Origin of the sequence: Pseudomonas sp. Leaf59 (assembly GCF_920984685.1) — a bacterium.
Lineage (GTDB): Bacteria > Pseudomonadota > Gammaproteobacteria > Pseudomonadales > Pseudomonadaceae > Aquipseudomonas.
Map to the genome: position 1 here is coordinate 169,284 of NZ_CAKLBR010000008.1, position 50,431 is coordinate 219,714.

General features: G+C 59.6%; 42 protein-coding genes, 2 tRNA genes and 1 pseudogene (1 of these 45 running past the window's edge). 29 read left to right on the plus strand and 16 right to left on the minus strand.

Going from position 1 to position 50,431, the window contains the following annotated elements; genetic code table 11:
- From ftsH to LUB09_RS11625, 15 genes are all read left to right on the plus strand, one after another.
- On the plus strand, positions 1 to 1,778 hold the 3' portion of the coding sequence (ftsH, locus tag LUB09_RS11555) for an ATP-dependent zinc metalloprotease FtsH (RefSeq protein ID WP_209984913.1). Its footprint begins 133 nt before the window's first position; the window shows 1,778 of its 1,911 coding nt (coding positions 134-1,911); its start codon lies off the left edge, out of view; it ends in the stop codon at positions 1,776 to 1,778.
- Between the two features lie 8 nt (positions 1,779 to 1,786).
- Positions 1,787 to 2,638 carry a dihydropteroate synthase gene (gene folP, locus LUB09_RS11560; protein ID WP_231422621.1) on the plus strand — a complete coding sequence of 284 codons (852 nt, stop codon included), beginning with the start codon at positions 1,787 to 1,789 and terminating at the stop codon, positions 2,636 to 2,638.
- Positions 2,639 to 2,654: 16 nt separating this feature from the next.
- Entirely contained in the window at positions 2,655 to 3,992 is a 1,338-nt protein-coding gene (gene glmM, locus LUB09_RS11565) for a phosphoglucosamine mutase (protein ID WP_003235035.1), read from the plus strand.
- A gap of 66 nt (positions 3,993 to 4,058) precedes the next feature.
- Positions 4,059 to 4,814: a triose-phosphate isomerase gene (tpiA, locus tag LUB09_RS11570; protein WP_231422622.1), complete on the plus strand. Its 756-nt coding sequence runs from the start codon at positions 4,059 to 4,061 to the stop codon at positions 4,812 to 4,814.
- 4 nt (positions 4,815 to 4,818) lie between these two features.
- Positions 4,819 to 5,202 (plus strand): preprotein translocase subunit SecG, encoded by a 384-nt coding sequence (gene secG / locus LUB09_RS11575; protein ID WP_003235031.1) that lies wholly within the window; start codon positions 4,819 to 4,821, stop codon positions 5,200 to 5,202.
- A 22-nt stretch (positions 5,203 to 5,224) separates the two neighbouring features.
- A tRNA-Leu gene (locus tag LUB09_RS11580) sits at positions 5,225 to 5,310 on the plus strand.
- Positions 5,311 to 5,406: 96 nt separating this feature from the next.
- A tRNA-Met gene (locus tag LUB09_RS11585) sits at positions 5,407 to 5,483 on the plus strand.
- Between the two features lie 140 nt (positions 5,484 to 5,623).
- Positions 5,624 to 6,082, plus strand: a complete 459-nt coding sequence (gene rimP / locus LUB09_RS11590; RefSeq protein WP_003235029.1) for a ribosome maturation factor RimP — start codon at positions 5,624 to 5,626, stop codon at positions 6,080 to 6,082.
- 47 nt (positions 6,083 to 6,129) lie between these two features.
- Positions 6,130 to 7,611 (plus strand): transcription termination factor NusA, encoded by a 1,482-nt coding sequence (gene nusA, locus LUB09_RS11595; RefSeq protein WP_003235027.1) that lies wholly within the window; start codon positions 6,130 to 6,132, stop codon positions 7,609 to 7,611.
- A 27-nt stretch (positions 7,612 to 7,638) separates the two neighbouring features.
- Complete coding sequence (gene infB, locus LUB09_RS11600) at positions 7,639 to 10,155, plus strand: translation initiation factor IF-2 (RefSeq protein ID WP_209984906.1); 2,517 nt, start codon at positions 7,639 to 7,641, stop codon at positions 10,153 to 10,155.
- A 159-nt stretch (positions 10,156 to 10,314) separates the two neighbouring features.
- Positions 10,315 to 10,710, plus strand: coding sequence for a 30S ribosome-binding factor RbfA (gene rbfA, locus LUB09_RS11605; RefSeq protein WP_057725021.1), 396 nt, complete (start codon positions 10,315 to 10,317; stop codon positions 10,708 to 10,710).
- Between the two features lie 3 nt (positions 10,711 to 10,713).
- On the plus strand, positions 10,714 to 11,631 hold the full coding sequence (gene truB, locus LUB09_RS11610) for a tRNA pseudouridine(55) synthase TruB (protein WP_209984904.1): 918 nt from the start codon (positions 10,714 to 10,716) through the stop codon (positions 11,629 to 11,631).
- A 115-nt stretch (positions 11,632 to 11,746) separates the two neighbouring features.
- Positions 11,747 to 12,016, plus strand: coding sequence for a 30S ribosomal protein S15 (gene rpsO / locus LUB09_RS11615; RefSeq protein ID WP_003176135.1), 270 nt, complete (start codon positions 11,747 to 11,749; stop codon positions 12,014 to 12,016).
- A gap of 194 nt (positions 12,017 to 12,210) precedes the next feature.
- Entirely contained in the window at positions 12,211 to 14,316 is a 2,106-nt protein-coding gene (gene pnp / locus LUB09_RS11620; RefSeq protein WP_057008738.1) for a polyribonucleotide nucleotidyltransferase, read from the plus strand.
- A gap of 296 nt (positions 14,317 to 14,612) precedes the next feature.
- Positions 14,613 to 15,233 carry a BON domain-containing protein gene (locus LUB09_RS11625; RefSeq protein ID WP_231422623.1) on the plus strand — a complete coding sequence of 207 codons (621 nt, stop codon included), beginning with the start codon at positions 14,613 to 14,615 and terminating at the stop codon, positions 15,231 to 15,233.
- A 278-nt stretch (positions 15,234 to 15,511) separates the two neighbouring features.
- Here LUB09_RS11625 and LUB09_RS11630 read toward each other — a convergent pair whose 3' ends face one another.
- From LUB09_RS11630 to dksA, 12 genes are all read right to left on the minus strand, one after another.
- Positions 15,512 to 18,445 carry a DUF748 domain-containing protein gene (locus LUB09_RS11630; protein WP_231422624.1) on the minus strand — a complete coding sequence of 978 codons (2,934 nt, stop codon included), beginning with the start codon at positions 18,443 to 18,445 and terminating at the stop codon, positions 15,512 to 15,514.
- A gap of 87 nt (positions 18,446 to 18,532) precedes the next feature.
- On the minus strand, positions 18,533 to 19,549 hold the full coding sequence (locus LUB09_RS11635; protein WP_231422625.1) for a class I SAM-dependent rRNA methyltransferase: 1,017 nt from the start codon (positions 19,547 to 19,549) through the stop codon (positions 18,533 to 18,535).
- 93 nt (positions 19,550 to 19,642) lie between these two features.
- Positions 19,643 to 21,307, minus strand: a complete 1,665-nt coding sequence (gene pgi / locus LUB09_RS11640) for a glucose-6-phosphate isomerase (RefSeq protein ID WP_209984893.1) — start codon at positions 21,305 to 21,307, stop codon at positions 19,643 to 19,645.
- 224 nt (positions 21,308 to 21,531) lie between these two features.
- Entirely contained in the window at positions 21,532 to 22,383 is an 852-nt protein-coding gene (gene panC / locus LUB09_RS11645; protein ID WP_231422626.1) for a pantoate--beta-alanine ligase, read from the minus strand.
- Positions 22,380 to 23,180 (minus strand): 3-methyl-2-oxobutanoate hydroxymethyltransferase, encoded by an 801-nt coding sequence (gene panB / locus LUB09_RS11650; RefSeq protein ID WP_231422627.1) that lies wholly within the window; start codon positions 23,178 to 23,180, stop codon positions 22,380 to 22,382. Before panB ends, panC begins: the two co-directional genes overlap by 4 nt.
- 351 nt (positions 23,181 to 23,531) lie before the next feature.
- Positions 23,532 to 24,017, minus strand: coding sequence for a 2-amino-4-hydroxy-6-hydroxymethyldihydropteridine diphosphokinase (folK, locus tag LUB09_RS11655; protein WP_209984884.1), 486 nt, complete (start codon positions 24,015 to 24,017; stop codon positions 23,532 to 23,534).
- 2 nt (positions 24,018 to 24,019) lie between these two features.
- The gene (locus LUB09_RS11660; protein WP_231422628.1) at positions 24,020 to 25,426 is read right to left on the minus strand and encodes a polynucleotide adenylyltransferase PcnB; all 1,407 of its coding nucleotides are present in this window, start codon (positions 25,424 to 25,426) and stop codon (positions 24,020 to 24,022) included.
- Between the two features lie 709 nt (positions 25,427 to 26,135).
- Positions 26,136 to 27,563 (minus strand): sigma-54-dependent transcriptional regulator, encoded by a 1,428-nt coding sequence (locus tag LUB09_RS11665; protein WP_209984879.1) that lies wholly within the window; start codon positions 27,561 to 27,563, stop codon positions 26,136 to 26,138.
- Between the two features lie 22 nt (positions 27,564 to 27,585).
- Positions 27,586 to 30,540, minus strand: a complete 2,955-nt coding sequence (locus LUB09_RS11670; RefSeq protein ID WP_231422629.1) for a sensor histidine kinase — start codon at positions 30,538 to 30,540, stop codon at positions 27,586 to 27,588.
- Positions 30,524 to 30,700 (minus strand): hypothetical protein, encoded by a 177-nt coding sequence (locus tag LUB09_RS11675; RefSeq protein ID WP_003176118.1) that lies wholly within the window; start codon positions 30,698 to 30,700, stop codon positions 30,524 to 30,526. Before LUB09_RS11675 ends, LUB09_RS11670 begins: the two co-directional genes overlap by 17 nt.
- A 62-nt stretch (positions 30,701 to 30,762) precedes the next feature.
- Complete coding sequence (gene gluQRS, locus LUB09_RS11680) at positions 30,763 to 31,650, minus strand: tRNA glutamyl-Q(34) synthetase GluQRS (RefSeq protein WP_231422630.1); 888 nt, start codon at positions 31,648 to 31,650, stop codon at positions 30,763 to 30,765.
- A gap of 81 nt (positions 31,651 to 31,731) precedes the next feature.
- The gene (dksA, locus tag LUB09_RS11685; RefSeq protein WP_003235002.1) at positions 31,732 to 32,175 is read right to left on the minus strand and encodes an RNA polymerase-binding protein DksA; all 444 of its coding nucleotides are present in this window, start codon (positions 32,173 to 32,175) and stop codon (positions 31,732 to 31,734) included.
- A 318-nt stretch (positions 32,176 to 32,493) separates the two neighbouring features.
- Here dksA and LUB09_RS11690 point away from each other — a divergent pair, with 318 nt between their 5' ends.
- Positions 32,494 to 33,666: a pyridoxal phosphate-dependent aminotransferase gene (locus LUB09_RS11690; RefSeq protein WP_231422631.1), complete on the plus strand. Its 1,173-nt coding sequence runs from the start codon at positions 32,494 to 32,496 to the stop codon at positions 33,664 to 33,666.
- Complete coding sequence (sfsA, locus tag LUB09_RS11695) at positions 33,666 to 34,379, plus strand: DNA/RNA nuclease SfsA (RefSeq protein WP_209984870.1); 714 nt, start codon at positions 33,666 to 33,668, stop codon at positions 34,377 to 34,379. The genes LUB09_RS11690 and sfsA overlap by 1 nt, the downstream gene beginning before the upstream one ends.
- Here sfsA and LUB09_RS11700 read toward each other — a convergent pair.
- Positions 34,376 to 34,693, minus strand: coding sequence for a Rieske (2Fe-2S) protein (locus LUB09_RS11700; RefSeq protein WP_057008752.1), 318 nt, complete (start codon positions 34,691 to 34,693; stop codon positions 34,376 to 34,378). The genes sfsA and LUB09_RS11700 overlap by 4 nt on opposite strands.
- A gap of 157 nt (positions 34,694 to 34,850) precedes the next feature.
- Here LUB09_RS11700 and LUB09_RS11705 point away from each other — a divergent pair, with 157 nt between their 5' ends.
- The 3 genes and pseudogenes from LUB09_RS11705 to LUB09_RS11715 all read left to right on the plus strand — a co-directional run.
- Positions 34,851 to 35,729: a heme/hemin ABC transporter substrate-binding protein gene (locus tag LUB09_RS11705; RefSeq protein ID WP_231422632.1), complete on the plus strand. Its 879-nt coding sequence runs from the start codon at positions 34,851 to 34,853 to the stop codon at positions 35,727 to 35,729.
- Positions 35,726 to 36,763, plus strand: a complete 1,038-nt coding sequence (locus LUB09_RS11710) for a FecCD family ABC transporter permease (RefSeq protein WP_231422633.1) — start codon at positions 35,726 to 35,728, stop codon at positions 36,761 to 36,763. The genes LUB09_RS11705 and LUB09_RS11710 overlap by 4 nt, the downstream gene beginning before the upstream one ends.
- Before the next feature lie 47 nt (positions 36,764 to 36,810).
- A pseudogene (locus LUB09_RS11715) lies at positions 36,811 to 37,530 on the plus strand (heme ABC transporter ATP-binding protein); the annotation flags it as partial.
- Between the two features lie 225 nt (positions 37,531 to 37,755).
- Here the strand turns inward: LUB09_RS11715 and LUB09_RS11720 are convergent.
- The 3 genes from LUB09_RS11720 to LUB09_RS11730 all read right to left on the minus strand — a co-directional run bounded on the left by LUB09_RS11720 (position 37,756) and on the right by LUB09_RS11730 (position 40,214).
- A complete protein-coding gene (locus tag LUB09_RS11720) occupies positions 37,756 to 38,028 on the minus strand; it encodes a TfoX/Sxy family protein (RefSeq protein ID WP_209984856.1) in 273 nt (90 codons plus the stop codon).
- A gap of 193 nt (positions 38,029 to 38,221) precedes the next feature.
- Complete coding sequence (locus LUB09_RS11725) at positions 38,222 to 38,566, minus strand: pentapeptide repeat-containing protein (RefSeq protein WP_209984853.1); 345 nt, start codon at positions 38,564 to 38,566, stop codon at positions 38,222 to 38,224.
- 91 nt (positions 38,567 to 38,657) lie between these two features.
- Complete coding sequence (locus LUB09_RS11730; protein ID WP_231422635.1) at positions 38,658 to 40,214, minus strand: bifunctional aminoglycoside phosphotransferase/ATP-binding protein; 1,557 nt, start codon at positions 40,212 to 40,214, stop codon at positions 38,658 to 38,660.
- 119 nt (positions 40,215 to 40,333) lie between these two features.
- Between LUB09_RS11730 and mrcB the strand changes: the two genes are divergently transcribed.
- The 9 genes from mrcB to msrQ all read left to right on the plus strand — a co-directional run bounded on the left by mrcB (position 40,334) and on the right by msrQ (position 50,151).
- Complete coding sequence (gene mrcB / locus LUB09_RS11735; protein WP_209984847.1) at positions 40,334 to 42,658, plus strand: penicillin-binding protein 1B; 2,325 nt, start codon at positions 40,334 to 40,336, stop codon at positions 42,656 to 42,658.
- Positions 42,659 to 42,675: 17 nt separating this feature from the next.
- Positions 42,676 to 43,407 carry a tetratricopeptide repeat protein gene (locus LUB09_RS11740; RefSeq protein WP_231422636.1) on the plus strand — a complete coding sequence of 244 codons (732 nt, stop codon included), beginning with the start codon at positions 42,676 to 42,678 and terminating at the stop codon, positions 43,405 to 43,407.
- Entirely contained in the window at positions 43,407 to 43,736 is a 330-nt protein-coding gene (locus LUB09_RS11745; protein ID WP_209984841.1) for a YqcC family protein, read from the plus strand. The genes LUB09_RS11740 and LUB09_RS11745 overlap by 1 nt, the downstream gene beginning before the upstream one ends.
- 432 nt (positions 43,737 to 44,168) lie before the next feature.
- A complete protein-coding gene (locus LUB09_RS11750) occupies positions 44,169 to 45,893 on the plus strand; it encodes an acetolactate synthase 3 large subunit (RefSeq protein WP_231422637.1) in 1,725 nt (574 codons plus the stop codon).
- Between the two features lie 2 nt (positions 45,894 to 45,895).
- Positions 45,896 to 46,387, plus strand: a complete 492-nt coding sequence (gene ilvN / locus LUB09_RS11755) for an acetolactate synthase small subunit (protein ID WP_003176102.1) — start codon at positions 45,896 to 45,898, stop codon at positions 46,385 to 46,387.
- Between the two features lie 47 nt (positions 46,388 to 46,434).
- Complete coding sequence (ilvC, locus tag LUB09_RS11760; protein ID WP_003234988.1) at positions 46,435 to 47,451, plus strand: ketol-acid reductoisomerase; 1,017 nt, start codon at positions 46,435 to 46,437, stop codon at positions 47,449 to 47,451.
- Between the two features lie 145 nt (positions 47,452 to 47,596).
- Positions 47,597 to 48,454, plus strand: a complete 858-nt coding sequence (pssA, locus tag LUB09_RS11765) for a CDP-diacylglycerol--serine O-phosphatidyltransferase (RefSeq protein WP_003234985.1) — start codon at positions 47,597 to 47,599, stop codon at positions 48,452 to 48,454.
- Between the two features lie 63 nt (positions 48,455 to 48,517).
- Entirely contained in the window at positions 48,518 to 49,531 is a 1,014-nt protein-coding gene (gene msrP / locus LUB09_RS11770) for a protein-methionine-sulfoxide reductase catalytic subunit MsrP (RefSeq protein WP_209984822.1), read from the plus strand.
- On the plus strand, positions 49,531 to 50,151 hold the full coding sequence (msrQ, locus tag LUB09_RS11775) for a protein-methionine-sulfoxide reductase heme-binding subunit MsrQ (RefSeq protein WP_209984819.1): 621 nt from the start codon (positions 49,531 to 49,533) through the stop codon (positions 50,149 to 50,151). Before msrP ends, msrQ begins: the two co-directional genes overlap by 1 nt.
- The last annotated feature ends 280 nt before the right edge of the window (positions 50,152 to 50,431 follow it).

Consider the following 50,431-nt stretch of genomic DNA (forward strand, 5'->3'; position numbering starts at 1 on the left):
TCGAGCGCGTAGCGGTTGATGGCTACGTGATTACCGGTAAGCGCAGCGATGGCGACAGCTTCAAGACCATCCGTCCGGCAATCCAGGACAACGGTCTGATCGGCGATCTGGTGGATAACCACGTGGTCGTTGAGGGCAAGCAGCCTGAGCAGCAGAGCATCTGGACCCAACTTCTGGTCGCGAGCTTCCCGATCCTGGTGATCATTGCCGTGTTCATGTTCTTCATGCGCCAGATGCAAGGTGGCGCCGGGGGCAAGGGCGGGCCGATGAGCTTCGGCAAGAGCAAGGCGCGTCTGCTTTCTGAAGATCAGGTGAAGACCACATTGGCGGACGTCGCGGGTTGCGACGAGGCAAAGGAAGAAGTAGGCGAGCTGGTTGAGTTCCTGCGCGATCCTGGCAAGTTCCAGCGCCTTGGCGGCCGTATTCCTCGCGGCGTGCTGATGGTCGGTCCTCCGGGTACTGGTAAAACCTTGCTGGCCAAGGCGATTGCCGGTGAAGCCAAGGTGCCTTTCTTCACGATTTCCGGTTCCGACTTTGTCGAGATGTTTGTCGGCGTCGGCGCCAGCCGTGTTCGTGACATGTTCGAACAGGCCAAGAAACACGCGCCATGCATCATCTTCATCGATGAAATCGACGCCGTGGGTCGCCATCGTGGTGCCGGCATGGGCGGCGGTCATGATGAGCGCGAGCAGACCCTCAACCAGTTGCTGGTCGAGATGGACGGTTTTGAGATGAATGACGGCATCATCGTGATTGCCGCGACCAACCGTCCGGACGTGCTGGACCCCGCGTTGCTGCGTCCAGGCCGTTTCGACCGTCAGGTTGTGGTTGGTTTGCCGGATATCCGTGGTCGTGAACAGATCCTGAAAGTACACATGCGCAAAGTACCAATGGGCGACGATGTGGCCCCGGGCGTGATTGCCCGTGGTACCCCAGGCTTCTCCGGTGCCGACCTGGCCAACCTGGTCAACGAGGCTTCGCTGTTTGCGGCCCGCACCGGCAAGCGCATTGTGGAAATGAAAGAGTTCGAGCTGGCCAAGGACAAGATCATGATGGGCGCCGAGCGCAAATCCATGGTCATGTCCGAGAAAGAGAAGCAGAACACTGCTTACCACGAGGCGGGTCACGCCATCGTTGGTCGTGTTGTGCCTGAGCATGACCCGGTCTACAAGGTTTCGATCATTCCTCGCGGCCGTGCCCTGGGTGTGACCATGTTCCTGCCGGAAGAGGATCGTTACAGCCTTTCCAAGCGTGCGTTGATCAGCCAGATCTGCTCGCTGTATGGCGGTCGAATCGCTGAGGAGATGACCCTGGGCTTCGATGGGGTCACCACCGGTGCCTCCAACGACATCATGCGCGCCAGCCAGATTGCGCGGAACATGGTGACCAAGTGGGGCTTGTCGGAAAAACTGGGCCCATTGATGTATGCCGAGGAAGAAGGCGAAGTGTTCCTGGGTCGTGGCGGTGGTGGTCAAAGCGCAAGCTTCTCCGGTGAAACAGCCAAGCTGATCGACTCCGAAGTGCGCAGTATCATTGACCAGTGCTACGGCACGGCCAAGCAGATCCTGACTGACAATCGCGACAAGCTGGACGCCATGGCTGACGCGCTGATGAAGTACGAGACCATCGATGCCGATCAGATAGACGACATCATGGCCGGTCGTGCGCCGCGTGAGCCGCGCGACTGGGAAGGTGGTTCGGGTACTTCGGGCACTCCGCCTGTGGTTCAGAACGAACGCCCTGAAGCCCCGATTGGCGGTCCTGCAGCTGACCACTAAGGTTTGAAATGACTTCTGCGTTGTCCTCCACCCGGTTGCCTTGCGGCAATCGGGTTCTTGATTTGGCCCATACACATGTCATGGGCATTCTCAATGTAACCCCCGATTCTTTCTCCGATGGTGGCCGCTTTAGCCAACGGGATGCCGCTTTGCGTCATGCCGAGGCCATGGTGTCTGCTGGCGCGACCTTGATTGATGTGGGGGGCGAGTCGACCCGGCCTGGCGCGCGCGTGGTCTCTCCGCTGGAGGAGCTGGAGCGCGTAGCGCCAATTGTCGAGTGCATCGCCCGCGAGCTGGACGTGATCATTTCGATCGATACTTCGACGCCCGCTGTAATGCGCGAAACCGCGCGGCTGGGTGCCGGCCTGATCAATGATGTGCGTGCGCTGAGGCGTGATGGCGCGCTGGATGCCGCTGCGGCGACCGGTCTGCCGGTCTGTCTGATGCATATGCTGGGCGAGCCCGGCAATATGCAGGACAATCCCCATTACGATGACCTGGTGGGCGAGGTGAGTGGTTTTCTCGCTGGGCGCATGGCGCAGTGTGCCGCAGCAGGCATTGCGCCGGAGAGGGTCATTCTTGATCCGGGTTTTGGCTTCGCCAAGACTCTGCAACACAATTTAAGCCTGTTCAAACACATGGAAGCCCTGCATGCCCTTGGTCGACCGTTGCTGGTCGGCGTTTCCCGCAAAAGCATGATAGGGCTGGCCTTGAATCGCCCGGTAGGTGAGCGTTTGTATGGCGGCCTTGCGTTGGCCGCGCTTGCCGTAGGCAAGGGTGCGCGCATTCTGCGTGTGCACGATGTTGCCGAGACTGTTGATGTGGTGCGCATGATTGCCGCTGTAGAATCAGCTGAATAAGAATGATGGAGCACTTATGACTAAAAAATACTTTGGCACCGACGGTATCCGTGGTCGGGTCGGCGAATTTCCAATTACCCCTGATTTCATGCTCAAGCTGGGTTGGGCGGCAGGCATGGCGTTCCGCAGCATGGGCGCGTGCCGCATCCTGGTAGGCAAGGACACACGCATTTCAGGCTACATGTTCGAATCCGCCCTTGAGGCCGGCTTGTCGGCCGCCGGTGCCGACGTTATGTTGCTGGGCCCAATGCCCACGCCTGCGATTGCTTACCTGACGCGTACCTTTCACGCTGAAGCCGGTATCGTGATCAGTGCGTCGCATAACCCGCATGATGACAATGGCATCAAATTTTTCTCGGGGCAGGGCACCAAGTTGCCGGACGAGATCGAATTGATGATCGAAGAGTTGCTGGACGCGCCGATGACGGTGGTTGAATCCAGCAAGTTGGGCAAGGTGTCGCGGATCAACGACGCGTCCGGTCGCTATATCGAATTCTGCAAAAGCAGTGTGCCCACCAGTACCAGTTTTGCCGGGTTGAAGATTGTGGTTGATTGCGCCCATGGTGCCACCTACAAGGTCGCGCCAAGCGTATTCAAGGAGTTGGGTGCCGACGTGACCGTGCTGTCGGCCCAGCCCAACGGCTTGAACATCAACGACAACTGCGGTTCCACCCATATGGAGCAATTGCAGGCGGCTGTGCTCGCCGAGCATGCCGATCTGGGTATTGCCTTCGACGGTGACGGTGACCGCGTGCTGATGGTGGATCACACAGGCGCCGTGGTAGATGGCGATGACCTGCTGTTCATCATCGCGCGCGACCTGCATGAGCGTAACAAGCTGCAAGGTGGCGTCGTCGGTACATTGATGAGCAACCTGGGGCTTGAGTTGGCGCTGGCAGATCTGGGTATTCCGTTCATCCGCGCCAACGTTGGCGACCGTTACGTCATTGCCGAGCTGCTCGAGCGTAACTGGTTGGTAGGCGGAGAGAACTCAGGGCACGTCGTGTGTTTCCAGCACACCACCACGGGCGATGCAATTATTGCCGCATTGCAGGTGCTGCTGGCTCTGCGTCGTCGCAAGGAAAGCCTTGCCCAGGCGCGTCAGGCCCTGCGCAAGTGTCCACAAGTGTTGCTCAATGTGCGTTTTGCCGGTGGTGAAAATCCAATCGAGCATCCGGCTGTCAAAGAGGCCTGCGAGCGCGTGACGCTGGCGATGGAAGGGCGTGGGCGCGTGTTGCTGCGCAAGTCTGGCACAGAGCCTCTGGTGCGCGTCATGGTCGAAGGTGAAGACGAAACACAGGTTCGCGGCCATGCCGAAGACCTGGCAAAACTGGTAACTGAAGTTTGCGCCTGAATTCGGCTTGCCAGTGATGGTGTGGTTGGGTAACATCTGCGCCCACTTTGACCGACGGGGTACAGCATGCGTCGCACGATGGTAGCTGGTAACTGGAAGATGCACGGTACCCGCGCCAGTGTCGCTGAGCTGATCGACGGCCTTCGTGAGTTGGCCCTGCCTGGCGGTGTCGATGTCGCAGTTTTCCCGCCTTTGTTGCATGTCAGCCAAGTGGTTGATGGCTTGAAAGGTACGTCGATTCAGGTCGGCGCGCAGAACTCTGCGGTGGAGCCCGGCCAAGGCGCGTTGACGGGTGAGGTTGCGCCTAGTCAGCTGGTCGATGCGGGTTGCACCTATGTACTGGTTGGGCACTCGGAACGTCGCCAGTTGATGGGCGAAAGTGATCAGATGCTCAATCGCAAGTTCGCAGCGGCGCAGGCCAGTGGCTTGATTCCAGTGTTGTGCGTAGGGGAGACCCTTGAGCAGCGTGAATCGGGCAAGACGATCGAGGTTGTCTCGCGTCAGCTGGACAGCATCATCGATGAGCTGGGTGTTGATGCGTTTGCAAGCGCGGTCATTGCTTACGAGCCGGTCTGGGCCATTGGCACCGGACTGACTGCTACACCGCAACAGGCGCAGGATGTGCACGCAGCCATTCGTGCGCAGTTGGCGGAAAAGAATTCTGAAGTCGCACAAGGTGTGCGTCTTCTATACGGCGGCAGCGTGAAGGCGGCCAATGCGGTCGAACTGTTCGGCATGCCGGATATCGATGGGGGGCTCATTGGTGGAGCTTCCCTGAATGCAGATGAGTTCGGTGCGATCTGTCGCGCCGCGGGAAACTGAAAAAATGCTGGAAACAGTCGTAGTCGTTTTTCATCTGTTGGCTGCCTTGGGCGTAGTTGCCCTGGTTTTGCTGCAACAGGGCAAAGGTGCGGATGCTGGTGCGTCTTTCGGTGCAGGTGCTTCAAATACTGTGTTCGGAAGCCAAGGTTCCTCTACCTTTCTTAGTAAGTTTACTGCTATACTCGCCGCCGGTTTCTTCATAACCAGCTTGGGGTTAGGTTACTTTGCTAAAGAGAAAGCTCATGTGCTGACTCAAGCAGGTTTGCCAAACCCGGCAGTGTTGGAAGTACCAAAGGCGAAACCGGCTTCTGATGATGTCCCGGTGCTTCAAGAGCAAAAGTCGGCTACTCCAGCGACTGACGTACCTCCAGCTCAAGAGCAAAAGTAAGAAGGGTTGTAAACGCTGTATTGCCGAGGTGGTGGAATTGGTAGACACGCAACCTTGAGGTGGTTGTGCCCATAGGGTGTAGGGGTTCGAGTCCCCTTCTCGGTACCAATTATCAGGAGAGCCCGCTGTTGCGGGCTTTCTTGTAGGTGGAAGGTTACATTGACCCTGTAAGGGATCGGTCGTATACTTCCGCCCCAGCTTTGTCGCGGGGTGGAGCAGTCTGGTAGCTCGTCGGGCTCATAACCCGAAGGTCGTCGGTTCAAATCCGGCCCCCGCAACCAGTTTTAGCGGAGCCCCTTTTAAGGGGCTTTTTGTTAGCTGGACACTTTCAACGCCGCTGTTCGACGGCGTTTCAAGGATGGGCGTTTCGCCCATTTTTTTATTTTGCACAGCATGCACATACATGCACGAGGGGGTTCAGGTGTCGAGCAAGCTAGAAGAGTTGCAGGCCTTGCTGGCCCCGGTGGTCGTGGCCCTGGGCTATGAATGCTGGGGTATTGAGTTCTCGGCTCAAGGTCGCCACTCAATGTTGCGCGTTTATATCGATAAAGAGGGCGGCGTGCTGGTGGACGATTGTGCCATTGTCAGCCGTCAGATCAGCGGTGTGCTGGATGTTGAAGATCCGATTTCCGTTGAATACACCCTCGAAGTTTCCTCGCCAGGCATGGAACGCCCACTGTTCACTATTGATCAGTTTGCAAAATTTGCCGGTGAACAAGTGAAGATCAAGCTGCGCTCCCCGTTCGAAGGGCGACGCAACTTTCAGGGCCTTCTGCGCGGTGTAGAAGAACAGGATGTCGTGGTGCAGGTAGAAGACCATGAGTTCCTGTTGCCGATCGATATGATCGACAAGGCCAACATTATTCCCAGTTTTGACTGAGACGCGGATCCCGCGGATCCAATGGCTTGCGAAAGGCGAGGCGTACGATGAGCAAAGAAGTACTGCTGGTTGTTGAGTCGGTATCCAATGAAAAGGGTGTACCGGCAAACGTGATTTTTGAAGCGCTGGAGCTGGCCCTGGCCACCGCTACCAAAAAGCGTTTTGAGGACGAAGTTGATCTGCGTGTGGAAATCAACCGCCACACCGGTGCCTATGAGACGTTCCGTCGCTGGACAGTCGTCGAAGAAGCCGATCTTGATGATCCGGCCATCGAAACCTGGCCGAGCAAGGTTGCCGAAACGCATCCCGGTTCCAATGTAGGCGATGTCGTCGAAGAAAAGATCGAATCGATCGAGTTCGGCCGTATCGCAGCACAGACCGCTAAACAGGTCATCGTGCAGAAGGTTCGCGAAGCCGAGCGCGCTCAAGTCGTTGACGCCTATCGCGAGCGCCTGGGTGAAATCATCTCCGGCACCGTCAAAAAAGTTACCCGCGACAACGTGATCGTTGACCTGGGCAACAACGCTGAAGCGTTGCTGGCCCGTGAAGACATCATTTCTCGTGAAACCTTCCGTGTGGGTGTGCGCTTGCGTGCACTGCTCAAGGAAATCCGCACCGAGAACCGCGGCCCTCAGTTGATCCTGTCGCGTACCGCGCCGGAAATGCTGATCGAGCTGTTCCGTATTGAAGTGCCGGAAATCGCCGAAGGCCTGATCGAAGTCATGGCAGCATCCCGCGACCCGGGTTCGCGCGCCAAGATCGCGGTCCGCTCCAAGGACAAACGCATCGACCCGCAGGGCGCTTGCATCGGTATGCGCGGTTCGCGTGTCCAGGCAGTGTCGGGTGAGTTGGGCGGTGAGCGTGTTGATATCGTGCTGTGGGACGATAACCCGGCTCAGTTCGTGATCAACGCCATGTCGCCGGCTGAAGTGGCGGCAATTATCGTCGACGAGGATGCCCATGCAATGGACATCGCCGTTGGCGCAGACAATCTGGCTCAGGCCATTGGTCGTGGTGGGCAGAACGTGCGTCTGGCCAGCCAACTGACTGGTTGGACCCTGAACGTGATGACCGAATCGGACATCCAGGCTAAGCAGCAAGCTGAAACCGGTGACATCCTGCGAAACTTTATCGAAGAGCTGGAAGTCGATGAAGATCTGGCGCAGGTGCTGGTAGATGAAGGCTTCACCAGCCTGGAAGAGATTGCCTACGTACCGTTGGAAGAAATGCTCAACATCGACGGCTTTGACGAAGACACCGTCAACGAGCTTCGCGCTCGGGCCAAGGATCGTTTGTTGACTAAAGCCATCGCTACTGAGGAAAAGCTGGCAGACGCCCATCCGGCCGAAGACCTGCTCTCGCTTGAGGGTATGGACAAGGATTTGGCGATGGAACTGGCGGTGCGCGGCGTAATTACCCGCGAAGACCTGGCCGAGCAGTCTATTGACGATCTGCTCGACATCGACGGCATTGACGAAGATCGTGCCGGCAAGTTGATCATGGCCGCCCGAGCCCATTGGTTCGAGTAATTAGGCGCGGCCTGAGGAGAGAAGTGCATGACGCAAGTCACGGTGAAACAACTGGCCGATGAGGTCAAAACACCGGTAGAGCGCCTGTTGCAGCAGATGCGTGAGGCAGGTCTGCCGCACACCGCCGCCGACGAAGGTGTGAGCGATAGTGAGAAGCAGTCTTTGCTGACTCACTTGAAGAGCAGCCACAAGGCGAAAGTGGAAGAACCGCGCAAGATTACATTGCAGCGCAAAACCACCAGCACCCTGCGTGTTGCGGGTAGCAAGAGCATCAGCGTTGAAGTACGCAAGAAGAAAGTCTTCGTACAGCGCAGCCCGGAAGAAATCGAAGCCGAGCGCAAACGCGATCTGGAAGAACGTCGCGCAGTAGAAAATGCTGCACGTCAGAAGGCTGAAGAAGAAGCCAAGCGTCGCGCCGAAGAAGAAGCGCGTCGCCAGCCTGCGGCTGCGCAACCTGCTGCCACTGACGCGGTTGCTGCGCCTGTTGAAGCTGTGCGTGAGGCCGCTCCGGTTGCCGCTGCACCTGCTCCAGCAGCCGACGCCCGTAAGCGCGACGAACCTCGTCGCCCGGACAAGCCACGCGCCGACGACAACAATCGTCGCAGCGGCGGTGGCGATGGCGAGCGCAAAAACGCTCCGCATCGTGCTTCGGTCAAGGAGAAAGCGCCTGCGCCACGCGTTGCCCCACGTACTACCGACGAAGAAAGCGATGGCTTCCGTCGTGGTGGTCGCGGCAAGGCCAAGCTGAAGAAGCGCAATGCCCACGGTTTCCAGAGCCCAACCGGCCCTGTCGTGCGTGATGTGCAGATCGGCGAGACCATCACTGTTGGCGACCTCGCCAATCAGATGTCGGTCAAGGCGGCTGAAATCATCAAGTTCATGTTCAAACTGGGCACCCCGGCCACCATCAACCAGGTGCTTGATCAGGAAACTGCTCAGCTCGTGGCTGAGGAGTTGGGCCACAAAGTGACCCTGGTCAGCGACACGGCCCTGGAAGATTCCCTGGCTGAGTCCCTGAAGTTTGAAGGTGAGACGTTCTCCCGTGCACCCGTTGTGACCGTAATGGGTCACGTGGACCACGGTAAGACTTCCCTGCTCGACTATATCCGTCGTGCCAAGGTAGCTGCTGGCGAAGCCGGCGGTATTACCCAGCACATCGGTGCGTACCACGTTGAAACCGAACGCGGCATGGTCACCTTCCTCGACACCCCGGGTCACGCCGCGTTTACCGCAATGCGTGCCCGTGGTGCCAAGGCGACCGACATCGTGATTCTGGTCGTTGCAGCGGACGACGGCGTGATGCCGCAGACCATTGAAGCGGTCCAGCACGCCAAGGCTGCCGGTGTTCCACTGGTTGTTGCAGTGAACAAGATCGACAAGCCGGGCGCCGATCTCGATCGCATCCGTAGCGAACTGTCGGTTCACGGTGTGACTTCTGAAGAGTGGGGCGGTGATACGCCGTTCGTTTCGGTTTCGGCGAAAGTCGGTACTGGTGTGGACGAACTGCTCGAAGCGGTCCTGCTGCAAGCTGAAGTACTCGAACTGAAAGCAACTCCATCGGCCCCAGGTCGTGGTGTTGTGGTTGAATCGCGTCTCGACAAGGGGCGTGGCCCGGTTGCGACCGTTCTGGTTCAAGACGGTACCCTGCGCCAAGGCGACATGGTACTGGTCGGTTCGAACTATGGCCGTGTACGTGCCATGCTCGACGAGAACGGTAAGCCCATCAAGGAAGCCGGTCCTTCCATCCCTGTCGAGATCCTCGGCCTGGACGGTACCCCGGACGCTGGCGACGAAATGAGCGTGCTGTCGGACGAGAAGAAAGCCCGTGAAGTGGCTCTGTTCCGTCAAGGCAAGTTCCGCGAAGTCAAACTGGCCCGTGCCCACGCTGGCAAGCTGGAAAACATCTTCGAAAACATGGGCCAGGCAGAGAAGAAGACGCTTAACATCGTTCTCAAATCTGACGTTCGTGGTTCCCTCGAAGCGTTGAACGGCGCCTTGAATGGCCTGGGTAACGACGAAGTGCAAGTGCGCGTTGTCGGTGGCGGTGTCGGTGGTATCACCGAGTCCGACGCCAACCTGGCACTGGCTTCCAACGCTGTACTGTTCGGCTTCAACGTGCGTGCCGATGCCGGCGCTCGCAAGATCGTCGAGCAGGAAGGCCTGGACATGCGTTACTACAACGTCATCTACGACATCATCGAAGACGTCAAGAAAGCCCTTACCGGCATGCTTGGCAGCGATGTTCGGGAGAACATCCTGGGTATCGCCGAGGTGCGTGACGTGTTCCGCTCGCCGAAATTCGGCGCGATCGCCGGTTGCATGGTTATCGAAGGTGTTGTGCACCGTAACCGTCCAATCCGTGTACTGCGTGAAGACATCGTTATCTTTGAAGGCGAGCTGGAATCCCTGCGCCGCTTCAAGGATGACGCTTCCGAAGTGCGTGCTGGCATGGAATGCGGTATCGGCGTCAAGAGCTACAACGACGTCAAGCCTGGCGACAAGATCGAAGTCTACGAGAAGGTTCAGGTTGCTCGCAGCCTCTAACTCGCGTACTTCAAGGGCCGCGCGGCGCTCCGGCATGCAAATGCCGGGCGCCGTGTCCGGACTCTAAACGCAACGCCCGGTCTGGCTTTTGTCAGGCCGGGCGTTTGCCGCTTTCAGACCCCACGGGTTTCACCGTGTGGCAGTAACAGGTAACAAGACATGGCAAAAGAATACAGCCGTACCCAGCGTATCGGCGATCAGATGCAGCGCGAGCTGGCTCAATTGATCCGTCGCGAAGTCAAAGACCCGCGTGTCGGCCTGGTCACCATTACCGCCGTTGAAGTGAGCCGTGACGTGGGTCACGCCAAGATCTTCATCACCGTGATGGGTCAGGACAGCAGCGAAGAAATCGCGCAAAGCATCAAGGTACTCAACGCGGCGGCAGGTTTCCTGCGCATGCAGTTGGCCCGTGAAATGAAGCTGCGCAGTGTTCCCCAGTTGCACTTCCACTACGACGAAAGCGTCGTGCGTGGCGCGCACCTGTCGGCATTGATCGAGCGCGCGGTGGCAGAAGACAGTCAGCACCCGTCCACACCTGAAGACGCCAAGGAGTAAGCGGTGGCTCAGGTCAAACGTATCCGTCGCAACGTCAGCGGCATCATTCTGCTCGACAAGCCCATTGGCTTTACTTCCAATGCCGCGTTGCAGAAGGTTCGCTGGCTGCTCAATGCCGAAAAGGCCGGGCACACCGGCAGCCTCGACCCCCTGGCCACCGGCGTGTTGCCGTTGTGCTTCGGCGAGGCCACCAAGTTCTCGCAATACCTGCTCGACTCCGACAAGGGGTACGAAACCCTGATGCAATTGGGCAAGACCACCACCACGGCCGACGCCGAAGGTGATGTTCTGCAGGTGCGTGATGTGACCGTTGGTCGTGCTGATATCGAGGCGGTTTTACCCGGTTTTCGTGGGCAAATCAGCCAGATACCGCCGATGTACTCGGCCCTCAAGCGTGATGGTCAGCCTCTTTACAAGCTGGCACGTGCGGGCGAAGTAGTGGAGCGCGAACCGCGTTCTGTTACTATTGCGCGCTTGGAATTGCTCGCCTGTGAAGGTGACACCGCGCGCCTGGCCGTGGACTGCAGCAAAGGCACCTATATCCGTACCCTCGTGGAAGATATTGGTGAACAGCTTGGTTGCGGTGCGTACGTGGCAGAACTGCGACGCACCCAGGCGGGCCCCTTCAGCCTGGCTCAGACGGTCACGCTGGAAGAGTTGGAAGCGGTTCACGCCGAAGGCGGCAACGAAGCGGTTGATCGCTTCCTGATGCCATCGGACAGCGGTTTGCTCGATTGGCCATTGCTGCACTTCTCGGAGCACAGCGCGTTCTACTGGCTCAACGGCCAGCCGGTACGTGCCCCGGATGCCCCGAAGTTCGGCATGGTACGGGTACAGGATCATAACGGTCGTTTCATCGGAATCGGTGAAGTGAGCGAAGACGGGCGCATAGCGCCGCGTCGACTGATTCGGTCAGAATGACCGAACGAGGGTGGCTGTTAATAGGCACGGTCACTTCTCATTTTTAGATACAGGGATTTGTCCCTGGCCTATTGAGATCACCCTTTGGGTGGTTTCCTGAAAAAAGGATTGCCTCATGGCTCTCGACGTTCAAGAAAAAGCACAAATCGTAGCTGACTATCAGCAAGCTGTTGGTGACACTGGTTCGCCAGAAGTGCAAGTTGCACTGCTGACCCACAACATCAACAAGCTGCAAGGTCACTTCAAGGCCAACGGTAAAGACCACCACTCCCGTCGTGGTCTGATCCGCATGGTAAACCAGCGCCGTAAGCTGCTGGACTACCTGAAAGGCAAGGATCTGGGTCGTTATCAGGCTCTGATCGGTCGCCTGGGTCTGCGTCGCTAACAAGCGATTGCGCTAGAGGTTGGTTGTCTGCCGTGTGTCAGTGGGATTCCCGCTGGCCCATGGCAGGCTCCCAGCCTCAAGTTTTATCTGGATACACGTTTTACCCTGGACAGGCGTTGGGCCGATTCCCGACATTGCCCAAGAATTTCGCAAGAAGACAAGTTCCCCAAGAGCCACAAAGAAGGTAGGACACCGTGAACCCGGTTATCAAAAAATTCCAGTTCGGTCAGTCGACCGTTACCCTCGAGACAGGCCGTATCGCCCGTCAAGCCTCCGGCGCAGTGCTGGTTACCGTTGATGACGACGTTACCGTACTGGTGACCGTTGTTGGCGCCAAGACCGCTGACCCAAGCAAAGGCTTTTTCCCTCTTTCCGTTCACTACCAGGAAAAGACTTACGCTGCCGGTAAGATCCCTGGTGGTTTCTTCAAGCGTGAAGGCCGTCCTTCCGAAAAAGAAACCCTGACTTCCCGACTGATCGACCGTCCGATCCGTCCGCTGTTCCCCGAAGGTTTCATGAACGAAGTGCAGGTTGTCTGCACCGTCGTTTCCACCAGCAAGAAGACCGATCCGGACATCGCTGCGATGATCGGTACCTCGGCTGCCCTGGCTATCTCGGGCATTCCGTTCGACGGCCCGATCGGCGCCGCCCGCGTTGCTTTCCACGAAAGCACCGGCTACCTGCTCAACCCGACTTACGAGCAGCAGAAAGCGTCGAGCCTGGACATGGTCGTTGCCGGTACGTCCGAAGCCGTATTGATGGTTGAATCGGAAGCCAAAGAGCTGACCGAAGACCAGATGCTGGGAGCGGTACTGTTTGCTCACGACGAATTCCAGGCTGTCATCAAGGCTGTCACCGAACTGGCCGCCGAAGCTGCCAAACCGACCTGGACCTGGGCTGCTGCTCCGGAAGCCACCGAATTGCTGGGCGCTATCCGCTCGGAGTTCGGCGACGCGATCTCCCAGGCCTACGCCATCACCGTCAAGGCCGACCGTTACGCTCGCCTGGGCGAGCTGAAGGACCAGGTTGTTGCCAAGCTCTCCGGTGAGGAAGGCCAGCCTTCGTCCAGCGAAGTTAAAGCCGCCTTCGGCGAAATCGAATACCGCACCGTTCGCGAAAACATCGTTAACGGCAAGCCACGTATCGACGGCCGTGACACCCGCACCGTACGCCCGCTGAACATCGAAGTCGGCGTGCTGCCGAAGACTCACGGTTCGGCCCTGTTCACCCGTGGTGAAACTCAGGCGCTGGTAGTCGCGACGCTGGGTACTGCCCGTGACGCACAGCTGCTGGACACCCTGGAAGGCGAGAAAAAAGACCCGTTCATGCTGCACTACAACTTCCCGCCGTTCTCGGTCGGTGAGTGCGGTCGCATGGGTGGCGCTGGTCGTCGCGAAATCGGCCACGGCCGTCTGGCCCGTCGTTCGATCGCTGCGATGCTGCCGGCCGCCGACGTGTTCCCGTACACCATCCGAGTTGTATCGGAAATCACCGAGTCCAATGGTTCCAGCTCCATGGCATCCGTCTGCGGTGCTTCCCTGGCGCTGATGGACGCCGGTGTGCCGATGAAGGCACCGGTTGCTGGTATCGCCATGGGTCTGGTTAAAGAAGGCGAGAAGTTCGCCATCCTGACCGACATCCTGGGTGACGAAGACCACTTGGGCGACATGGACTTCAAGGTAGCCGGTACCGCCAAAGGTGTGACCGCGCTGCAGATGGACATCAAGATCAAGGGCATCACCGAAGAGATCATGGAAATCGCCCTGGGCCAAGCCCTGGAAGCGCGCCTGAACATCCTCGGCCAGATGAACCAGATCATTGGTCAGTCGCGCACCGAGCTGTCGGAAAATGCTCCGACCATGATCGCGATGAAAATCGACACCGACAAAATCCGTGACGTCATCGGTAAAGGCGGCGCGACCATTCGTGCGATCTGTGAAGAAACCAAGGCTTCGATTGATATCGAAGATGACGGTTCGATCAAGATCTTCGGCGAATCCAAGGAAGCGGCTGAGGCTGCGCGTCAGCGCGTTCTGGGCATCACTGCCGAAGCCGAGATCGGCAAGATCTATGTCGGCAAGGTTGAGCGCATCGTCGACTTCGGCGCATTCGTCAACATCCTGCCGGGCAAAGACGGTCTGGTTCACATCTCCATGCTCAGCGATGCTCGCGTAGAGAAAGTGACCGATATTCTGAAAGAAGGCCAGGAAGTGGAAGTGCTGGTATTGGACGTGGACAACCGCGGCCGTATCAAGCTGTCCATCAAGGACGTTGCAGCAGCCAAGGCCTCGGGCGTTTAATCACCTCCAGGCTTCATGCTGAAAAGGGACTCTTCGGAGTCCTTTTTTTATGGGCGCACGAAAGGTAGGCGTGATCAGCCGTTTAGCACCACGGACAAAAGCCGCAACTTGCATGCAGATCCGGCCGTCTTCATGCAAGTTGCACGATTCCGGAAACAGGGCAGTTTTATAACTCCTTGTTTTTAAAGGATTTAATCTCGTACTGCAACTTGGCACACTGCCTGCAATATCCCTGTTAGCGCTTCAGTACCAAGATTTACGTACTGCAGTCTTTTAATAAAACAGGAGTTACTCGTATGAAGAAGTTCGCTCTCGCTACTGCTACCGCTCTGACTCTGGCCATGGGTGCTAACGTAGCCTTTGCTCAGACTTCCCAAGCCCCTATGACTTTGGCGGCCGGCGAAGCCACCCAGGCTAAGGAAAGCGTTTCGGACACCTGGATCACCACCAAAGTCAAAGCTGACCTGCTGACTGAAAAAGGCATCCCAGGTTCGGACATCATGGTTGAAACCAACAAAGGTGTGGTTTCCCTGTCCTCCAAAGTAGCCGTTTCGGACTCGCAGAAAGCGACTGCCGTAGCGATCACCAAGAAAATCAAAGGCGTGACCGCTGTTTCCGCTGACGGCCTGCTGGCTGGCGGCGCTACCAAGGCTGACGGCATCGACAAAACCAAAGGTGCTGCTCATGACGCTGGCGAGGCGACTAGCGATACCTGGATCACCACTAAAGTAAAAGCTGACCTGGTTACCGAAAAAGGTATCCCTGGCACCGACATCAAAGTTGAAACCAACAAAGGTGTTGTGTCCCTGTCGTCCACAGCGGCTGTGACTGCTGCGCAGAAACAAACTGCTGTAACGATCGCCAAGAAAATCAAAGGCGTTAAAGCTGTATCGGCTGATGGCCTGAAAGCTCAGTAACGCTACCGATCGCGTCTGAACTGAATGGCGGCGGCGGGTGAGTCAGATATCCACCCAACGCACCCCGGAGTTCATGCGACCGACCACACGGATGTGGTCATTACAGGCCCCGGCACTTGTGCCGGGGCCTGTTTTATTGTGGGTCTGATGTACCCAAATCAAAAAAAGTGGGAGGGGGGATGCTCCCGATAGCGGCGGGTCAGTGATGAATAAATCAACTGACAGCCCGTTATCGAGAGCAACCCCCCTCCCACATTTGGATCTATAGAGGCCTCAGGTCACTCGGCATCCAGGTGCATCGGTGTGACTACGCGGCCGTCTTTCTCTGCCTGCCCCAGTTGAGTGTCGATGAAGTACACCCGGTCATCTTCAAGCTGCCCCTTGTCCACCAGGTAGTCCTTGATGGTACTGGCTCGGTCCTGACCCAGCTGACGCAGTAACACATCACTGGCGCTCCAGAACTTGAGCACACCGTCGCGCAGTTTTGCCGCGCGTTCGGCGTCACTCAAGCCTTTCCATTCAGCGGGCGGTTGCTGCTTGAGACGGGTGCGATAGATACCTTCAAGCAATGGCGCCTTTTCCTTCTCCGGTACTTCCAGCAGTGATGCCTGGGCGGGAACCTTGTCGCCACGGCGCTGCAGAATCTTGTAGTAGTTGTACTGGTATTCACGCTCCAGACGCTCGTGTGCCAGGAACGGCCCGTCGCTGCTGGCTGCCGCCGTACCTTCAATTTCCAGGCGCAGCGCAGGGCGTTCCTTCAAGGCCTTGGCGAGCGTGTTCAGCGCGCCTTCGGCATTCTTGTCCAAGTCACTGGAGCCTGCCGCAAACGACACACTGCCCAGATCCTCCGAACCGCCGCCCGTCACCAGCCCGCCAATGAACTTGAACGGCGCGGTGGCCGCACGGGCAACCAGGTTGCGCAGGGTCTGCCACACAATCGGCATCACGCTGAACTGTGGATTATTCAAGTCGCCGCTCACCGGCAACTCGAGGGAGATTCTGCCGTTGGTGTCCTTGAGCAGTGCAATCGCCAGACGAATCGGCAGGTCCACGGCATCGGCGCTGTCGACTTTTTCACCCAGTTGCAATTGCTCGACCACCACCTTGTTCTCGGCCTTCAACTGGCCCTTGGTGATCACGTAGTGCAAGTCGAGGTTCAAGCGGCCCTTGCGAATGCGGAAACCGGCGAATTTCCCGGAGTAGGGCGTCAACGTGGTCAGCTCGACACGTTTGAAGCTGGTGGCAATGTCCAGCGCTGCCATCGGATCGAACGGATTTACGCTGCCCTTGATGGTGACGGGTGCGTAGCGGTCCACCTTGCCCTTGATGTCGACACTGGCCGGTTTGCCCTGGCGACTGTCAATCGTGCCGATTTGTCCGTTGAGCTGCTGCACGGCAGTGGCGAAGTTGGGCGTGAGGCTGAAGTCGGCAAAGTTGGCCGAACCGTCATTGATCGCCACCTGGCCGATTCGGATGCCCAGCGGCTTGTCTTTGCTCGCTGCCGGCTTGGCCGACGACTTGGCACCATTGTCGGCCGGCTGCGGAATCAGCAGGTCATCGATGTTGGTGGTGCGGTCATCGTTGATCATGAAGCGCGCATAGGGTTGCAGCAGGTTGACCTTGTCGATCGACAGGCTGTCGCCGTGCTGATAATTCACACCTTCCAGCACCAGGCGCTGCCATTTGAGAAAGTCGCGGGTCTTGAGGGTGTCGAGCGTGTGCAACTGGTCGACCTGCGCCCGGCCGGTGACCTGCAGCTTCAGCGGATCGGTGCTGGTGAGGTTTACATCCAGGTTGCTGCCGAGCATGCCGCTGCGCAGTTCCAGGCGGATGAACGGGCTGATGTAGGACTGCGCCACCCGCAGGTCGATATCCTGGGTGTTTACCTTCAACTTCGCGCTGACCGGGTTGAGATTCACCTCACCGCTGGCCTGGAGTTTGCCCTGCTTGCCCAGGCCGCTGTCGAGCTTGAGGGTGAAGGGTTTCTGGTTGAGGCTGTCGAAGTTCTGCACATCGACGTTCAGCGGGCCCAGCTCCAGCGCGACGGCGGGTTGAGCCTGACGGTCAGCCAGATGCACCTGGTAGTTGCGCAGTTGCACGTCCTTGAGCAGCACTTGCCACGGTTTGCTCGGTGCTGCAGGGGCAGGCTTGGGCGAGTCGGCCGTCGCCGGAGCGCTGGCGGGTCCCGGCGCCCTGGCCGGTTTGTTCGGCTGGCTGGCGAACAGTTTCTGCCAGTCCAGTTGCCCGTCGGCTTCGCGGGCGGCCCAGGTTTCCAGCTTGTTGCTGCGGATTTTGCCAACCACCACTTGCTGCCTGGCCAGGTCGACCGTGGTGTCACTCACGTCCAGACGCTCCAGGCGCACCAGCGGCCGGCCATCCGGGGCGTTGATGGCAAATGGCGCGATGCTGGCCGTGGTGTTGGTCAGTTTGAGTTCAGTTTCCTTGGCCAGGCTGAAGGTGTAATGCGTGTTGAAATTCAGCACCCCGTCTTCCAGCACCAGCGGCAAGGCATCACGCACATAGGGCCACCATGCTTTCATCTTGCCATCGGTGACTTTCAAAGTGCCTTCAGAGGTGATGGGCACCAGGCTGAAATTGCCCTTCCAGTCGATTTGCCCGCCCGCAGGGCCGGCCGCCACCAGGGTCATGTCGGCATTGTCTTCAGGCAATGTGCTGAGGTTTTTCAGCTCGAAGTCGAGCTTGTCGTAGAGGAATTCGATGGGTTCGCTGGGGCGCAGGTCCTGAAAGTGCACGTAGCCACCGGCCAGCTTGACGCTGTCGATACGCAGCGGGAAGGGCTTGGCGTCCGGGTCTGTCGGGGTGGGCTCGCTGGGCGGCAGTTTGAACAGCTGCGCCAGGTTCAATGTGCCGGACTTGTCGAACAGCAGCTCGGTCTTGGGCTGGTCCAACTGCACATCCGCCAGGTGCAGCGCGCGGGTCCACAGGCTGTCGAGTTGCAGGTTGGCATAGAGGCGTTCAAAACCGACCTGCTCCTTACCCGGTTCGCCGACTTTCAAGCCCCAGGCCGTCACTTCCAGGCTGAACGGGTTGAGTTCGATACGCTCCAGTCTTGCCGGCACCGTGGCGTAATGGGCCAGTTGCTGGTTGGCAATACGAAGCGCGATGCCCGGCAGAATCAGAAAACCCAGCAAGCTGTACAGAGCCAGTGCGGTCAGCAGTGCGCCAATGGCGCGGATCAATCCTTTGGACATGGGCGACGCCATCTATATCGAACAGGAGTGCCTTGGAGTATGGCACGGGTTATCGGTTCCGAAGCACCGAGCCTATTGGGAAAAGGACTACAACTGCAGAATCAGGGTCTTCAGGGGTGGCTGTTGATCCTGCGACGGAAAGTCGGCTCCCGGCGTCATGATTTGCCAGTCGCGTACCGGTCGCCCGGCTTTTTCGGCACAGCGCAGCACCTGCTCACGCCAATCGTCCATGCCCACTTTTGCCAGGTTGTTGCAGCAGATCAGCACGCCATTGTCGGCGGTTGCCAGCAACGCCGGCTTGAGCAGGCTCTGGTAGTCGCGCAGCAGATCGACCGTGCCGAACGCACTCTTGGCCCAGGCAGGCGGATCGAGCAGCACCAGGTCGTACTGGCGTTGCTCCAGGCGCGGGTAAGCTGGCAGTGTGTGGCCGCGCCGCTGGGTGATGGGCAGGCCGGCCAGTTGGCGAATCGCCGGAAAGTAATCGGACTGCACAAACGCCATGGTCGGCAATTGCGGGTTCAGCAGACCGTTCTCGCGACCGACCGCCAGGTTGCCCTCGGCAAAGTCCAGGTTGCACACCTCGCGGGCACCGCCGGCCGCCGCGCTCAAGCCAACACCGCAGGTGTAGGCGAACAGGTTCAGCACGCTTTTGCCGGCGCTGTGCGCCTTGACCCAGCCACGGGTGTTGCGCAGGTCCAGGAACAACAGCGGGTCCTGCCCGGCGTGGCGCCCGCGTACGCGATAATTGAGGCCCCATTCGTGGCCGACCAGGTCTTCCAGCGCCGCCGGCTCGGCGCGATACACCGTATCGTCACGGTCGATGCGCGAGTTGCCACGGGAGCGGTCGTTATACACCAGCAGCAATTCCAGGCCCATGAACTGATTGATCTGTTGATGCAGGTCCAGCAGGTCTGCGGTGTCCAGCGACTGGTGAAAGCTTTGCACCAGCAATTGCGGGCCATAGCGGTCGATAGTCAGGCCGCCGGCGCCTTCCTGGCTGCCGTGAAACAGCCGATAGCAGTCGGTGCCCTGGGCGTGCAGTTCGTTGATCAGGTCTTGGCGATGATCGAGGGCGGCGCGCAGCGCCTGGTTCAGGGGGGACATGGAGCGCGCCTTGCTGTAAATGAGGAAAACAGGGGCGGGGAGTTTAACAGCTAACCCCGGCCTGAGCAGGCCGGGGTCGCGTTGAGGCAGGTATCAGCCGCGATGACGACCGCGGAAGTAGTTGATCAGGCCTTGGGTGGACGCGTCCTCGGCCGAGGTTTCTTCGGCGCCGGTGAGGCGGTTGTAAACACCCTTGCCCAGCTCCTTGCCCAGCTCCACGCCCCATTGGTCGAAGGCGTTGATGCCCCATATCACGCTCTGCACGAACACCTTGTGCTCATACATGGCCACCAACGCGCCGAGACGACGCGGGCTGATGCGTTCGACCACAATGGTGTTGCTCGGACGGTTGCCCGGGATCACCTTGTGCGGGGCCAGCTTCTGCACTTCGTCCTCTGCGATGCCTTTGTCGCGCAACTCGGCTTCGGCTTCACTGCGGGTCTTGCCGAGCATCAGTGCCTGGCTCTGCGACAGGCAGTTGGCATAGAGCCATTGATGGTGGTCGGACACCGGGTTGAAGCTGACAATCGGCACAATGAAGTCGGCCGGAATCAGTTGGGTGCCCTGGTGCAGCAACTGGTGGTACGCATGCTGGCCGTTGCAGCCCACGCCGCCCCAGATGACCGGGCCGGTGTCGGTGGCCACGGGTGTGCCGTCCTGGCGCACGCTCTTGCCGTTGGATTCCATGTCCAGCTGTTGCAGGTGTTTGGTGATGTTGCGCAGGTAGTGGTCGTACGGCAGGATCGCATGGCTTTGCGCTCCCCAGAAGTTGCCGTACCACACGCCCAGCAGGCCCAGCAGCACCGGCATGTTCTGCTCGAACGGTGCGGTCAGGAAATGCTGGTCCATGGTGTAGGCACCCGACAGCAGTTCCTTGAAGTTGGACATGCCGATGGCGAGGGCGATGGGCAGACCAATGGCCGACCACAGCGAATAACGGCCGCCGACCCAGTCCCACATCGGGAAGATGTTTTCTTCGCGGATACCAAAGGCCACCGCCGCCGCGTTGTTACTCGACACAGCGATGAAGTGGCGGTACAGCTCGGCTTCCGAGCCACCCTGGGCCAGGTACCAGGCGCGGGCGGCCTGGGCGTTTTTCAGGGTTTCCAGGGTGTTGAACGATTTTGACGAGACGATAAACAGCGTGGTCTCGGCGCGCAGCTTCATGGTCAGCTCGTGGAACTCGCTGCCGTCGATATTCGCCAGGTAGTGGCAACGCACGCCCTTATGGGCGTAAGACAACAGCGCCTCGGAGACCAGCTCCGGGCCGAGGAACGAACCACCGATGCCGATGTTCACCACGTCGGTGATCGGCTTTTCGGTGTAGCCACGCCACAGACCGTCGTGAATGCGGCCGACCAGGTCAGTGATCTGGTTCAACACCTTGTGCACGTCCGGCATGATGTTCACGCCGTTCACCGACAGCTTGTCGCCTACCGGGCGGCGCAGGGCGGTGTGCAGGGCAGGGCGGCCTTCGGAGGAGTTGACCGGTTCGCCGGCATACAGCGCGTTGATCGCGTCCTTGAGGCCCACTTCATCGGCCAGGCCCACCAGCAGGTCACGGGTTTGGCTGGTGATCAGGTTCTTCGAGTAATCGAGGAAAAGCCCACAGCTGCTCAGGGTGAACTGGGAAAAGCGCTGCGGATCGGCATTGAAGGCTTCGCGCATGCTGAAATCCTGCATGGCTTGGCGATGTTGATTGAGCGCTTGCCAGGCGGGCAGCGCGGTAACGTCATGAGGAGTGCGGTAGTACGCCATCGCTGCGGGTTTCCTTTTATTACGGGGACTGCCTTTAGGACACTTCAAAGCCCGGAACGTCCAGTCTTGTCGCAACAATTGGGTTGCGGACAGCGCTAACCTTAGCGCCGGGCGATTACATTAAACCTAGCGTGTCGATATGTCTTGGCTTTGTCTGCGCCGTGGCCGGTACTTTTTTATACCGGCACGGCGATCAGGGCAACAGGCGTGCAGCCTGGGCGGGGTCAGTTGAGGTTCAAATGCAGGTTATCGATCAACCGGGTGCTGCCCAGGAACGCCGCGACCAGAATCACAATGTCCTTGTCCTGCGTCGTGGCGGGGCGCAAATGCTCACCCTGGCGCACTTCGAGGTAATCCAGGCGCACCCCGGCGGCTTCGATCTGCCTCATTTGTTCGGCACGCAGGCTGGCGAAGTCATGGTCGCCGGCCTTGATGGCCGCAGCGATGCGGCTGAGGCTGCGATACAGCACCGGGGCGATGGCGCGTTCCTGCTCGGAGAGAAAACCGTTGCGCGATGACAGCGCCAGGCCGTCTTCGGCGCGCACGGTGGGCTCGCCGATGATCTGGATCGGCATGTTCAGGTCATGCACCATGGCGCGGATGACCGCCAACTGCTGGTAGTCCTTCTGGCCAAACACGGCGATATCCGGCTGCACCATGTTGAACAACTTGCTGACCACCGTGGCGACGCCTTCGAAGTGCCCGGGACGGCTGGCGCCACAGAGGCCTTCGCAGAGGTGCGGGACGCTGACGCGGGTCTGGCCGGTCATGCCGCCCGGGTACATCTCCTCGACGGTCGGTGCAAACAGCAGATTGCAGCCGGCCTGCAGGAGTTTTTCCTGGTCGGCGGCGAGGGTGCGGGGATACTTGTCCAGGTCTTCATTGGCGCCGAATTGCAGCGGATTGACGAAGATACTCGCGACCACGAAGTCGGCTTGCTGCACGGCCTTGGTCACCAGGGTGGCATGGCCTTCGTGCAGGTTGCCCATGGTCGGCACGAAGCCGATGCGCTTGCCGGCGCTGCGGGCGTGAGTTACGGCAGCGCGCAGTTCACGCAGGGTTTTTACGGTGTTCATGCAGAAAATCCGTGTTCGGCGGCGGGGAAGGTCACGCCTTTGACTTCGGCGACGTACGCGCTCAAGGCTGCGTGAATGCTGTCCTGGCCGGCCATGAAGTTCTTCACGAACTTGGGCACGCGACCGGAGATCGACAAGCCGAGCATGTCGTGCAACACCAGCACCTGGCCGTCGGTGGCGCAGCCCGCGCCAATGCCGATGACCGGCACGCTGACAGCCTGGGTGATTTCTGCGGCCAGTTCGCTGGGCACGCATTCGAGCAGGATCATGGCAACGCCGGCTTGCTCCAGGGCGATGGCATCGGCCCGCATCTGGCGCGCCTGGGCCTCGTTGCGACCCTGCACCTTGTAACCGCCGAGGAGGTTCACCGACTGCGGCGTGAGGCCCATGTGAGCGCACACCGGTACGCCGCGCTCGGCCAGCAGGCGGATCGACTCGGCGAGCCACAGCGCGCCTTCGACCTTGACCATGTGCGCACCGGCGCGCATCAACTTGCCGGCGTTGAGGAACGTCTGTTCGACGGTGGCGTAGTCCATGAACGGCAGGTCAGCGATGATGAACGCGCCTTTGTTTCCGCGCTTGACGCTGGCGGTGTGGTAGGCGAGTTCATCGGTGGTGACGGGGAGCGTGCTGTCATTCCCTTGAAGAACCATGCCCAGGGAGTCACCTACCAGCAACACTTCGACGCCTGCCTGGCAGCAGGCGTTGGCGAATGTGGCGTCATAGCAGGTCAGCATGGTGATTTTTTCACCTTTGAGCTTGAGGCTCTGCAAGGTGGTCAGGGTAATGTCTGGCATCGAAAGGGTCCTCGTTCAGGCGCTTGGAAACAGCGAGTAACGCGCGTGAGTCTTCGTTTATACAGGCGCACTGTCTTGAGAGCAGTGCTTATAAGGCCTGGATTGCGCCCTTCATTGCCGGGTTGGCGGCAGCGGGACGCCTATAGTCGTGAGGAGGACACGGGAAGTCAATTGGATGTGTTACCGCATTGTTACGAGGGCGGTGTTACCCCTGTTACTGACGCGATTCAGCAGGTTGAAGGCCGTGAAGATCACGTGTGGGAGCTGGCTTGCCTGCGATGCAGGCACCTCGGTGTTCCGTTGGGCCGGGTCGATGCCTTCGCAGGCAAGCCAGTTCCCACTTTGACCGCGTCAGTTCTGGGGAATGCGTTCCAGGCCTTCGAACGGGCAAGTTGCCAGCAACTGGCTTAAAGGCTGGCCGTCCGGTAAATGGAAATTTGCCGGGGCCAATTCGGCCAGCGGATACAGCACAAACGCCCGCAGGTGCATTTGGTAATGCGGCACCTTGAGGCGAGGCTCATCGATCAGGTGATCGCCGAACAGCAGGATGTCCAGGTCGAGTGTGCGTGGCCCCCAGCGCTCAAGGCGCTCGCGGCCCTGATCGTTCTCGATGGCTTGCAACGCATCCAGCAGTTCCAGGGGCGCAAGGCTGCTGTTCAGGGCTGCTACCGCGTTGGTGTAGCGCGGCTGGCCGGGGAGCAGGGAGTCACTTTGGTAGAAGGCGGAGACACCGGCGACGGTGGTGTCTGGCAACTGCGCCAGCGCCTCGATAGCGCTGCGCAATTGCTGATCCGGGGCAGCGAGGTTGCTGCCCATGCCAATGTAGATACGTTCCACGTTTATTCGCCTGCGGCGCCCGAGGCATCGGCGCCGCTGCGTTTGCGCTTGCTGCTGCTACTGCGCCGACGTTTTTTGGGCGCAACGCCTTCGCCATCGCCTTTGCTGCCCAGGTCACGAATCATGTCGCGGCGCCCGCTGTCGTTGGCGTCCTGGTAATCGGTCCACCATTCGCCCAGGCCGTCGGTCTGCTCGCCGGCGCTTTCGCGCAGCAGCAGGAAGTCGTAGCCGGCACGGAAGCGCGGGTTGTCCAGCAGCATGTCGGCGCGTTTGCCACTGCGGCGTGGCAGGCGCTCCTGCATGTCCCAGATCTCGCGGATGGGAATGGTGAAGCGTTTCGGAATCGCGATGCGCTGGCATTGCTCGGTGATCAGCTCGTGAGCGGCTTCCTGCATCGCCGGAATGGGCGGCATGCCACGGTCCTGCAGGCGCAGTACGCGTTTGGGCAAGGCTGGCCACAACAGCGCGGCAAACAGGAACGCCGGGGTGACCGGTTTGTTCTGCTTGATGCGCAGGTCAGTGTTGGTCAACGCTTCGCTTATCAGGGTGTGGGTGTACGTCGGGTTGTATTCCAGGGCTTCGGCGCTGGCCGGAAACAAAGGATCGAACAGCTGCAGGTCGACGAGCATCTCAAAAGTGTCGGCCGCATAACCCGAGAGAAACAGCTTGAGCACTTCTTCGAACAGTCGCGCAGAAGGGATTTCGCGCAGCATCGGGGCCAGTTCGCGAATCGGTGCGGCGGTGTGTTTCTCGATGCCGAAATTCAGCTTGGCGGCAAAGCGCACGGCCCGCAGCATGCGCACCGGGTCTTCCTGGTAGCGTTGCGTCGGTTCACCGATCAGGCGGATCAGGCTGTTGCGAATATCGGGCACGCCATTGGCGTAATCGAGGATGCGCTCGCTGACCGGGTCGTAATACAGGGCATTGATGGTGAAGTCGCGGCGCTGCGCGTCTTCTTCCAGCGTGCCATAGACGTTATCGCGCAGGATGCGCCCGCTTTCGTTGCGGGAGGACTGGTTGGTGTCTTCCTCTTCATCGTTTTGCGGATGACCGGCACGGAAGGTCGCGACCTCGATGATTTCGCGGCCGAAGTGAATGTGCACGAGCTTGAAACGGCGACCGATGATGCGCGCATTGCGAAACTCGGCACGCACCTGCTCCGGCGTGGCGCTGGTGGCGACGTCGAAATCCTTGGGCGTGATATTAAGCAGCATGTCACGTACGCAGCCGCCCACCAGATAGGCCTGGTAGCCGGCGTTCTGCAAACGTTCGACGATGTTCACCGCGTAGCGGCTGAACTGAGCGCGCTGCAATGAATGCTGATTGCTGTTAAGCACTTCAGGCGTGCTGCGAATGTGTTGCGTACGACGCACGGGAGAACGGAATGACTGGAACAACTTCTTCAGCATGGGATGCACTGTTTGAAGGAATGTTCGGCCATAACGAAGAATGACCGCATGATGGGCCGGGATTCTAGCATTTAGTCAGGGGATGGTGTAGGAACAAGCTGCAAGCGTTGCTTTGAAAGCTTCAAACGAATGCCTCAGGGGGTAAAACGCAGAAACTACAAGGGGAGCCGAAGCTCCCCCAGAAGTAGTTGCGTACTCTATTTTTATTATGGGTGTCGGGCTTTTTGTTTTTATTGATCGCCCTCGTCAGGAAGCTTCACCTTCATGACACTCCCAATCGGGAGCCAAGAGCAAACGGATTGCTTTGGTCGCTGTGTTGCTGATCTACGATCCAACCAGTTCAGGCTCTGCCTTAGGGCAGTTTTTGTTGTTCTCGGCCTGGTTGCGGGGCAAGCCCCAAATGCAACGCCTCTCCAAAAGAATCAGTTAGCTGCGCCTCCGCCGTGTTGTTTTTGTTATGCGTGAGTCGATTCGTCTTATTTTTATTGTCTTGTTCAGAGCTTGTTATTGTTTTTGTACTAAGCATATAGCAGGGTGCGTGCCAACTTTTGCGCCGCCCAGTAAAATCAGGGGGTTGAGGCGATTTCAGGGTTTTGGCGGACGAAAAAAAGCCGGGGCTTCGTTACCGTAAGCCCCGGCTTTTGTTACGCGAAATATCTGCGGTAACAGTTTTTTCACATCTGAGGGTGTTACCTGTGAGGGCGCCCCCTCAACTCTCGCTGGCAACGCCGGTCTTGCGCCGCGGAATACCCAGGCGCTGACGCCGTTCCCACAGGCATTTGCGGCTCACACCCAGCTTGCGCGCCAGTTCAGTCTCGGTCATGTGATCCTGATGCTCGAGCACGAAATGCTGAAAGTAATCTTCCAGTGACAGATCTTCAGTCGGTTCATGACTGGTGTTGCTCGCGCCCGATTGCGGCGCCAGACCGATGAAGTCGTCATCCTCCAGATCACTGAGTTCGATATCGATACCCAGCAGCTCGGCGGAAATTACCGGGCTCTCCGACAGGATGACCGCACGCTCCACTGCGTTCTCCAGTTCGCGCACGTTACCTGGCCACGAGTAGTGCCGAATCGCCTGCTCGGCGTCCGGGGCAAACGTCAGGTCGGTACGGTTGATGCGCGCACTCTGGCGCAGCAGGAACGCATTGGCGATCTCGTTGACGTCGGCGCCACGCTCACGCAGGGCCGGCAGCTTGAGGGCGATCACGTGCAGGCGGTAATACAGGTCTTCGCGGAACTGGCCGATCTTGGCCAGGCTCTTGAGATCGCGGTGGGTCGCGGCGATCAGGCGCACATCGACCTTCTGCGACTGCACCGAGCCGACGCGTCGAATCTCGCCTTCCTGCAATACCCGCAGCAACCGCGCCTGTGCTTCCAGTGGCAGCTCGCCAATCTCGTCAAGGAACAAGGTGCCGCCATCCGCCGCTTCCACCAGGCCCGCACGCCCGGCGCTGGCGCCGGTGAAGGCGCCTTTTTCGTGGCCGAACAGTTCGGACTCGATCAGGGATTCGGGGATCGCCGCGCAGTTCACCGAGATCATCGGCGCCTTGGCGCGCCTGGACAGGTTGTGCAGTGCACGGGCCACCAGTTCTTTACCGGTACCGGACTCGCCCTGGATCAACACGTTGGAGTCGGTGGGCGCCACTTTACGGATCTTGCTGTACAGATCCTGCATGGGCGGGCAGGAGCCGATGATGCCGATCTCGCCGTTGCTGTTGTCGACGCCCGGTTTTTCGGCGGTTTTGCCGGCAGGGCGCGGTTCGGCCGGTGTGCTGCCGGCCGACTGGCGGTCACGCAGGATACGCGCCACGGCCTGCAACATCTCGTCGTGGTCGAACGGCTTGGCGATGTAGTCCACCGCGCCCATCTTCATGGAGTCTACGGCCGAACGCAGGCTGGCGTAGCTGGTCATGATCAGCACCGGAGTGCCCTGGCCCAGCTTGATCAGCTCGGTGCCCGGTGCGCCTGGCAGGCGCAGGTCGCTGACAATCAGGTCGAACGTGGGAATGCTGAATCGCTCCTGCGCTTCCTGTACCGAGCCGGCTTCGCTGACCTGATACTGATTGCGCTCGAGCAGGCGACGCAAGGCAGAGCGGATGATGGTTTCGTCTTCGACGATCAAAATGTGCGGCATTGATTCAATTCTCTCGACGGTCTCAGTTCACAGCGGACGTCGCTTCGACATGACGCGGCAAGGTCACCCGTATACGGGTGCCGCGTTGGCTTTCAAGGTCAGCCGGGCTGTCGATGGTGATTTGTCCATAATGCTCTTCAACGATGGAATAGACCAGCGCAAGGCCCAGACCGGTGCCTTCACCGGGGTCCTTGGTGGTGAAGAAAGGTTCGAACAATCGGTCCATGATGTTCTGTGGAATGCCGCTGCCTTCGTCCTCCACGATCAGGTCGACCGTATGCTCGAAAGCTTCGGTCTTGACCCGCACCGCGCCGCCGGCGGGCGTTGCATCGCGGGAGTTGGACAGCAGGTTGATCAATACCTGGGCCAAACGTTGTGAATCGCCGTCGACCCAGTGTTCCGGGTCGCACAGGTTAAAGAACTGTACCTCGAAATTGCGCCGGTTCAAGGCCAGCAGCCCAATGGCATCCTGGGCTACTTTGGCCAGGCACACCGCCTCGTCCTGATTCTGATGGGCGCCGGCATGGGCAAAGCTCATCAGCGACTGCACGATGCGCGACACGCGCTTGGTCTGCTCAAGGATCTGTCCGCTGATCTCGGTGATTTCGCCGTCTTCCTCACGCTCTTCGCGCAGGTTTTGCGCCAGGCACGCGATACCGGTAATCGGGTTGCCGATCTCGTGGGCCACGCCGGCGGCCAGACGCCCAATGCTGGCCAGGCGCTCGGAGTGCACCAGCTTGTCTTCCAGCATCTGGGTGTCGGTCAGGTCTTCCACCAGCAGCACCAGGCCGCTGTTGCCGGGGGCCAAGGGTTCGTCGATGGCAGCTTTGTGCAGGTTGAGCCAGCGGGTCTGGCCATCGAGCGCCAGGTGCTGCTTGTGCAAGTGCTCGTCGGGCAGGTTGATAAAACCCTGCAATAACGCTTTCCACGGATCGCCGAGCGTATTGAGGCGCGAGCCCACCACCCGTTGCGCGGCAATGCCGGTGAGTTCTTCCATGGCCTTGTTCCACATCAGGATTTCCTGATCCTTGGCCAGTGAGCACACGCCCATTGGCAATTCCTGCAAGGTCTGGCGGTGGTAACGGCGCAGTGCGTCGAGTTCGGCGGCAAGGCCGGTTAAACGCGAGTGGTAGTCCTCCAGCCTGCTCTCGATGAAGTGGATGTCTTCGGTCACGTAGTTTTCGCCGCCGGCCTTGTAGGGCAGGAAGGTTTCCACCATGTCCTGGGACACGCTGGGGCCCATCAGGCCGGACAGGTTGGCCTCGATACGGTCGCGCAGGCGGCGCAAGGCATAGGGGCGGCGTTCGTCGAAGGGCAGATAGAGGTCGCGCAACGCCTGTTCGACTTCCTTCTGCGCCGCCTTGGCACCCAGCGGCTTGGCCAATTGGGTGGCGAACTCCTGGGGCGAGGCCGCGTGCAATTCGCGGCGTTGCGGGCGGCGTACGTTGTCCACCGCGCAGGCTTCGGCGGCGCTGGTTTCTTCGGGGCTGGCATTGGTGAACAGCGAGATCAGCGTGAACATCAGCACGTTGGCCGCCAGCGAGGCAATCGCCGCCATGTGCCAGCTGGTGTCGTCGAGCACGTAGATCATGTTCAGCAGCGGGATGTAGAAACCCTGCAGGTTGCCGACCAGCGGCAGCAGCATGGTCACCACCCACACGAGGATGCCCGCCAGCAGCCCGGCGATAAAACCGCGACGATTGGCGGTCGGCCAGTACAGCACCGACAACACGCCCGGCAGGAACTGCAAGGTGGCGACGAAGGCAACGATGCCCAGGTTGGCCAGGTCCTGGCCGGCACCCAGCATCAGGTAGAAGCCATAACCGGCCATGATGATCGCGACGATCAGCGCGCGGCGCGTCCACTTGAGCCAGCGGTAGATATTGCCCTCGGCCGGTGGCTGGTACAGCGGCAGCACCAGGTGGTTGAGCGCCATGCCCGACAGCGCCAGGGTGGTGACAATGATCAGCCCGCTGGCCGCCGAGAGGCCGCCGACATACGCCAATAACGCCAGTGCCGGGCTGTTGGCGGCGATGCCGATGCCGAGGGTGAAGTATTCCGGGTTGGTGGTGGCCCCAAGCTTGAGGCCGGCCCACAGGATCAGCGGCACCGCCAGGCTCATCAGCAGCAAGAACAGCGGCAGGCCCCAGCTGGCGCTGACCAGCGAGCGCGGGTTGAGGTTTTCGGTGAAGGTCATGTGGTACATGTGCGGCATCACAATCGCCGAGGCGAAGAACACCAGCAGCAGCGTGCGCCACGGGCCTTCCTGCAGCGGCGTGTGCAGGGCGGCGAGGGCGGTCTGGTTTTGCAGCAGCCACAGTTCCAGCTGTTGCGGGCCGTCGAATACGCCGTAGAGCGCGTACAGGCCGACACCGCCGATGGCGATCAGCTTGATCACCGACTCGAAGGCAATCGCAAACACCAGGCCTTCATGTTTCTCGCGGGTGGCGATATGCCGTGAGCCGAAGAAAATCGTGAACAGCGTGATCAGCGCACAGAAGGCGAGGGCCACGCGGTGCTGCACCGGCTCGCGGGTGAGAATGCTGATGGAGTCGGCTACCGCCTGGATCTGCAGGGCCAGCAAAGGCAGCACGCCGATCAGCATGAAGATGGTGGTGAGCGCGCCGGCCCAGGTGCTGCGAAAGCGGAAGGCGAACAGGTCGGCCAGGGACGACAGCTGGTAGGTGCGGGTGATTTTCAGGATCGGGTACAGCAGCACCGGCGCCAGCAAAAAAGCCCCGGACACCCCCAGGTAGCTGGAGAGAAACCCGTAGCCGTACTGGTAGGCCAGGCCGACGGTGCCGTAGAACGCCCAGGCGCTGGCATACACGCCCAGGGACAAGGTGTAGGTCAACGGATGGCGAATAATCGCCCGCGGAATCATTCCGCGCTCACTGATCCAGGCGACGGCGAACAGCGCGGCCAGGTAGGCGGCGCTGATCAGCAGCATCTGGGTGAGGCTAAAGCTCATCGGCATCTTTTTGGCTCTGCAGGATGAAAGTCACGACGATCAGGATCAGCCACAGCAGATAAGGGCGATACCAGGCGCCCGTGGCGTCGATCCACCAATCCATGATGGCGGGGGAAAACAGGTAAATCCCGACGACCAGCAGCAGGACCAATCGATAGATGTACATGTTGGCCTCTGATTAAAAAACTGTCGCGATGGTAACGGATGCCGGGCCGGCTGCAAGCGCCTTCAACTCAATTGCGCTTCGGCCAGGGTGAGCGTGCGCGGGATCAGCAGCGGATCCCAGTGCCGGATGCCCCAATCCAGCAGTTCCCGTGGGCTGGCGTGAAGCAGTTCGTCACCGGGTTGCTGGCCGAGGGCGCGCAAGGCGCGCAGCAGCAGCGGCGTTGCCTGGTCTTGCGTCAGCGGCGGTGAACGGTAGGATTTACCCAGCTTGTTGCCGTCCGGCTGCACGATCAGCGGCACATGCAGGTAGCGCGGTTGGCGCAGGCCCAGCAGTTCCTGCAGGTACAGCTGGCGCGGCGTGGAATCGAGCAGGTCGGCGCCGCGCACGATGTCGGTCACCCCCTGCCAGGCATCGTCGAGCACCACCGCCAGTTGATAGGCGTACAGACCGTCGCGGCGGCGGATGACGAAATCGCCAGCCTCGCGGCCCAGGTGCTGTCGGAATTCGCCTTGAACGCGGTCGGTAAAATGGTAGGCAAGCTCGGGCACGCGCAGGCGGATCGCGGCGTCCTGCTGGTCGTGCCCGGCATTGCGGCACAGGCCGGGGTAAATCCCGTTGTAGGGTTCCAGCTGTTTGCGTGAGCAGGTGCACGCGTACGCCAGGCCATGGTTGAACAGGTCGTTCAGCACCTTGGCGTAGGCTTCGTGCCGCTCGCTTTGTCGGACCAACTCGCCATCCCATTCGAAGCCATAGCTTTCCAGCGCGTGCAGGATCGCGGCCTGGGCGCCAGGTTCTTCGCGGGGAGGGTCGAGGTCTTCCATGCGCATCAGCCAGCGACCATGGTTGGCGCGGGCGTCGAGGTAGGAGGCGAGGGCGGCGACCAGGGAGCCGAAATGCAAGTGGCCGCTGGGCGTGGGGGCGAAACGCCCTATATAGGTAGAGGCTGTCATGGGCCGGATACTACTGGAAACAGGAACGCCAGATACACAAATGGGGCGTTTGCACGCCCCATTCGTTCAGTTCGGCAGCAATTACTTGCCGACCTGTTTTTCCTTGATTTCAGCCAAGGTCTTGCAGTCTACGCACAGGTCCGCGGTTGGGCGGGCTTCCAGACGGCGAATACCGATCTCGACGCCGCAGGATTCGCACCAGCCGTATTCCTCGTCCTTGATCAGTTGCAACGTTTTGTCGATCTTTTTGATCAGCTTGCGCTCGCGATCACGGGCGCGCAGCTCCAGAGCGAACTCTTCTTCCTGGCTGGCACGGTCGGCCGGGTCAGGGAAGTTGGCTGCTTCGTCCTTCATGTGGTCAACGGTACGGTCAACCTCCTGCATCAAGTCCTGTTTCCATTTGTTCAGGATCTTGGTGAAGTGCTCGCGCATGGGCTCGCCCATGTACTCCTCGCCCTTTTTTTCCACATAAGGGTCGAAGCCGCCGAGGCCTTGAGTCTGCTGTTGCTTTGCTTGGGTGGACATGAATAGACCGCCTCTCACTCTTCTAATCCATTGCGCAGGATTGCAACGTCACCGACACCTGCCGGCCCTGCGGCTGCAAGCGGGCGAACTTACCAGATAGATTCGGGGTGCGCCACTCCCGGTTGTCGAGGCATCTCGACAGGGCTGCCAACCGCTGCAGCCCGCCATGGTAAGGCGTGGAGCGCCTCGAAGGTTGATTTTAGTCGTTTTGCTGGCACGTGCTGGCCCATCTTGGGTGGCCGAACAGGCAATAGAGCATGTATTAACGCAAGGGTTCGGTAGAATCCTGACTTTGTTCTCACGCTTGAAGGAAGGCTAATGGCCCAGCCCTACAGTGCGCGCAGCCGCGCCATCGAACCGTTTCATGTCATGGCGTTGCTGGCGCGAGCCAATGAGCTGCAGGCGGCGGGCCTGGATGTGATTCACCTGGAGATCGGCGAGCCGGATTTCACCACTGCCGAGCCCATCATCCAGGCCGGCCAGGCCGCGCTGGCCAATGGCAAGACACGCTATACCGCCGCCCGTGGGTTGCCCGAGTTGCGTGAGGCCATCAGCGGGTTTTATCAGCAGCGCTACGGATTGAACGTAGACCCTGAGCGCATTCTGATTACGCCCGGTGGCTCCGGCGCCTTGTTATTGGCCAGCAGCTTGCTGGTCGATCCTGGCAAGCACTGGCTGTTGGCGGACCCCGGCTACCCCTGCAATCGACACTTTCTGCGCCTGGTGGAGGGTGCCGCTCAACTGGTGCCGGTTGGGCCGGACGTGCGTTATCAACTGAACGCCGAGCTGGTGGCCAAACACTGGGACCAGGACAGCGTAGGTGCCCTCGTCGCATCGCCGGCCAACCCGACCGGCACCCTGCTCACGCGGGATGAGCTGGCCGGGCTGTCCAGTGCGATCAAGGCGCGCAATGGGCACCTGGTGGTGGATGAGATCTATCACGGCCTGACCTACGGCACCGATGCCGCCAGCGTGCTGGAAGTTGATGATGAAGCATTTGTCCTGAATAGTTTTTCCAAGTATTTCGGGATGACCGGCTGGCGCCTCGGTTGGCTGGTGGCGCCGCCCGATGCGGTGGCGGATTTGGAGAAGCTGGCACAAAACCTCTACATCAGCGCGCCGAGCATGGCCCAGCACGCTGCGCTTGCGTGCTTTACCCCACAGACCCTGAGCATTCTGGAAGCGCGTCGCGCCGAGTTCGGCCGCCGCCGTGATTTCCTGCTGCCGGCCCTGCGCGAACTTGGCTTTGGTATCGCGGTGGAGCCGGAAGGGGCGTTCTATTTGTACGCCGATATCAGCGCATTCGGCGGCGATGCCTTTGCGTTCTGTCGGCATTTCCTCGAGACCGAACACGTGGCATTTACGCCCGGACTGGATTTCGGCCGCTACCAGGCCGGTCATCATGTGCGTTTTGCCTACACGCAAAACCTCGATCGCCTGCAGGAGGCGGTGGAGCGCATCGCCCGTGGCTTGCGGAGCTGGCAAGGCTGATGCGCTTTTATCCTCCCCTTGAAGAAGCGCGGCTGATTCGCCGCTACAAGCGTTTTCTCACCGATATCGAGACCGTTACCGGCGAGTTACTCACTATTCACTGCCCGAACACCGGTTCGATGCTCAACTGCATGGTCGAGGGTGGGCAGGTCTGGTTCAGCCGCTCCGATGACCCCAAGCGCAAGTTGCCCGGCACCTGGGAAATCGCCGAAACACCTCAGGGCCGGCTGGCGTGCGTGAATACGGCGCGTGCCAATCAATTGGTCGAGGAAGCGCTGCACGCCGGGGTGATCAGCGAGCTCAACGGGTTTACCGCGCTGAAGCGAGAGGTGCCGTACGGTCAGGAGAAAAGCCGGATCGACTTTCGCCTGGAGTATCCGGAGGGGGCGGCGTATGTCGAAGTCAAAAGCGTCACCTTGGGCTTTGACGGTTCGGCGGTAGCGGCGTTTCCCGACGCGGTGACCCAGCGTGGCGCGAAGCACTTGCGCGAACTGGCACACCTGGCGCGCAGCGGGGTGCGTGCGGTGCAACTGTATTGCGTGAATCTTTCCGGGATCGAAGCGGTGCGGCCTGCCGTGGAAATCGACGCCGGCTATGCTGGCGCCCTGCGTGAGGCCAAGGCGGCGGGCGTCGAGGTGCTGGCCTACGGGGTGCGGGTGACGCACGAAGAAATCGTGGTGGACCGCAGACTCCAGGTGCTGCTCGGCGATTAGAGTTGCACCCACAGGCCGTGTTCGTCTTCGCGGCCGGGCAGCGCTGTGAGGCTTTGACCTGCACAAGGCCCGGCGATGCACTCGCCACTTTCGATGAGGAATAATGCACCGTGGGTGGCGCACTGGATCAGGCTGGCGCTCTCGTCGAGGAAGCGATCAGGCTGCCATTCCAGCGGGATGCCGCGATGAGGGCAGCGGTTGATATAGAAGTAGGCGATGCCATCGCGGCGCACGGCCAACAGCTTGCAACCGTCTATTTCAAAACCGAGGCTGCTGTCGGGTGCGAGGGTATCGGAGGGGCAGACGAACTTCATTTCAATTCTCAAGTGCCTTGACGTCCAAATGAAAACAATTATCAAATGCCGGCTTCGTCCGTCAGTTGATCTTGCGCTCAGTACGATGCCCGGCAGTGGTTATCTGTCACATCAACGAGTGCCGGAGCGGCTTCGTCCCTTGGAAGGAAACCCTGTTATGCGCCTGTGTACCAGCGCTATCGCGCTTGTTGTCGGACTGCTGGTCAACCCCGGGGCGCACGCCTCGGAACTGCCACAACGCTGGGTGAGTGCCGGTGGCGCGCTGACCGAGTGGGTGGCCGCCCTGGGTGGCGAGTCGACGCTGGTGGGGGTGGACACTACCAGTCAGCATCCCGAGTCGGTCAAGGCGCTGCCCAGTATCGGTTATCAGCGGCAATTGTCGGCTGAAGGCATTCTGAGCTTGCGCCCGCAGGTACTCATCGGCACCGAAGAAATGGGCCCGCCGCCGGTACTGGCGCAGGTACGCGGCGCGGGTGTGCAAGTGGAGATGTTCTCCGCGCAGGCGGATTTGCCAACCCTCAAGGGCAACCTTGAGCATTTGGGCAAGTTGCTGGGCAATGAGGCCAAGGCTCGCCAATTGTTTAGCGGATACGAGCAGGCACTGAATCAGCAGAAAAGCGCGGTCGTCAAGGCGCAGACCACGCAACAGGCGCCAGGTGTATTGCTGCTGCTCGGCCACGCGGGGGGCAAGCCGCTGATCGCCGGCAAGGACACGGCGGCGGATTGGCTGTTGCAACAGGCGGGCGGGCATAACCTGGCGACCCACACCGGTTACAAGCCGTTCTCGGCCGAGTCGCTGGCGGGTTTGAGTCCGGATGTACTGGTGTTTGCCGATCGGGCCCTGACCGGCGAGGCGGCGCGTGCGGCGTTGTTCAAGGAAAATCCGATCCTGGCCGCAACGCCTGCCGCCAAAAATGGCCGCGTGGTTGAACTGGACCCAACCCTGTTGGTGGGCGGGCTCGGACCGCGTCTGCCGCAAAGCCTGGTGAAACTGTCTGCCGGGTTTTATCCGTCTCAGGCTGAATCCGCCCCATGACGACATTGGTCAGACCCAAGACCCTGTTTATTGGCTTGGCATTGTTATGTGTCCTGGCGATCTGGCTTTCGTTGGCCCTGGGCCCTGTCAGCCTGCCGTTGCTGGATACGCTCAGGGCCGCTTTGCGTTTGATGGGCTTGCCGATTGACCCTCAAGGGTTGGAGCAGGCGGAGCTGATCCTTGGGCAGATCCGTTTGCCGCGCACCTTGCTGGGCCTGGCGGTCGGTGGCGTGCTGGCCTTGTCGGGCGTGGCGATGCAGGGTTTGTTTCGCAACCCGTTGGCCGATCCCGGGTTGGTGGGTGTGTCCAGCGGTGCTGCGCTGGGCACGGCGGTCGCGATTGTTGGCGGTTCGTTGTTCGGCGGCTTGCCGGATGCGGTCGGCCCTTATCTTTTGTCGTTGTGTGCATTCCTCGGCGGTTTGGGCGTGACGGCGCTGGTTTACCGTCTGGGCCGGCGAAACGGGCAGACCCATGTGGCGACTATGCTGCTGGCCGGCATCGCCCTGACCGCGTTGGCCGGTTCTGCGGTAGGCCTGTTCACTTATCTGGCGGACGACGCCACCTTGCGCACCTTGACCTTCTGGAACCTGGGGAGCCTGAACGGCGCCAGTTATTCTCGGTTGTGGCCTTTATTGCTGGTGAGCGCGGCGGTGGCGCTGTGGCTGCCGCGCCGCGCGAAGGCGTTGAATGCGCTGTTGCTGGGCGAGTCCGAGGCTGGGCACCTGGGTATTGATGTCGAAGGGCTCAAGCGTGAACTGGTGTTTTGTACGGCGCTCGGCGTAGGCGCGGCGGTGGCGGCGGCGGGGATGATCGGGTTTGTCGGGTTGGTGGTGCCCCATCTGGTGCGATTGCTGGCCGGTCCCGACCATCGGGTGTTGCTACCCGCCTCGATATTGGCGGGTGCGAGTCTGCTGTTGTTTGCCGATCTGGTGGCTCGCCTGGCGCTGGCACCGGCTGAATTGCCGATCGGGATTGTGACGGCGTTTATCGGCGCGCCGTTTTTTCTTTATCTCTTGTTGCGGGGTCGCGCCTGATGCTGCGAGTAGAGGCGCTGCAGGTTCGTCGGGGTCGCACAACCGTATTGGCGAATGTCACCCTGGCGCTGTTGCCGGGTGAGGTGCTCGGTGTACTGGGCCCGAATGGCGCCGGCAAAAGTACCTTGCTCGGTGCATTGTGCGGTGAGTTGCAGCCCGACCAGGGCAGGGTGTGGCTGGACCAGCAGGAGTTGAAGCACTGGAGCGGCGCGCAACGCGCCCAGCGCCTGGCCGTGCTGCCCCAGTCCTCGACCCTGGATTTTGCCTTTCGCGTCGAAGAGGTGGTTGGCATGGGGCGCCTGCCCCATCAAACCGGGCGATTACGTGATGATGAAATCATTGAGGCCGCGTTGCAGGCGGCGGATGTCGGGCACTTGATCGGTCGCAGCTACCTCTCGCTGTCCGGCGGCGAGCGTCAGCGTGTGCACCTGGCGCGGGTTTTGGCGCAGTTATGGCCGGGTGAGACGGGGCAGACGCTGCTGTTGGACGAGCCGACATCAATGCTTGACCCACTGCACCAGCACACTGTCTTGCAGGCGATACGCACTTTTGCCGATCAAGGCGCGGCAGTGCTGGTGATTCTGCATGACTTGAACCTGGCCGCACGTTATTGCGACCGAATTCTGCTGCTGGAAAAGGGACGTCCTCATGCGTTGGACACGCCGGCGCAGGTCTTGCGGCCCGGCCCGCTCAAAGCCGTATTTGGCCTTGATGTGTTGGTGCAGCCGCACCCGGAACGTGGACATCCGCTGATAATCGCTCGCTAGCAGGACTTTCTTACGGGCAAAAAAAGACCCGGCAAGAGCCGGGTCAAATAACCGTGATTAGCCTGATGAGGAGATAATCTGAGAGTCCGAACCAATGGTCTTTCAGTTATCGGCTGATCTCGCGACCAGTTGTGATAATCATAACGATTCTCATTTGAGAGTCAACAGCTGATTTTGAACGACGCTGTGTTTTCCTCAAACGCTTGTTCGAAACAGCCCCGCGACTTAATTCTTCTGGCGCGCTGCAATGGCGTCCAGCTGGCGATTCAACGCTTCCTTGCGTTCGGCAGGGATGTCATTCCAGTGAACATTCAGCAACGCCCCCTCAATGGCATATAACAACACTTTCGAGGCACGGAAGCCGCGCGTGCGCACGGCGCGGTATGCGTCGACCGCGCCCAGGCGGCGCAGGTCGGAGGCACTGTGGATGCCCACCGCATGCAGCCATTGCGCCGACGTCTTGCCAAGATTTTTCAGGAGTTGCAGCTCATCGTTCATCAAGCCTCCTTGCGACGGCCGAATGGTGCGGTGGGTATCGTGACCAGGCAAGCCTGAAAAGGAGTGTAGCGCTCAGCAGGAAAAGCGTGATTCTTTACGAAGAAACGGCCAAATGCTTATAAGAATGGCGCGAAAATTTTGACGGCAGCGTCCGTGCCACGCGTCCTGCGTGGCCGGGCGTAATAAAAGGGCGTTATCTGGTGCGATAGCGCAGGCGCGTTCCGAAGTTGACCGACATAAGGATCTCATCGGCAGTCAATTGCGGCGGAAAGTAAGTCCCGGAGATCTGCGCGTGGGCCAGGCTTGCACCTTCCAATGGGCAATCGCGCAGATCCAGGCCGCGCAAATCAGCGGAGCGGAAATACGCGTCAGTGAAATCCACACCCGCGGCGTCCAGTTCACGCAGGTCCAGCCCACGGAAATCGCCACCGCGCATGTCGATCACGCCGTCTTTGGGGCGTTCCTGATTGAAGCCGCGAATATCGTCTTTATGCAAAAGCGAGTAGAGCGGGGTATCGAGAAGCTTCGGCTGACTCATGATGGCATACCAGCTGGAGGTAGTAAGCCATTATAGTGCCACTATTTCTGGGTCGTGCGACGAAGCCGACGACACGACCAAGAAACTTTTCTTACAGGCCCGGCAAGCGCTGACGAATATGCGCAACCAACGCATCCAGCGTGCCGCTTTCATTGGTTTCTACCCGTTGGCTGAGGATCAACTCCTCGGCTGTCAGCGGATCGCGATTGGCGTGCTGTTCGCCGATAACCGCCAGCGTAGCGTCGGAAGGATCGCTCTTATCTGCCTGACGCTGCGCCAACCAGTTGGCGATAACCGCTTGCGGTGCGTTGCAATCCAGAATCAGAAACGGCGCGCCTGTGGCTTCGGCGACCTTGGCGGCGGCTTCGCGCTGCTCGCGTTTCAGAAAGGTAGCGTCCAGCACCACCGGGAAGCCGGCGCGCAGCACGGTGTCGGCGATTTCGTTCAGGCGCGCGTAGGTTTTCGCGCTGGCATCTACCGCATAAATGCCCGCCTGTGGCGCGTTTTCAACCTGCTGCTCACCAAACAGACGCTTGCGCTCCACGTCCGAACGCAGGCGCACGGCGCCCAGCGCTTCGACCAGACGCATGCTGACGGTGCTCTTGCCCACCGCCGACACACCGTGGGTAATCGCCAGGAAGCGCGACGGAATGGTGCTGTAGCTCTCCGCCAGGTTGGCGTAGTTGCGGTACTGGCGCAGCGTGGTGGCGCGTTGCACCGCGCTTGCTTCGCTCGGCATGCTGAACAGCGCGACCTTGGCGCGTACCAACGCGCGGTAAGCCTTGTAGAAATTCAGCACTTCCAGGCCCTGATAGTCGCCCGTCAGTTCCAGGTACTGGCTGATAAAGCGCCGTGCCAGCGACTTGAGCCCACGGTCTTCCAAGTCCATGGCCAGGAAGCCGGTGTCGGCGTACACGTCGGTGAAACGAAACGGCTCGTTGAATTCGATGCAGTCGAAAATCACCACCTGGCCATCAATCACGGTGGCGTTGCCCAAGTGGATATCACCGTGACACTCACGGGTAAAACCCTCGGACTTGCGCCGGGCCAGCAGTGGCTTGAGGCGATCGAAGCTGCTTTCAGCCCAGGCTTGCAGCGCTTCGAGCTGCAGAAGGTCGGCCTTGTCGCTGAGGAAGGGACGAATTTGTTCGAAGTTCTGCCGCACTGGCGCCATCACTTCGTCCGGCGTGCCGGCCGCATGCTCCTGTGGGACTTTTGGCGCGGTGAGGTGAAAGTGCGCGATCTGCCTGGCCATCTCGTCGATGTGTGCACTGGTCAGCTCACCATTGGCCTGCAAGGTGCTGAGCATCTGGCTTTGCGGGAACTGGCGCATTTTCAGCGCGTATTCGATCACCGGTCCGTCGCCGCCCAGCTGTGGAGATTCGGCAGTGCCGGTAATTGGCAACACCTCAAGATACAAATCTTTGGTCAGGCGCTGGTTGAGGCGCAATTCTTCATTGCAGAAGTGACCGCGCTTTTCCAGATCGGTGAAATCCAGGAAGCCGAAGTTCATCGGTTTCTTCAATTTATAGGCGTAGGGGCCGGTGAGGATGACCCAGGAAATATGGGTCTCAATGACGTGGAACGCTTCAACCGGATGCGGGTACAACGCCGGGTTTTGCAGGGCAGCGATCAGGGACTGGCTCACGGGCGATCCTTCAGAGTCTGGAAAAATTCATGGCGGGCATTATGGCCGCTACGGGCGGTCGTGCAAACCGCTGTCCGGCTCATGTTGATCATCAAATAAAGTGCGTATAATCCGCCGCCATGACTCGATCCCGATCTCCCCGTTCCCGTAAAAAACCTCCTTCCCGTGGCCTGCGCCCATGGCTTGGCTGGGCGCTCAAGCTCGGCCTCGTGGGCCTGGTAGTGCTCGCCGGCTTCGCGGTGTACCTCGATGCGGTGGTGCAGGAGAAATTCTCCGGCAAGCGCTGGACCATTCCGGCCAAGGTCTACGCCCGCCCGCTGGAGCTGTTTACCGGCCAGAAGCTGAGCAAGGACGACTTCCTCACCGAACTCGATGCTTTGGGCTATCGCCGCGAGCCCGTGAGCAATGGCCCGGGTTCTGCGGCTGTCAGCGGCAATACCGTGGACTTGAACACGCGCGGCTTCCAGTTCTATGAAGGGCTGGAAAAAGCCCAGCCGGTTCGCGTGCGGTTTTCCGGTGACTACGTGGCCGAGCTGTCGTCGCTCAACGGCTCGAAGCTGCCGGTGGTGCGCCTTGAACCGCTGATGATCGGTGGGATTTATCCTAAAAACCTGGAAGACCGCATCCTGATCAAGCTCGATCAGGTGCCGCCTTATCTGTTGGAAACCCTGGTCGCCGTGGAAGACCGCGATTTCTACAGCCACTGGGGCGTGTCGCCGAAGTCGATTGCGCGTGCCATCTGGGTCAACACATCCGGCGGCAAGATGACTCAGGGCGGCAGTACGCTGACGCAACAATTGGTCAAGAACTTCTACCTCACCAGTGAGCGCAGCCTGACCCGCAAGCTCACCGAAGCCATGATGGCCATGCTGCTGGAGCTGCACTACAGCAAGCAGGAGATTCTCGAGGCGTATCTCAACGAGGTCTTCGTCGGCCAGGATGGCCAGCGCGCGGTGCACGGTTTCGGTCTGGCCAGCCAGTTCTTCTTTGGCCAACCGCTGTCCGAGTTGAAGCTGCATCAAGTCGCGTTGCTGGTGGGCATGGTCAAGGGGCCGTCCTACTACAACCCGCGGCGCAACCCGGAGCGCGCGCTGGAGCGTCGCAACCTGGTCTTGGATGTGCTTGAACAGCAGGGCGTCGCTACCGCTGAACAGGTCGCCGCAGCGAAGAAAATGCCTCTGGGTGTGACGACTCGCGGCAAGCTGGCGGACAGCTCCTTCCCGGGCTTTATCGACCTGGTCAAACGCCAGCTGCGTGAAGACTACCGCGACGAAGACTTGACCGAAGAGGGCCTGCGCATCTTCACCAGTTTTGACCCGATTCTGCAGATGAAAGCCGAGGCGTCCGTCAACGACACCTTCAAGCGTCTTACCGGGCGTAAAGGTTCCGATGAAGTGGAAGCGGCCATGGTCGTGACCAACCCGGAAACCGGTGAAGTTCAGGCCATGATCGGCAGCCGTCAGGCCAGTTTTGCCGGCTTCAACCGCGCACTGGATGCGGTGCGGCCGATTGGCTCGCTGGTCAAGCCGGCGGTCTACCTCACTGCGTTGGAAAAACCGAGCAAATACACCCTCACCAGTTGGCTCTCCGATGATCCGTTATCGGTCAAGGGGGCTGATGGCCAGGTGTGGACGCCGCAGAACTTTGATCGACGCTCCCATGGCACGGTGTTCCTTTATCAAGGGCTCGCGCATTCCTACAATATCTCGACCTCGCGGCTGGGCCTCGAAGTGGGCGTGCCGAATGTGCTCAAAACGCTGGCGCGGCTGGGTATCACTCGCGAATTCCCGGCGTTCCCGTCGATCCTGCTGGGGGCGGGTGCGATGACGCCGATGGAAGTCGCGACCATGTACCAGACCCTTGCCAACGGGGGCTTCAACACGCCGATGCGCGGGATTCGCAGCGTGCTCACGGCCGACGGTGAGCCGCTCAAGCGTTACCCGTTCCAGATTCAGCAGCGCTTCGATGCGGGCTCCATTTACCTCATCCAGAACGCCATGCAACGCGTGATGCGTGAAGGTACGGGTAGCTCGGTCTATAAAGTCCTGCCATCGAACCTCACACTGGCGGGCAAGACCGGTACCAGTAACGATTCGCGTGACAGCTGGTTCGCCGGCTTCGGCCAGGATGTGCTGGCGGTGGTGTGGCTGGGCCGCGACGACAACGGCAAGACGCCGTTCACCGGCGCGACCGGTGCGCTGCAGGTGTGGACCAGTTTCATGCGCAAGGCCGATCCGCTGCCGCTGAATATGCCGCAGCCGGACAACATCGTGCAGGCCTGGATTGATCCGCACAGTGGGCAAGGTTCTGATGCCAACTGTCCGGGTGCGGTGCAGATGCCGTATATTCGCGGCAGCGAGCCACCACCCGGTCCCGCATGCGGTGGCAGTGCGCCTGCGGATGCGGATTCGGTGATGGATTGGGTCAAGGGCTGGATGCATTAAGCAAACGAGGGTTTCAAGTGAACAAGTTGTGGATTCCAGCTATTACCGTCCTGGCCTTGCTGGGCGGTTGCTCCAGCGTGCAGCGCGGCTCGATTCCCGTGGTGGATGCGAGCAGCAGCGCTTCCAGCAATGACCGGATCTCGGCCAATGGCGGGTTCCGCCAGACCGTGACCAACCGCCCGGCGCAGGCCAAACCTCAGGCAATGCCTCAGGATTCCGGCGTGGTGGTGATGGTGCCGGGCAGCGGCGCCGCCACTGCGGCGCCGATCAGTGCCGAACCGTGGACACCCGGTCCGAGCAGCTCCGCACCGATCGACACCGCGCCGGTTCAGGCGGCACCGATCAATCAGGGGTCGTACAGCATGCCTTCGTCGCCCAGCGGCGTTCCGTCCTCCTCCGGCGGTGGCTTGTCTGCTGACGAACAACTGGATGGTCCGGTACTGGCCTTGCTCACCACCGCCCAGCAACAGCAGGCTGGTGGCGATTTGAACGGCGCATCCTCAAGCCTTGAACGTGCCCAGCGTGTGGCGCCGCGTGAACCGCAAGTGCTGTATCGCCTGGCGCAAGTGCGCATGGCCCAGGGCGATGCGCCGCAAGCCGAACAGTTCGCCCGTCGTGGGCTGAGTCTGGCCAACGGTCGTCCCGACCTGCAAGCCAGCCTGTGGGCCTTGATCGGTGATGCGCGTGCGGCCCAGGGCGACGCCGCCGGCGCTGCCCAGGCCCGCCAGAAAGCCAAGGTCAGCCTCTGATGGATGGGCGTTTTCCAGCGATTGCCGAACAGTTATTGCTGATTGAGCGCGAGTTGCGTGTGCAAGGCTGGTGGGATGAGCAATCCCCCAGCATGGAGGCGCTCAGCAGTGTCGAGCCTTTCTCGGTCGACACCCTGGACTTTCACCAGTGGCTGCAGTGGATCTTCCTGGTACGCATGAAGCAGATTCTTGAACAGGATCTGCCATTGCCCAACGCTTCAGGGATCCTGGAGATGGCCGAGATGGTTTATGCCGATCGGCCACGGGAAAGCCTTGGATTGCGCAATGCGCTGAAAAAGTTCGACCAATTGATCGTCGACGCTCGTTAATTGCCTGGCTGTCGGGTTTTTCGGCAGTCTTGCGCATATTTCTACCGCTTGACGACATTCAGGCGAGTTTTATCCCTCATCAAACGCCTTTCTTCTGCGTTCTCATGCGCTTAGTTGGAAAAAAGCGCAATTATTGCTTGACTTGAACGGCCTGAAACAGAAGAATCCAAAGTCCGCTGTATCGGGACTGCCAGAAGCAGGCCCGCTCGGCAGATCATGAGGCGCATATCCGCGCCGACCTGTTACACCCGCAACGCGTTACCTCGCGCTGGGTGGGAAAATCCCGCAACACTTGGGACGATCCCAATACTTGCTCAGTCAGTGCTGACGTAGTCGGCGACCACCGTCGCTCATGCTCTGTTGAGAAGTAAACCTATTAAGACCCGTCGGTTTTTCAACGGACGGTATTCTGGCGTTTTAGAGGTGAACAACGTGGAGCTTTTATCTGGCGGTGAGATGCTCGTCCGCTTTTTGCGTGACGAAGGCGTCGACTATATCTACGGGTACCCAGGTGGTGCTCTGCTTCATGTTTATGACGCACTGTTCAAGGAACCGGCTGTTACCCACATCCTGGTTCGCCACGAACAGGCCGCGACCCATATGGCTGACGGTTATGCCCGTGCCACCGGTAAAGCCGGCGTGGTCCTGGTAACGTCCGGCCCAGGCGCAACCAATGCCATCACCGGCATCGCGACTGCGTATATGGACTCCATTCCGATGGTGATCATCTCCGGCCAGGTGGCCAGCACCCTGGTGGGCACCGACGCATTCCAGGAAACCGACATGATCGGTATCTCCCGGCCGATCGTGAAACACAGCTTCATGATCAAGCACGCGTCGGAGATCCCGGAAGTCATGAAGAAGGCGTTCTACCTCGCACAGTCCGGTCGCCCGGGCCCTGTGGTGGTCGATATCCCGAAAGACATGACCAATCCGGCTGAAAAATTCGAATACATCTTTCCGAAGAAAGCCAAGCTGCGTTCCTACAGCCCGGCCGTGCGTGGGCACTCGGGGCAGATCCGCAAGGCGGCAGAAATGCTCCTGGCGGCCAAGCGCCCTGTGCTTTATTCCGGTGGTGGCGTGATTCTGGGCGGCGGCTCCGCGCAGTTGACTGAGCTGGCCAGGCTGCTCAACCTGCCGGTGACCAACACCCTGATGGGCCTCGGCGCCTTCCCGGGCACCGACCGTCAGTTCGTCGGTATGCTCGGCATGCACGGCAGCTACACCGCCAACCAGGCCATGCACCACGCTGACGTGATCCTGGCCGTGGGCGCGCGGTTCGATGACCGGGTGATCAACGGCGCGAGCAAATTCTGCCCAAATGCCAAGATCATCCATATCGACATCGATCCGGCATCCATCTCCAAGACCATCAAGGCCGACGTGCCGATCGTGGGACCTGTGGAGAGCGTATTGACCGAAATGGTCGCTGCACTCAAGGATATTGGCGAAACGCCGAACAAGGAATCCGTCGCCAGTTGGTGGAAGCAGATCGACGAGTGGCGCGGTGATCGCGGCCTGTTCCCTTACAACAAGGGCGACGGCAGCATCATCAAACCGCAAACCGTGATCGAAACCCTGTGCGAAGTGACCAAGGGCGATGCCTATGTAACCTCCGACGTGGGCCAGCATCAGATGTTCGCGGCGCAGTACTACACCTTCGACAAGCCCAACCGCTGGATCAACTCCGGTGGCCTGGGCACGATGGGTTTTGGTTTTCCTGCGGCCATGGGCGTGAAACTGAGCTTCCCGGATGCCGACGTCGCCTGCGTCACCGGCGAGGGCAGCATCCAGATGAACATTCAGGAATTGTCGACATGCCTGCAGTACGGCCTGCCGGTGAAGATCGTCTGCCTGAACAACGGCGTGCTGGGTATGGTTCGTCAGTGGCAGGACATGAGCTACGGCAGCCGTCACTCCCATTCCTACATGGAATCGTTGCCGGATTTCGTCAAGTTGGTTGAAGCCTATGGCCACGTCGGCATGCGCATCACCGATCTGAAAGATCTGAAGCCGAAGATGGAAGAGGCATTCGCCATGAAGGACCGCCTGGTGTTCCTCGATATTCAAGTGGACACCAGTGAGCACGTCTATCCGATGCAGATCAAAGACGGCTCCATGCGCGACATGTGGCTGAACAAGACGGAGCGTACTTAATTATGCGGCACATCATCTCCCTGCTTCTGGAGAACGAACCCGGCGCTCTGTCTCGTGTTGTCGGCCTGTTTTCGCAACGCAACTACAACATCGAAAGCCTGACCGTGGCACCGACCGAAGACCCGACGCTGTCGCGCCTGACGTTGACTACTGTTGGCCACGATGAGGTGATCGAGCAGATCACCAAGAACCTCAACAAGCTGATCGAAGTGGTCAAGCTGGTCGACCTGTCTGAAAGTGCCCATATCGAGCGCGAGCTGATGCTGGTCAAGGTCAAGGCTACGGGGGCCCAACGTGCCGAGATCAAGCGGACCACCGACATTTATCGCGGGCAGATCGTCGATGTGAGCGCCAGCGTTTATACCGTTCAACTGACCGGTACCAGCGACAAGCTGGACAGCTTCATCCAGTCGATCGGGACGGCCTCGATTCTGGAAACCGTACGCAGTGGTGTCACCGGGATTGCCCGTGGCGACAAAGTACTCAGCATCTAACCCAAATTAGCGAATGGCCTTACGGCCTGGATATATAGAGGAACCTCATGAAAGTTTATTACGATAAAGATTGTGACCTGTCGATCATCCAGGGCAAGAAAGTCGCCATCATCGGCTACGGTTCCCAGGGGCACGCGCAAGCTTGCAACCTCAAGGACTCCGGCGTTGACGTCACCGTCGGCCTGCGCAAAGGCTCGGCTACCGTTGCCAAGGCTGAGGCCCACGGCCTGAAAGTGACCGACGTGGCTTCCGCTGTGGCAGCTGCCGACGTGGTCATGATCCTGACCCCGGACGAGTTCCAGTCCGCGCTGTACAAGAATGAAATCGAGCCGAACATCAAAAAGGGCGCCACCCTGGCCTTCTCCCACGGCTTTGCGATTCATTACAACCAGGTTGTGCCGCGTGCCGACCTCGACGTGATCATGATCGCGCCGAAAGCACCGGGCCACACCGTGCGTTCTGAATTCGTCAAAGGCGGCGGTATCCCTGACCTGATCGCGATCTATCAGGACGCATCCGGCAACGCCAAAAACGTTGCGCTGTCCTACGCCTCCGGCGTGGGTGGCGGTCGTACCGGCATCATCGAAACCACCTTCAAGGACGAGACCGAAACCGACCTGTTCGGCGAACAGGCCGTGCTGTGCGGCGGCACCGTCGAGCTGGTCAAAGCCGGTTTCGAAACCCTGGTTGAAGCGGGCTACGCGCCGGAAATGGCCTACTTCGAATGCCTGCACGAACTGAAGCTGATCGTTGACCTCATGTACGAAGGCGGTATCGCCAACATGAACTACTCGATCTCCAACAACGCCGAATACGGCGAGTACGTGACTGGCCCGGAAGTGATCAACGCCGAGTCCCGTCAGGCGATGCGCAACGCTCTGAAACGTATTCAGGACGGCGAATACGCCAAGATGTTCATCAGCGAAGGTGCTACCGGCTACCCTTCGATGACCGCCAAGCGTCGCAACAACGCCGCTCACGGTATCGAAGTCATCGGCGAGCAACTGCGCTCCATGATGCCGTGGATCGGTGCCAACAAGATCGTCGACAAAGCCAAGAACTAAGTCGTACGTATCAAGGGAAAACGCGGCCTAGGCCGCGTTTTTTCGTTTGGGAGGCGTGTTCTGGTATAAAGCTGCATCGTTTGCGGGCGAACACTCGCCGCAAGTATTTGTCGAATTTTTTTCACACCGTTGCAAGGTAAAGTCCATGAGCGAACGTCCCGAAGAGCCAAACCAGGCTTACGACGCCGAAAGCATGCTGCCCATCGATGAACATGTCGAAGAAGGGCATGACGCTGAAGGCCGCAAGGTCCGGCATCGTGGCATCTATCTGCTGCCGAACCTGTTCACCACGGCGAACCTGTTTGCCGGCTTCTATTCCATCATCAATTCCATGAGTGCCCAGAGCGCGCTGGCGGCAGGTGACGCGGCAAGTGCCAGCAAGTATTTCGGTTTTGCCGCCATCGCCATTTTCGTGGCCATGGTGCTGGACGGCCTTGATGGTCGTGTAGCGCGAATGACCAATACCCAGAGTGCCTTCGGCGCCGAGTACGACTCGCTGTCGGACATGGTTGCCTTTGGTGTGGCGCCCGCGCTGCTGGCATTTGCCTGGGCGCTGGGTGACATGGGCAAGGTGGGCTGGATGGTTGCCTTCATCTATGTGGCAGGCGCCGCGTTGCGCCTGGCGCGTTTCAATACGCAAGTCGGTACTGCCGACAAGCGCTACTTCATCGGCCTCGCCAGCCCGGCAGCTGCCGGCGTGGTTGCGGGGATTGTCTGGGCATTCAGTGACTACGGCATCCAGGGTTCGAAAATGTCGTTCCTGGTGGCGCTGATGGTAGCGGCTGCCGGGATGCTGATGGTCAGCAACATCAAGTACAACAGCTTCAAGGAGTTTGACCTCAAGGGTCGGGTGCCTTTCGTGGCCATTCTGGTAGTGGTGCTGGTGTTTGCAGTGGTATTCAGCGATCCGCCGCGCATCTTGCTGCTGGCTTTCCTGGTCTACGCGGCTTCCGGGCCGGTTCAGTATCTGCTGCATATGCGTCGGGACAAAACATTGTCTTAATGTAATTTCCCCCATACTCCGCAGTCTATTGGTGCATCTGTCCTCCAATGCTGCGGAGTTGCCATGTTAATCAAACTGCCTAAAGCGTCCGATTGCCACGAATCGGATGTCACGCCTGAATCCTTTTACCTCTCTCGCCGCAGCATACTTGGCGGTGCGCTTGCCGGTATGGCTGCAGCCAGCCTGCCGCGTTGGGCGAGTGCCGAGGACGCGGCCCGCTATGCCGATGTCGAGCCGGGCAGGGCGCCGAGTTGGTTCACCGAAAAGTTGCCTGGTACGCAATGGAATGCGGTCACCGTCAAGGACGAGGCCATCACACCGTTCAAGGACGCGACCCATTACAACAATTTCTATGAGTTCGGTACCGATAAGGGTGACCCGGCGAATAACGCGGGTTCACTCAAGACCGAACCCTGGAGTGTGGTGATCGATGGTGAAGTCGGCAAGCCAGGGCGCTATGCTCTGGAAGACTTCATGAAGCCCTATCAGTTGGAAGAGCGAATCTACCGTCTGCGCTGCGTTGAGGCGTGGTCGATGGTCATTCCCTGGATCGGTTTTCCAATTTCGGCCTTGCTCAAGCAGGTCGAGCCTACGTCCAAGGCCAAGTACATTCGTTTCGAAACCCTTCAAGATCCAAAAAGCATGCCTGGGCAGCGCTCGAATTTCGGCCTGATCGACTGGCCCTATGTAGAAGGGTTGCGCCTGGATGAGGCGATGAACCCGCTGGCGATTCTTGCCGTCGGCATGTATGGGCGTGAGTTGCCCAATCAGAATGGTGCGCCTTTGCGCTTGGTGGTGCCGTGGAAGTATGGCTTCAAGAGTGTGAAGTCCATTGTGCGTATCAGTCTGGTGAGTGAGCAGCCTAAGACGACTTGGCAGAGTATCGCGGCCGATGAGTACGGCTTTTATGCGAACGTGAACCCTACGGTTGACCATCCACGCTGGACACAGGCCCGGGAGCGGCGGTTGCCGAGTGGCCTGTTCAGCCCGAATGTTCGGGAGACTCAGATGTTCAACGGCTATGGGGATGAGGTCGCTTCTCTATATACCGGTCTGGATTTGCGGAAGAACTACTGATGCGCTATCCCATCTGGCGCATCGGCGTCTTTATTGCAGCGGGTGTATGGCCGTTGTTCTGGCTCTATGAGGCGTGGAGTTCTGCGCTCGGTCCGGATCCGGGCAAAGTCCTGGTTGATCGGCTTGGCCTGGGCACCTTGATTCTGTTGCTGATCACCCTGTGCATGACGCCGCTGCAAAAACTGAGTGGCTGGGCGGGGTGGATAGCCGTGCGCCGGCAATTGGGGTTGTGGTGTTTCGCTTACGTGGTGCTGCACCTGGCAGCTTATTGCGTTTTCGTGCTGGGGTTGGATTGGTCGCAGCTGGGCGTTGAGTTGCGCAAGCGGCCATACATTATTGTTGGAGCGTTGGGCTTTCTGTGTTTGCTGGTGCTTGCGGTCACGTCGAATCGCTATAGCCAGCGGCGACTGGGTAGTCGTTGGAAGAGGCTGCACCGGCTTGTGTATGGCGTTCTCGGGCTTGGGTTGCTGCACATGTTATGGATCGTACGAGCGGATCTGAAGGAGTGGGCGATCTATGCCTCTATAGGCGCGTTGCTTCTGGTACTGCGAATTCCGCCTGTGATGCGCCGTATTCCCCGGCTTATTGCAAAAAAACCAGCTTCTGCAACAAAAGTGTAATTAGTGCTTGACGGCAGATTCTGGAAGTCTATAATTCGCCCCACTTCCGGCGCAGTCGAAACGGAAAACTCCTTGGTAAACAAGTAGTTATGCAAGATTCGACAGCGAGTTGCTTCAGTTGATCGAAGTCCAGAAGAAGTTGATAGTGCGGTGTTGTTTGGCGCTATTAACGTTTCGATCTTCTCGGTCGAAAGCGGAGAAAAAGAGGTGTTGACAGCAGCGTGTAACGCTGTAGAATTCGCCTCCCGCTGACGAGAGATCGGAAGCGCAAGTGGTTGAA

Bases quoted from the DNA above. Each gene is read 5' to 3' on its own strand.
- LUB09_RS11700 (WP_057008752.1), bottom strand. From the start codon at position 34,693: ATGAAGTTCGTCTGCCCCTCCGATACCCTCGCACCCGACAGCAGCCTC.
- mrcB (WP_209984847.1), top strand. From the start codon at position 40,334: ATGACTCGATCCCGATCTCCCCGTTCCCGTAAAAAACCTCCTTCCCGT.
- LUB09_RS11630 (WP_231422624.1), bottom strand. From the start codon at position 18,445: ATGTCCAAAGGATTGATCCGCGCCATTGGCGCACTGCTGACCGCACTG.
- ilvC (WP_003234988.1), top strand. From the start codon at position 46,435: ATGAAAGTTTATTACGATAAAGATTGTGACCTGTCGATCATCCAGGGC.
- pssA (WP_003234985.1), top strand. From the start codon at position 47,597: ATGAGCGAACGTCCCGAAGAGCCAAACCAGGCTTACGACGCCGAAAGC.
- LUB09_RS11675 (WP_003176118.1), bottom strand. From the start codon at position 30,700: ATGTACATCTATCGATTGGTCCTGCTGCTGGTCGTCGGGATTTACCTG.
- glmM (WP_003235035.1), top strand. From the start codon at position 2,655: ATGACTAAAAAATACTTTGGCACCGACGGTATCCGTGGTCGGGTCGGC.
- ilvN (WP_003176102.1), top strand. From the start codon at position 45,896: ATGCGGCACATCATCTCCCTGCTTCTGGAGAACGAACCCGGCGCTCTG.
- msrQ (WP_209984819.1), top strand. From the start codon at position 49,531: ATGCGCTATCCCATCTGGCGCATCGGCGTCTTTATTGCAGCGGGTGTA.
- LUB09_RS11725 (WP_209984853.1), bottom strand. From the start codon at position 38,566: ATGAGTCAGCCGAAGCTTCTCGATACCCCGCTCTACTCGCTTTTGCAT.
- LUB09_RS11625 (WP_231422623.1), top strand. From the start codon at position 14,613: ATGAAGAAGTTCGCTCTCGCTACTGCTACCGCTCTGACTCTGGCCATG.
- folP (WP_231422621.1), top strand. From the start codon at position 1,787: ATGACTTCTGCGTTGTCCTCCACCCGGTTGCCTTGCGGCAATCGGGTT.
- infB (WP_209984906.1), top strand. From the start codon at position 7,639: ATGACGCAAGTCACGGTGAAACAACTGGCCGATGAGGTCAAAACACCG.
- LUB09_RS11635 (WP_231422625.1), bottom strand. From the start codon at position 19,549: ATGTCCCCCCTGAACCAGGCGCTGCGCGCCGCCCTCGATCATCGCCAA.
- gluQRS (WP_231422630.1), bottom strand. From the start codon at position 31,650: ATGACAGCCTCTACCTATATAGGGCGTTTCGCCCCCACGCCCAGCGGC.
- LUB09_RS11660 (WP_231422628.1), bottom strand. From the start codon at position 25,426: ATGCTGAAGAAGTTGTTCCAGTCATTCCGTTCTCCCGTGCGTCGTACG.
- LUB09_RS11690 (WP_231422631.1), top strand. From the start codon at position 32,494: ATGGCCCAGCCCTACAGTGCGCGCAGCCGCGCCATCGAACCGTTTCAT.
- pgi (WP_209984893.1), bottom strand. From the start codon at position 21,307: ATGGCGTACTACCGCACTCCTCATGACGTTACCGCGCTGCCCGCCTGG.
- sfsA (WP_209984870.1), top strand. From the start codon at position 33,666: ATGCGCTTTTATCCTCCCCTTGAAGAAGCGCGGCTGATTCGCCGCTAC.
- secG (WP_003235031.1), top strand. From the start codon at position 4,819: ATGCTGGAAACAGTCGTAGTCGTTTTTCATCTGTTGGCTGCCTTGGGC.
- LUB09_RS11745 (WP_209984841.1), top strand. From the start codon at position 43,407: ATGGATGGGCGTTTTCCAGCGATTGCCGAACAGTTATTGCTGATTGAG.
- dksA (WP_003235002.1), bottom strand. From the start codon at position 32,175: ATGTCCACCCAAGCAAAGCAACAGCAGACTCAAGGCCTCGGCGGCTTC.
- LUB09_RS11710 (WP_231422633.1), top strand. From the start codon at position 35,726: ATGACGACATTGGTCAGACCCAAGACCCTGTTTATTGGCTTGGCATTG.
- LUB09_RS11720 (WP_209984856.1), bottom strand. From the start codon at position 38,028: ATGAACGATGAGCTGCAACTCCTGAAAAATCTTGGCAAGACGTCGGCG.
- panC (WP_231422626.1), bottom strand. From the start codon at position 22,383: ATGAACACCGTAAAAACCCTGCGTGAACTGCGCGCTGCCGTAACTCAC.
- LUB09_RS11705 (WP_231422632.1), top strand. From the start codon at position 34,851: ATGCGCCTGTGTACCAGCGCTATCGCGCTTGTTGTCGGACTGCTGGTC.
- LUB09_RS11665 (WP_209984879.1), bottom strand. From the start codon at position 27,563: ATGCCGCACATTTTGATCGTCGAAGACGAAACCATCATCCGCTCTGCC.
- rbfA (WP_057725021.1), top strand. From the start codon at position 10,315: ATGGCAAAAGAATACAGCCGTACCCAGCGTATCGGCGATCAGATGCAG.
- rpsO (WP_003176135.1), top strand. From the start codon at position 11,747: ATGGCTCTCGACGTTCAAGAAAAAGCACAAATCGTAGCTGACTATCAG.
- panB (WP_231422627.1), bottom strand. From the start codon at position 23,180: ATGCCAGACATTACCCTGACCACCTTGCAGAGCCTCAAGCTCAAAGGT.
- msrP (WP_209984822.1), top strand. From the start codon at position 48,518: ATGTTAATCAAACTGCCTAAAGCGTCCGATTGCCACGAATCGGATGTC.
- LUB09_RS11670 (WP_231422629.1), bottom strand. From the start codon at position 30,540: ATGCCGATGAGCTTTAGCCTCACCCAGATGCTGCTGATCAGCGCCGCC.
- tpiA (WP_231422622.1), top strand. From the start codon at position 4,059: ATGCGTCGCACGATGGTAGCTGGTAACTGGAAGATGCACGGTACCCGC.
- nusA (WP_003235027.1), top strand. From the start codon at position 6,130: ATGAGCAAAGAAGTACTGCTGGTTGTTGAGTCGGTATCCAATGAAAAG.